Annotated in this window: 49 protein-coding genes and 1 riboswitch (2 of these 50 running past the window's edge); of the genes, 24 read left to right on the plus strand and 25 right to left on the minus strand. The window is 61.7% G+C overall.

Translation table 11 applies throughout. The features are described 5' to 3' along the window. Window positions 1-505: the final stretch of a bifunctional D-glycero-beta-D-manno-heptose-7-phosphate kinase/D-glycero-beta-D-manno-heptose 1-phosphate adenylyltransferase HldE gene (hldE, locus tag REA38_RS08745; protein ID WP_033636072.1), read on the plus strand. It extends 926 nt beyond the left edge of the window; 505 of the gene's 1,431 nt are visible here — the last part of the coding sequence; its start codon lies off the left edge, out of view; its stop codon occupies window positions 503-505. A 58-nt stretch (window positions 506-563) separates the two neighbouring features. On the opposite strand, the gene REA38_RS08750 is transcribed toward hldE, so the two are convergent. Next, a complete protein-coding gene (locus REA38_RS08750; protein WP_033654817.1) occupies window positions 564-839 on the minus strand; it encodes an accessory factor UbiK family protein in 276 nt (91 codons plus the stop codon). 147 nt (window positions 840-986) lie between these two features. Beyond that, window positions 987-1,147: riboswitch (FMN riboswitch) on the plus strand. 109 nt (window positions 1,148-1,256) lie between these two features. On the opposite strand from REA38_RS08750, the gene ribB reads away from it, so the two are divergent. Beyond that, window positions 1,257-1,910, plus strand: coding sequence for a 3,4-dihydroxy-2-butanone-4-phosphate synthase (gene ribB, locus REA38_RS08755; protein ID WP_033636071.1), 654 nt, complete (start codon window positions 1,257-1,259; stop codon window positions 1,908-1,910). Between the two features lie 53 nt (window positions 1,911-1,963). Here the strand turns inward: ribB and REA38_RS08760 are convergent, their stop codons facing one another. Continuing rightward, the gene (locus REA38_RS08760; protein ID WP_308885698.1) at window positions 1,964-3,496 is read right to left on the minus strand and encodes an alkaline phosphatase; all 1,533 of its coding nucleotides are present in this window, start codon (window positions 3,494-3,496) and stop codon (window positions 1,964-1,966) included. A gap of 323 nt (window positions 3,497-3,819) precedes the next feature. Between REA38_RS08760 and ygiD the strand changes: the two genes are divergently transcribed. Then, entirely contained in the window at window positions 3,820-4,602 is a 783-nt protein-coding gene (ygiD, locus tag REA38_RS08765) for a 4,5-DOPA dioxygenase extradiol (RefSeq protein WP_197841052.1), read from the plus strand. Window positions 4,603-4,648: 46 nt separating this feature from the next. Here ygiD and REA38_RS08770 read toward each other — a convergent pair whose 3' ends face one another. Then, window positions 4,649-5,809, minus strand: coding sequence for a glutathionylspermidine synthase family protein (locus REA38_RS08770; protein WP_308885700.1), 1,161 nt, complete (start codon window positions 5,807-5,809; stop codon window positions 4,649-4,651). A gap of 3 nt (window positions 5,810-5,812) precedes the next feature. Continuing rightward, window positions 5,813-6,475 carry a DUF1190 family protein gene (locus tag REA38_RS08775; protein ID WP_025304315.1) on the minus strand — a complete coding sequence of 221 codons (663 nt, stop codon included), beginning with the start codon at window positions 6,473-6,475 and terminating at the stop codon, window positions 5,813-5,815. Between the two features lie 353 nt (window positions 6,476-6,828). Between REA38_RS08775 and REA38_RS08780 the strand changes: the two genes are divergently transcribed. Genes REA38_RS08780 through dhaM form a run of 4 tightly spaced genes read left to right on the plus strand, consistent with a single transcriptional unit; the run spans window position 6,829 to window position 11,135 of the window. Further along, on the plus strand, window positions 6,829-7,929 hold the full coding sequence (locus REA38_RS08780) for a glycerol dehydrogenase (RefSeq protein ID WP_049234212.1): 1,101 nt from the start codon (window positions 6,829-6,831) through the stop codon (window positions 7,927-7,929). 51 nt (window positions 7,930-7,980) lie between these two features. Then, on the plus strand, window positions 7,981-9,051 hold the full coding sequence (dhaK, locus tag REA38_RS08785) for a dihydroxyacetone kinase subunit DhaK (protein ID WP_041036734.1): 1,071 nt from the start codon (window positions 7,981-7,983) through the stop codon (window positions 9,049-9,051). A gap of 9 nt (window positions 9,052-9,060) precedes the next feature. After that, entirely contained in the window at window positions 9,061-9,693 is a 633-nt protein-coding gene (gene dhaL, locus REA38_RS08790; RefSeq protein ID WP_033636066.1) for a dihydroxyacetone kinase subunit DhaL, read from the plus strand. 11 nt (window positions 9,694-9,704) lie between these two features. Continuing rightward, the gene (dhaM, locus tag REA38_RS08795) at window positions 9,705-11,135 is read left to right on the plus strand and encodes a dihydroxyacetone kinase phosphoryl donor subunit DhaM (RefSeq protein WP_308885702.1); all 1,431 of its coding nucleotides are present in this window, start codon (window positions 9,705-9,707) and stop codon (window positions 11,133-11,135) included. A gap of 4 nt (window positions 11,136-11,139) precedes the next feature. Here dhaM and dhaR read toward each other — a convergent pair whose 3' ends face one another. Together dhaR and hasF are read right to left on the minus strand one after the other, a co-directional pair. Continuing rightward, a complete protein-coding gene (gene dhaR, locus REA38_RS08800) occupies window positions 11,140-13,089 on the minus strand; it encodes a dihydroxyacetone kinase operon transcriptional regulator DhaR (RefSeq protein ID WP_308885703.1) in 1,950 nt (649 codons plus the stop codon). Between the two features lie 150 nt (window positions 13,090-13,239). Further along, window positions 13,240-14,757, minus strand: a complete 1,518-nt coding sequence (hasF, locus tag REA38_RS08805; protein WP_033649067.1) for a multidrug efflux transporter outer membrane subunit HasF — start codon at window positions 14,755-14,757, stop codon at window positions 13,240-13,242. Between the two features lie 347 nt (window positions 14,758-15,104). On the opposite strand from hasF, the gene nudF reads away from it, so the two are divergent. The 6 genes from nudF (at window position 15,105) to REA38_RS08835 (ending at window position 20,541) form a co-directional block, all read left to right on the plus strand. Then, on the plus strand, window positions 15,105-15,737 hold the full coding sequence (gene nudF / locus REA38_RS08810; protein WP_033649068.1) for an ADP-ribose diphosphatase: 633 nt from the start codon (window positions 15,105-15,107) through the stop codon (window positions 15,735-15,737). Continuing rightward, on the plus strand, window positions 15,737-16,162 hold the full coding sequence (locus tag REA38_RS08815) for a DUF1249 family protein (protein ID WP_004937244.1): 426 nt from the start codon (window positions 15,737-15,739) through the stop codon (window positions 16,160-16,162). Before nudF ends, REA38_RS08815 begins: the two co-directional genes overlap by 1 nt. A 27-nt stretch (window positions 16,163-16,189) precedes the next feature. Further along, the gene (gene cpdA / locus REA38_RS08820; protein WP_033636061.1) at window positions 16,190-17,017 is read left to right on the plus strand and encodes a 3',5'-cyclic-AMP phosphodiesterase; all 828 of its coding nucleotides are present in this window, start codon (window positions 16,190-16,192) and stop codon (window positions 17,015-17,017) included. After that, window positions 17,017-17,601, plus strand: coding sequence for an esterase YqiA (gene yqiA, locus REA38_RS08825; RefSeq protein ID WP_038879469.1), 585 nt, complete (start codon window positions 17,017-17,019; stop codon window positions 17,599-17,601). Before cpdA ends, yqiA begins: the two co-directional genes overlap by 1 nt. Window positions 17,602-17,647: 46 nt before the next feature. Beyond that, on the plus strand, window positions 17,648-19,543 hold the full coding sequence (parE, locus tag REA38_RS08830) for a DNA topoisomerase IV subunit B (RefSeq protein ID WP_025304305.1): 1,896 nt from the start codon (window positions 17,648-17,650) through the stop codon (window positions 19,541-19,543). Between the two features lie 83 nt (window positions 19,544-19,626). Then, entirely contained in the window at window positions 19,627-20,541 is a 915-nt protein-coding gene (locus REA38_RS08835; RefSeq protein WP_047570479.1) for a LysR substrate-binding domain-containing protein, read from the plus strand. 5 nt (window positions 20,542-20,546) lie between these two features. On the opposite strand, the gene REA38_RS08840 is transcribed toward REA38_RS08835, so the two are convergent. Together REA38_RS08840 and REA38_RS08845 are read right to left on the minus strand one after the other, a co-directional pair. Then, window positions 20,547-20,855: a putative quinol monooxygenase gene (locus REA38_RS08840; protein WP_033638602.1), complete on the minus strand. Its 309-nt coding sequence runs from the start codon at window positions 20,853-20,855 to the stop codon at window positions 20,547-20,549. A 33-nt stretch (window positions 20,856-20,888) separates the two neighbouring features. Further along, window positions 20,889-21,470: an NAD(P)H-dependent oxidoreductase gene (locus REA38_RS08845; protein ID WP_033636059.1), complete on the minus strand. Its 582-nt coding sequence runs from the start codon at window positions 21,468-21,470 to the stop codon at window positions 20,889-20,891. Between the two features lie 315 nt (window positions 21,471-21,785). Between REA38_RS08845 and parC the strand changes: the two genes are divergently transcribed. The 3 genes from parC to ftsP all read left to right on the plus strand — a co-directional run bounded on the left by parC (window position 21,786) and on the right by ftsP (window position 26,588). After that, window positions 21,786-24,059: a DNA topoisomerase IV subunit A gene (parC, locus tag REA38_RS08850; protein WP_033636058.1), complete on the plus strand. Its 2,274-nt coding sequence runs from the start codon at window positions 21,786-21,788 to the stop codon at window positions 24,057-24,059. Between the two features lie 246 nt (window positions 24,060-24,305). Beyond that, on the plus strand, window positions 24,306-25,040 hold the full coding sequence (locus REA38_RS08855) for a 1-acylglycerol-3-phosphate O-acyltransferase (RefSeq protein ID WP_033636057.1): 735 nt from the start codon (window positions 24,306-24,308) through the stop codon (window positions 25,038-25,040). 132 nt (window positions 25,041-25,172) lie between these two features. Continuing rightward, window positions 25,173-26,588: a cell division protein FtsP gene (ftsP, locus tag REA38_RS08860; RefSeq protein ID WP_308885707.1), complete on the plus strand. Its 1,416-nt coding sequence runs from the start codon at window positions 25,173-25,175 to the stop codon at window positions 26,586-26,588. Window positions 26,589-26,605: 17 nt separating this feature from the next. Here ftsP and REA38_RS08865 read toward each other — a convergent pair whose 3' ends face one another. Further along, window positions 26,606-27,496: a LysR family transcriptional regulator gene (locus tag REA38_RS08865; RefSeq protein WP_308885709.1), complete on the minus strand. Its 891-nt coding sequence runs from the start codon at window positions 27,494-27,496 to the stop codon at window positions 26,606-26,608. 137 nt (window positions 27,497-27,633) lie between these two features. Here REA38_RS08865 and xapA point away from each other — a divergent pair, with 137 nt between their 5' ends. Both xapA and REA38_RS08875 read left to right on the plus strand, forming a co-directional pair. Then, window positions 27,634-28,455, plus strand: a complete 822-nt coding sequence (gene xapA, locus REA38_RS08870) for a xanthosine phosphorylase (protein WP_047570483.1) — start codon at window positions 27,634-27,636, stop codon at window positions 28,453-28,455. Between the two features lie 81 nt (window positions 28,456-28,536). Continuing rightward, window positions 28,537-29,787 carry a nucleoside permease gene (locus REA38_RS08875; RefSeq protein WP_033649108.1) on the plus strand — a complete coding sequence of 417 codons (1,251 nt, stop codon included), beginning with the start codon at window positions 28,537-28,539 and terminating at the stop codon, window positions 29,785-29,787. A 34-nt stretch (window positions 29,788-29,821) separates the two neighbouring features. On the opposite strand, the gene REA38_RS08880 is transcribed toward REA38_RS08875, so the two are convergent. Then, a complete protein-coding gene (locus tag REA38_RS08880; RefSeq protein ID WP_060431360.1) occupies window positions 29,822-30,754 on the minus strand; it encodes a PfkB family carbohydrate kinase in 933 nt (310 codons plus the stop codon). After that, the gene (locus REA38_RS08885) at window positions 30,751-32,148 is read right to left on the minus strand and encodes a cytosine permease (protein WP_025304294.1); all 1,398 of its coding nucleotides are present in this window, start codon (window positions 32,146-32,148) and stop codon (window positions 30,751-30,753) included. The genes REA38_RS08880 and REA38_RS08885 overlap by 4 nt, the downstream gene beginning before the upstream one ends. A gap of 658 nt (window positions 32,149-32,806) precedes the next feature. Here REA38_RS08885 and REA38_RS08890 point away from each other — a divergent pair. Further along, window positions 32,807-33,541 carry a GntR family transcriptional regulator gene (locus tag REA38_RS08890; RefSeq protein ID WP_033636050.1) on the plus strand — a complete coding sequence of 245 codons (735 nt, stop codon included), beginning with the start codon at window positions 32,807-32,809 and terminating at the stop codon, window positions 33,539-33,541. An 80-nt stretch (window positions 33,542-33,621) separates the two neighbouring features. Continuing rightward, window positions 33,622-35,790, plus strand: a complete 2,169-nt coding sequence (locus REA38_RS08895) for a YgiQ family radical SAM protein (RefSeq protein ID WP_033649077.1) — start codon at window positions 33,622-33,624, stop codon at window positions 35,788-35,790. A 63-nt stretch (window positions 35,791-35,853) separates the two neighbouring features. Here REA38_RS08895 and REA38_RS08900 read toward each other — a convergent pair whose 3' ends face one another. The 3 genes from REA38_RS08900 to yqhD form a co-directional block, all read right to left on the minus strand. After that, on the minus strand, window positions 35,854-36,459 hold the full coding sequence (locus tag REA38_RS08900; RefSeq protein ID WP_033649078.1) for a transglycosylase SLT domain-containing protein: 606 nt from the start codon (window positions 36,457-36,459) through the stop codon (window positions 35,854-35,856). A 142-nt stretch (window positions 36,460-36,601) separates the two neighbouring features. Next, window positions 36,602-37,426: a 2,5-didehydrogluconate reductase DkgA gene (dkgA, locus tag REA38_RS08905; protein WP_086580579.1), complete on the minus strand. Its 825-nt coding sequence runs from the start codon at window positions 37,424-37,426 to the stop codon at window positions 36,602-36,604. Between the two features lie 287 nt (window positions 37,427-37,713). Beyond that, the gene (yqhD, locus tag REA38_RS08910; protein WP_033654836.1) at window positions 37,714-38,877 is read right to left on the minus strand and encodes an alcohol dehydrogenase; all 1,164 of its coding nucleotides are present in this window, start codon (window positions 38,875-38,877) and stop codon (window positions 37,714-37,716) included. Window positions 38,878-39,103: 226 nt separating this feature from the next. Here yqhD and REA38_RS08915 point away from each other — a divergent pair, with 226 nt between their 5' ends. Beyond that, window positions 39,104-39,991, plus strand: a complete 888-nt coding sequence (locus REA38_RS08915; protein WP_194243347.1) for an AraC family transcriptional regulator — start codon at window positions 39,104-39,106, stop codon at window positions 39,989-39,991. 67 nt (window positions 39,992-40,058) lie between these two features. On the opposite strand, the gene REA38_RS08920 is transcribed toward REA38_RS08915, so the two are convergent. Together REA38_RS08920 and metC are read right to left on the minus strand one after the other, a co-directional pair. After that, the gene (locus tag REA38_RS08920) at window positions 40,059-40,721 is read right to left on the minus strand and encodes a DedA family protein (protein WP_308885717.1); all 663 of its coding nucleotides are present in this window, start codon (window positions 40,719-40,721) and stop codon (window positions 40,059-40,061) included. Between the two features lie 130 nt (window positions 40,722-40,851). After that, window positions 40,852-42,063, minus strand: a complete 1,212-nt coding sequence (gene metC, locus REA38_RS08925; protein WP_308885718.1) for a cystathionine beta-lyase — start codon at window positions 42,061-42,063, stop codon at window positions 40,852-40,854. Between the two features lie 431 nt (window positions 42,064-42,494). Between metC and exbB the strand changes: the two genes are divergently transcribed. Both exbB and exbD read left to right on the plus strand, forming a co-directional pair. Then, window positions 42,495-43,472, plus strand: a complete 978-nt coding sequence (gene exbB, locus REA38_RS08930) for a tol-pal system-associated acyl-CoA thioesterase (RefSeq protein ID WP_072270421.1) — start codon at window positions 42,495-42,497, stop codon at window positions 43,470-43,472. Window positions 43,473-43,475: 3 nt separating this feature from the next. After that, on the plus strand, window positions 43,476-43,898 hold the full coding sequence (gene exbD, locus REA38_RS08935) for a TonB system transport protein ExbD (protein WP_004937307.1): 423 nt from the start codon (window positions 43,476-43,478) through the stop codon (window positions 43,896-43,898). A gap of 55 nt (window positions 43,899-43,953) precedes the next feature. Here exbD and REA38_RS08940 read toward each other — a convergent pair whose 3' ends face one another. From REA38_RS08940 to REA38_RS08975, 8 genes are all read right to left on the minus strand, one after another. Next, window positions 43,954-44,988, minus strand: coding sequence for a LacI family DNA-binding transcriptional regulator (locus REA38_RS08940; protein ID WP_047570497.1), 1,035 nt, complete (start codon window positions 44,986-44,988; stop codon window positions 43,954-43,956). Between the two features lie 30 nt (window positions 44,989-45,018). Then, window positions 45,019-46,428 (minus strand): sucrose-6-phosphate hydrolase, encoded by a 1,410-nt coding sequence (locus tag REA38_RS08945; protein WP_049212029.1) that lies wholly within the window; start codon window positions 46,426-46,428, stop codon window positions 45,019-45,021. After that, window positions 46,428-47,798 (minus strand): sucrose-specific PTS transporter subunit IIBC, encoded by a 1,371-nt coding sequence (locus tag REA38_RS08950; protein WP_033654840.1) that lies wholly within the window; start codon window positions 47,796-47,798, stop codon window positions 46,428-46,430. The genes REA38_RS08945 and REA38_RS08950 overlap by 1 nt, the downstream gene beginning before the upstream one ends. A 63-nt stretch (window positions 47,799-47,861) precedes the next feature. Beyond that, the gene (locus REA38_RS08955) at window positions 47,862-49,271 is read right to left on the minus strand and encodes a carbohydrate porin (protein WP_033654846.1); all 1,410 of its coding nucleotides are present in this window, start codon (window positions 49,269-49,271) and stop codon (window positions 47,862-47,864) included. A 193-nt stretch (window positions 49,272-49,464) separates the two neighbouring features. Next, window positions 49,465-50,391: an aminoimidazole riboside kinase gene (locus tag REA38_RS08960; RefSeq protein WP_033654841.1), complete on the minus strand. Its 927-nt coding sequence runs from the start codon at window positions 50,389-50,391 to the stop codon at window positions 49,465-49,467. Window positions 50,392-50,571: 180 nt separating this feature from the next. Beyond that, on the minus strand, window positions 50,572-52,098 hold the full coding sequence (gene abgT / locus REA38_RS08965; protein WP_308885720.1) for a p-aminobenzoyl-glutamate transporter: 1,527 nt from the start codon (window positions 52,096-52,098) through the stop codon (window positions 50,572-50,574). A 100-nt stretch (window positions 52,099-52,198) separates the two neighbouring features. Next, window positions 52,199-53,650 carry a M20 family metallopeptidase gene (locus REA38_RS08970; RefSeq protein WP_126191993.1) on the minus strand — a complete coding sequence of 484 codons (1,452 nt, stop codon included), beginning with the start codon at window positions 53,648-53,650 and terminating at the stop codon, window positions 52,199-52,201. Beyond that, window positions 53,647-54,963 (minus strand): M20 family metallo-hydrolase, encoded by a 1,317-nt coding sequence (locus tag REA38_RS08975; protein WP_308885722.1) that lies wholly within the window; start codon window positions 54,961-54,963, stop codon window positions 53,647-53,649. The genes REA38_RS08970 and REA38_RS08975 overlap by 4 nt, the downstream gene beginning before the upstream one ends. 272 nt (window positions 54,964-55,235) lie before the next feature. Between REA38_RS08975 and REA38_RS08980 the strand changes: the two genes are divergently transcribed. After that, a complete protein-coding gene (locus REA38_RS08980) occupies window positions 55,236-56,132 on the plus strand; it encodes a LysR family transcriptional regulator (RefSeq protein ID WP_025304273.1) in 897 nt (298 codons plus the stop codon). 27 nt (window positions 56,133-56,159) lie between these two features. Here REA38_RS08980 and REA38_RS08985 read toward each other — a convergent pair whose 3' ends face one another. After that, window positions 56,160-57,026, minus strand: the end of a protein-coding gene (locus REA38_RS08985) for a TonB-dependent siderophore receptor (RefSeq protein WP_308885723.1). The gene runs 1,257 nt beyond the window's last position; only the last 867 of its 2,124 coding nucleotides appear in the window; the start codon falls outside the window, past its right edge — the gene reads right to left on this strand; it ends in the stop codon at window positions 56,160-56,162.

The raw sequence follows: 57,026 nt of genomic DNA on the forward strand, positions 1-57,026 counted from the left end.
AAACGCGGTGCGCGGCCGGGCCGAAACCGGCTTTGGCGTGATGACCGAAGCGCAGTTGAAAACCGCTGTTGCTCAGGCGCGTCAGCGCGGCGAGAAAGTGGTGATGACCAACGGCATTTTCGACATTCTGCACGCCGGCCACGTCTCCTATCTGGCCAACGCCCGCAAGCTGGGTGACCGCCTGATCGTGGCGGTGAACAGCGACGCCTCGACCAAACGCCTGAAAGGGGAAAAACGCCCGGTCAACGCGCTGGAGAATCGCATGATCGTGCTGGGCGCGCTGGAAGCGGTGGATTGGGTGGTGCCGTTCGAAGAGGACACGCCGCAGCGCTTGATCGCCGACATTCTGCCGGATCTGCTGGTGAAGGGCGGCGATTACAAACCGGAAGAGATTGCCGGCAGTGCGGAAGTGTGGGCCAACGGCGGCGATGTCAAAGTGTTGAACTTTGAAGACGGGTTGTCGACCACCAACATCATCAAAGCGATCAAGGACGGGCGCGGCTAACGCCGGGCGACCGAAAGAACAGGGGCGCGCGGTTTAGGTGCGCGCCCTTGGCGGGAATTTATTCGTCTTCCTGCTTGGCTGCTGGCGCCGCGCTCAGCTTGCTTTCCAGCTCGGCCAGGCGCTGTTCCAACAGCGCCAGCTTCTCGCGGGTGCGCAACAGCACCTGAGTCTGCACGTCGAACTCTTCGCGGTTAACCAAATCCAGGCGGGTCAGCTGCGACTGCAGCACCTGACGGATTTTTTTCTCAACGTCTTCCCCGAATTCACGAACGCCTTTAGGCATGGACTCATGAACCTGGCGTGCGATTTGTTCGATTTTTTTCGGGTCAATCATGGCGTATCCCTTTCAGAGTTTAATTGCTGCCGCTTAGTGTAATGCGAGTTGCCCGCCGGATAAACACCATTAAGCGCATTCGCCGCGCGTGGCCGAATTGTGCTTTTGCCAATTGCCCTGTCTACCCATTAGCGTTATAGTCATCCTGCTTATTCTCAGGGCGGGGTGAAAGTCCCCACCGGCGGTAAATCACCTTCTACGGTGAAAGCCCGCGAGCGCTCAGCCAGCCTGTAAAGGCCGGTTAGAGGTCAGCAGATCCGGTGCAATTCCGGGGCCGACGGTTATAGTCCGGATGGGAGAGAGTAACGGTATCTGCCGGGCTTGCGCCCGCTTGCGTTATTTTTTTAGCTATTGCTAGCTACTCCTCAAGATCGCCCTGGTTCTGGTAATCCATAATTTTTAATGAGGTTTTTTACCATGAATCAGACGCTACTTTCAGACTTCGGCACGCCGACAGAACGCGTTGAACGCGCGATTGACGCACTGCGCAACGGGCGCGGCGTAATGGTGCTCGATGATGAAAACCGTGAAAACGAAGGTGACATGATCTTCGCCGCGGAAACCATGACCGTTGAGCAGATGGCGCTGACCATTCGCCACGGCAGCGGTATCGTGTGCCTGTGCATCACCGAAGAACGCCGTCAGCAGCTTGAGCTGCCGATGATGGTGACCAACAACTCCAGCCAATTCCAGACCGCCTTCACCGTGACCATCGAAGCGGCGCAGGGCGTGACCACCGGGGTTTCCGCTTCCGATCGCCTGACCACCATCCGTGCGGCGGTGGCAGACAGCGCCAAGCCGAGCGATCTGAACCGTCCGGGCCACGTGTTCCCGCTGCGCGCGCAGCCGGGCGGCGTGCTGAGCCGTCGCGGCCACACCGAAGCGACCATCGATCTGGTTTCCATGGCCGGTTTCAAACCTGCCGGCGTGCTGTGTGAACTGACCAACGACGATGGCAGCATGGCGCACGCGCCGGAAGTGATCGCCTTCGCCAAACAGCACGACATGGTGGTGCTGACCATCGAAGATCTGGTGGCCTACCGCCAGGCGCACGAGAAAAAGGCCAGCTGATAGCCGGTCGCTTTCAACGATAAAAAAAGCCGCGTAACGCGGCTTTTTTGTATCTACCGTTCTGACAGGCGTTCGCCGATGCGGCTGGCGTAATTCATCACGTGGAAGGTGTAGTTCTCTTCCACCGTACCCTGGAACAGATGGGCCCAGGGGCCGATGGCGTAGATGCCGAGATCTTCCCCGCCGTGGGTCTCGCTTTTCAGCGGCACCAGCGCCGGCTGAATAAAGTCGGGCGCGGTGGCCTGTTCCATGGTCAATGTCGGGCGTTCGGTCAGCGGGATCGTGCCGCCGGGGCCATTGGCGAAGCCGACGGTGGTGTAAGGCTTGCCGTCGCTGCCCAGCCGCGGTTTGCCGTCGACGCCGACGGAAATGCCGAGGATAGGATTACCCCGCTTGGCATAGCCGGCGATGGTCAATGTGTGGCTGTGATCGCCGGTCACGATCACCAGGGTTTCCTCCAGGTTGACCTTGTCGACGATGGTTTTCACCGCCTCGTTCAGGGCGACCGCGTCGCTCAGCGTACGGTAGGCGTTACCGTTGTGGCTACCGTGATCGATGCGTCCGCCCTCCACCAACAGCAGGTAGCCTTCGGGATTCCTGGCCAGAATATCGATGGCCTTGCCGGTCATTTCTGCCAGCGAAGGCTCTCCCGCCGCGTCTTGCCGCCGATCGTGCTCGAAGTTCATGTGCGACGGCTCGAACAGGGCCAGCAGATGATCGATCTTACCCGGTTCGATTTTGTCGAACTGCGCCTGATTCCAGACGTATTGCCCACGCTCGCCATAGCGTTGCAGCCAGGCCTGCGTCAGATCGCGGCCATCCTTTCTGGCGCCTTTCTTGCCGGGGTATTCCGGATCGCTCACGCTATCGGGCAGGAAGTTGGTGCGCCCGCCGCCCATCGCCACGTTAAGGCCGTTGCCGTACTTCATTTCCACCAGCTGGCGTGCGATATCGCGGCAGCCTGCGGCCAGAGCCGCTGCCGGCATTTTGGCGTCGGATTCCCAATCGCGGTTGGCGATATGGGCATAGGTCGCGCCCGGCGTGGCGTGGGTGATGGTGGCGGTCGTCACGGCGCCGGTGGCCATGCCGAGCGTTGCGGCCATCTCCCACAGCGTGGTGACGGTCTTGGTTTGCTGATCCTCGCAATTGTTGAGGGTGGCCGTATGGTTGAGGCCCATCAGATCGTTGATGGTTTTGACGCCGGTGGTCATCGCCACCGCGCTGGGCGCGGAGTCGGTGATTTGGGCGTCGGCGGAGTAGGTTTTGGCCGCAGCCAGATAGGGGAAGGCCTCCCAGGCCAGCACGTTGGATTCGCCGTCCACGCCGCGCTGCTGCCCTTCAAAAATGCGGGCGGCGGTCACGGTGGAAAACCCCATGCCGTCGCCGACCACCAGAATGACGTTTTTGGCGCGGTTGGTGTTTGGCGTCTGTTTCAGCCGCTGTTGCAGCTGAGCTTGCGCCTGAAGGAAGTAAGGATCTTCGCGCTGCGTCAGCTGCGCGTTGTCCGCCGCGCCGGCGGTGGCCGTCCAGCCGGTGAGCAAGGATATGGAAAGCGCCAGGCGGGTTGCCAGTGTGAGTCTGAACATGAATTCCTCCTTGGTGAGACGTAATTCCCATCGCGCGGCGGGGTTGCCTGCTACCCGTCGGCAGAGGAGGAGTGTATAGATTGCGTTAACAAAAAATACATAAATTATTCACAAATTAGATCTGTGTGGCAGTAATGTCATGGCATTCACTGATCTTATTAATCTATTGAAATATATTAATTTTTTATCTTTCTGTCTGCCGGCGCATTCCTCCGCTTTTAATTCAAATTTATTGAATATCTTCATCACGGTTATCCGGCTGTGTTGGCGCGGCAAAGCGCGTAATGTAGCGGCATAGCACAATTTGAACTAAGGATCTCCCTATGAACACCTCTCGTATGCCGGCACTGTTTCTTGGCCACGGTAGCCCGATGAACGTGCTGGAAGACAACCGCTACACCCGGGCATGGCGTGCGTTGGGTGAGTCATTGCCGCGCCCGAAGGCGATCGTGGCGGTTTCCGCGCATTGGTATACCCGCGGCACTGCGGTCACCGCGATGGAAAAACCCAAAACCATTCACGACTTCGGCGGGTTTCCGCAGGCGCTGTTTGATACCCGTTATCCGGCGCCGGGCTCTCCCGCGCTGGCTGCGCAGCTGCAGCAAGTGTTGGCGCCGGTGCCGGTGACGGCCGATCTCGGCGAGTGGGGGTTGGATCACGGAACCTGGGGCGTCTTGATCAAGATGTACCCCAATGCTGACATCCCGGTGGTGCAGCTCAGCGTCGACGGCACGCAGCCGGCGGCCTATCACTATGAGCTGGGGCGCAAACTGGCGGCGCTGCGCGATGAGGGGGTGATGATCGTCGCCAGCGGCAACGTGGTGCACAACCTGCGCATGGTGAAATGGCAGGGCGATACCAGCGCCTACCCGTGGGCGGAATCGTTCAATAACTTTGTCCGGGATAACCTGCGTTATCGGGGTGAAAACCATCCGCTGGTGGATTTCATGCGCCATGAGGGGGCGGCGCTGTCGAATCCGACGCCGGAACACTATCTGCCGTTGCTGTACGTGCTTGGCGGCTGGGATGGCAAAGAGGCCATCAGCGTGCCGATCGACGGTATCGAAATGGGAGCGCTGAGCATGCTGTCGGTGCAGGTGGGCTAAAGAAAAACGCCAGTCAGAGACTGGCGTTTTGGTCTCGGCGGGGCTATCAGCCGAGGATGGTGTGCGGATAGAAGCGCGACAGATCCTGCGTGATCAGTTCGCGATCTTCGCGCAGGCCGATGCCGCAAGGTTGATCGTTCACCAGCCAGCTGCCGATCAGCGTGTAGCTGTCTTCGAACTTCGGCAGCGGATGGAACTGCTGCACGATCATGCCTTCTTCACCGTACGGCCCATCGACGCGCGCCACTTCATGACCGTTTTCGATGATCTGAATGTTCGCGCCTTCGCGTGAGAACAGCGGCTTGGTGACGTAATGATCCATCGGCGGATGATCGTCTTGCGCGAAATAAGCCGGCAACAGATTCGGGTGGTTCGGGAACATTTCCCACAGCAGCGGCAGCAGCGCTTTGTTGGAGATGATGCTCTTCCAGGCCGGCTCCAGCCAGCGCACGCCGGCGTCTTCCAGCTTGGTGGAGAACATCTCGCGCAGCATGAATTCCCACGGGTAGAGCTTGAACAGGTTGCCGATCACCTGATCCTGCAGATCGGTAAACTGGCCTTTCTCGCCGAGGCCAATCTCTTCCATGAACAGGAACTCGGTCGGCAGACCGGCTTCCTGCGCGCAGTCCTGCAGATATTGCACCGTGCCGCGATCTTCTTCGCTGTCCTGGCAGCACGCCAGGTGCAACAGGCCGAAGCCGTGATGCGCTTTCAGTTCGGCGAAACGCTCGATCAGCTTCTCCTGCAGGCTGTTGTACTGATCCGATTCCGGATCCAACTTGCCGGCGTTGATCTGGTCTTCCAGCCACAGCCACTGGAAGAAGGCCGCCTCATACAGCGAGGTTGGCGTATCGGCGTTGTTCTCCAGCAGCTTCGGCGGGTTGACACCGTCGTAGGCCAGATCGAGACGCGAATACAGCGACGGCTGATTGGTGCGCCACGAACTGCGCACGAACTCCCAGGTGTGTTTCGGGATGCAGAACTTGGCCATCAGCTCGTCGCTGCCGACCACTTTTTCCACCACCTGCAGACACATCTGGTGCAGCTCGGCGGTGGCGCTTTCGATCTCTTCAATCTGCGCCAGCGTGAACTGGTAATAGGCGTCTTCACACCAGTACGGCTCGCCGTACATGGTGTGGAAACGGAAACCGAACTCGGTTGCTTTTTCACGCCAGTCCGGGCGCTCGGTAATAGCAATACGTTTCATGCATCAACCGCCCATGCTGCGGGAGCCGGAGTTGGAGGTGGCGCTGCTGCGCTGCATGCTGGTCTGCTTGGCTACGGTCTCGCCGAAACCGCCGCGGGTCACGGTGTTGGTGACCGCAGGCTTCGGCGCCATGGCGGTTTTCGGCACCGTCATGGTGCGGCCGCCGGCGGTGGCCGGGCCGTAGCTCTTGCCGCTGGCGTCGACAAACTTGCCGTTCGCCGGGCTGGCGGCGTTCTTGGAGGTGAACAGCGGCTGCTGCGCGAAGCCGGAGCCGCCCATCAGGCGGCCCATCATGTAGCCCGCCATCAGCGGCATCCAGAAGCTGCCGCTGCTTTGCGATTCCGCCGCCATGCCGGCCTGTGCAGGCGCCTGGGTGCACTGCGCTTCGCCGAACTCGGCGACGCAGTCTTCGCGGGTGGCGTATTTCGGCGCGGTTTTCGCCGCTTCTTGCAGGGCGTTGTTGTAGGAGGTGGTGCACTGCTCGCTCATCGAAGGATTGGCGCGCGAACAGTCATCGGCATTCTGATACAGGGAGACCGTTTCATCGCTCTTCTCGCAGCCAGCCAGCATAAAGACGGCGCTGATCGCCAAGGCCACGGGCGCGACACGGTAGCTGCGCCAGGATTTGCGGAACGTCTCTTGGTTGATGTTTTTTGTCCGTTTCATCGTTATCAATCCCATCATGCGGGCTGTTTTCGCCCTTTCCCAGTAGTGGCGCTAAGGATAGGGGAAACATGGTCAAAATTAAAGCTGAAACGCCCGCAGAATCGACTCTTTACGCAGTTATACGTTGGGGTGTGCGCCAGTTCGCTTTCGCGGCGAAAAAACGCGCGTTGGCGTTTCATCATGAAACGTTGTCGCTATGATGATGTTCCATAATGGAACAAAAATCGCGAGGCTCGCCAGGCGGGCGGCGGGCGCTCATAGTCGAAGCACAACAACAAGCCGGCGGCGAAGTCGGCGCGTCATCACCTGATATCTGAACGTTACCATCGCCAACTCCCTACAAGGATCCGGTTATGTTGAGAATCATCCAGTCACCAGGCAAATATATTCAGGGCGCCAATGCGCTGGCCGCCGTCGGCGAATACGCCAAATCCCTCGCCGATCATTACCTGATGATCGCCGACGACTTCGTGATGCAGCTGGCGGGCGACACCCTAATGGGCAGCCTGCAGCAGCACGGCGTGAAACATCATGCGGCGCGCTTCAACGGCGAATGCTGCCGCAAGGAGATAGACCGGCTCGGCCATGAGCTGCAGGCTCACGGCTGCCGCGGGGTGATCGGCGTCGGCGGCGGCAAGACGCTCGACACCGCCAAGGCCGTGGCGCACTACCAACAGCTGCCGGTGGTGCTCATTCCCACCATCGCCTCCACCGATGCGCCGACCAGCGCGCTGTCGGTTCTCTACACCGAACAGGGCGAATTCGCCGAATACCTGATTTACCCGCGCAACCCGGACATGGTGGTGATGGACAGCGCCATCATCGCCAAGGCGCCGGTGCGCCTGCTGGTGGCCGGCATGGGCGACGCGCTCTCCACCTATTTCGAGGCGCAGGCCTGCTTCGACGCCCAGGCCACCAGCATGGCCGGCGGCAAATCGACGCTGGCGGCGCTCAGCCTGGCGCGGCTGTGCTACGACACGCTGCTGGCGGAAGGGGTGAAAGCCAAACTGGCGGTCGAGGCCGGCGTGGTGACGGAAGCGGTGGAGCGCATCATTGAGGCCAATACCTATCTGAGCGGCATCGGCTTCGAGAGCAGTGGGCTGGCGGCGGCGCACGCCATTCACAACGGTTTTACCGTGCTGGAGGAGTGCCACCACCTGTATCACGGCGAGAAAGTGGCGTTCGGCACTCTGGCGCAGCTGGTGCTGCAGAACAGCCCGATGGCGCAGATTGAAACCGTGCTGGCGTTTTGTCATGGCATCGGCCTGCCGATCACGCTGGCGCAGATGGGCGTCACCGGCGATGCGGCGGCGAAGATGATGGCGGTGGCCGAAGCCAGCTGCGCCGCCGGCGAAACCATTCACAACATGCCGTTCAAGGTTACTCCCGCGGGCGTGCAGGCGGCGATCCTGACGGCGGATCGGCTGGGCGCCGCCTGGCTGCAGCATCATTGATATCGTTGGGGCGCGGTGCGCCGCGCCCCTGTTCTTACAGAGGAAACCATCGTGAAAAAACTGATTAATCAGGTCGAGTCGGTGTTGGAAGAGCAGTTGCAGGGGCTGGCGGAGGCCCATCCCGAGCTGCTGGTGCACGCGGATCCGCTGTTCGTGACCCGCGCCGACGCGCCGGTGGCGGGCAAGGTGGCGATCCTGTCCGGCGGCGGCAGCGGCCACGAGCCGATGCACTGCGGTTTCGTCGGCGAAGGGATGCTCGACGGCGCCTGTCCGGGCGAGATTTTCACCTCGCCTACGCCGGATAAAATGTACGAGTGCGGCCAGGCGATCGACGGCGGCGCCGGGGTGCTGATGCTGATCAAGAACTACACCGGCGACGTGCTCAACTTCGAAACCGCCACCGAGCTGCTGCACGACAGCGGCGTCGCGGTGGCGACGGTGCTGGTGGATGACGACGTGGCGGTCAAAGACAGCCTGTTTACCGCGGGGCGGCGCGGGGTGGCCAACACCGTGCTGATGGAGAAACTGCTGGGCGCCGCCGCGGCGCGCGGCGACGATCTGGACAGCGTGGTGACGTTAGGGCATCGCATCAATAACCACGGGCATTCGATCGGCATCGCGCTGGGCGCTTGCACCGTGCCGGCCGCCGGCAAGCCGTCGTTCACCCTGGCGGAGAACGAAATGGAGTTCGGCGTCGGCATTCACGGCGAGCCGGGCATTGCGCGCCGTCCGTTCACCACGCTGAACGCGGCGGTGGACGACATGTTCCATACGCTGATCGACCACGGCCACTACCAGCGCACGATCCGCGTCTGGGATCGTCAGCAGGGCGAGTGGCGCGACGAGATGCAGACCAAGCAGCCGCTGACGCGCGGCGATCGGGCGATCGCGCTGGTCAACAACCTGGGCGCCACGCCGCTGTCTGAGCTGTACGGCGTATACCATCGGCTGGCGGAGCGCTGCGCCGAGGCGGGCATCATCATTGAGCGCAATCTGGTGGGCTCTTACTGCACTTCGCTCGATATGCAGGGCGTGTCCATCACGCTGTTGAACGTGGACGACGAGCTGTTGTCCTTGTGGGATGCGCCGGTGAAAACGCCTGCGCTGCGTTGGGGTTGCTGAGGAGGAATCATGGCGTTGACCAAACAACAGGTTGTCGATTGGCTGATGCGTTGCGGCGAGGTGTTCAGCCGGGAGCGCGATTTTCTGACCCGGCTCGACACCGAGATCGGCGATGCCGACCACGGTTTGAACATGAATCGCGGTTTCAACAAGGTGGTGGAAAAGCTGCCGTCGGTGGCGGACAAAGATATCGGCTTCATCCTGAAAAACACCGGCATGACGCTGCTGTCGAGCGTGGGCGGCGCCAGCGGCCCGCTGTTCGGCACCTTCTTCATCCGCGCGGCGCAGGCGGCGAACGCCAAGCAAAGCCTGGATCTGGCGGAGCTGCATCAAATGATGCAAGAGGGGGTTGAAGGCGTGGTGATGCGCGGTAAGGCGGAGCCGGGCGACAAGACCATGTGCGACGTCTGGTGGCCGGTAGTGGAAAGCCTCGGGCAGTCCGCGCAGCAGAACCTGAGCGTGGCGGAGGCGCTGCAGCGCGCCGCCGACAGCGCCGAGCGGGCGGTGGAGAGCACCATTACCATGCAGGCGCGCAAGGGGCGGGCCAGTTACCTGGGCGAGCGCAGCATCGGCCACCAGGATCCCGGCGCCACTTCGGTGATGTTGATGATGAAAACGCTGGCCGAGGTCGCCGGCAGCTAGCAGGAGGCGAGATGATTAATATCGTGGTGGTTTCGCACAGCGCGTTGCTGGCGCGCGGCGTTGAGCAACTGGCGCGGCAGATGATGCGCGGCGACGGCTGCAAACTGGCGCTGGCGGCGGGCGTGGATGACGAGCAGCACCCGATCGGCACGGACGCCGTCAAAGTGATGGAGGCGATCGAAGCGGTCGCCGACGGCGACGGCGTTCTGGTGCTGATGGATCTGGGCAGCGCGCTGCTCAGCGCCGAAACCGCGCTCGATCTGCTGGATCCGGACGTGGCTGTCAAAGTGCGGCTGTGTGCGGCGCCGCTGGTCGAAGGCACGCTGGCGGCGGTGGTGGCCGCCAACTCTGGTGCCGCGCTGGAGCAGGTGGTGGCGGAGGCGCAGGGCGCGCTGCAGGCCAAACAGGCGCAGCTGGGCGAAGGCTCGCCGGCCGCAAAAAGCGCGGCCTTGCCGCTGGCGCAGGGCAAAAGCGCAACCTGGACGGTGCAAAACCCGCATGGGCTGCACGCGCGCCCGGCGGCGCGGTTGGTCGAGGCGCTGGCGCCGTTCAAGGCCGAGCTGGTGCTGGAAAAACAGGGGCAGTGCGTCGATCCGCGCAGCCTCAATCAGTTGGCGCTGCTGCAGGTGCGCCACGGCGACACTATTCGCCTGATCGCCGACGGCGCGCAGGCGGACGAAGCGCTGGCGGCGTTCAACGCGCTGGCGGAACAACATTTCGGCGAGACGGTTTCCGAGCGGCAGCAGCCTTCGCTGCATGGCATTCCGGTGGCGGAAAGCGTCACCAGCGGGCCGGTGTTCCAGGCCCACAGCTTCTGGCCACCAATCGTCGATCGACGAATCGGCGCGGACGAGGTGTTGGGCGAACAGCAACGCCTGCGTGAGGCGCTGCAGCGCACGCTGAGCGATCTGAACCGGCTGGCAGAGCGCACCGGCACGCTGATCGGCAAGCCGCAAGCGGCGATCTTCGGCGCCCACAGCATGCTGCTGGACGATCCGGATCTGCAGCAGGCGGCGTACACCCGCATCGCGCAGCAGCTGTGCAATGCCGAGCAGGCCTGGCGACAGGTGCTGGAGGCGATCGCCGAAGAGTACCGCGAGCTGGATGACGACTACATGCGGGCGCGCGAACTGGACGTGCGCGACATGCTGCGCCGCACGCTGTGCCATCTGCAGGGGCTGCCGTTACCGACGATTGCGCTGGCAGAGCCGTCGATACTGGTGATGGACGAACTGATGCCTTCGGAGGTGGTGATGCTCGACAGGCGGCTGGTGCTCGGCATCTGCCTGAGCGGCGGCAATGCCCTGTCGCACAGCGCCATTCTGGCGAAGGCGATGGGCATGCCGATGGTGGTCGGCATGCAGGATTGCCTGAGCAAAACCCGCAGCGGGCAAAAGGCGATGCTGGACGCCGCGCGCGGGGTACTGCAGCTCAGCCACTAGGCGTTCAGGCGCGCAGCTTGAACTGGCGGATGTCGATCCCGTGCTGTTTGATCTTCCGCCACAGGGTGGTGCGGCCGATGCCCAGCAGCTGCGCCATTTCCGTCAGCTGGCCGCGGCTGACGGTCGCCGCGCGCAGGATCGCCTGGCGCTCCATGTCCGTCAGCGTCAGCAGCGGCGCGCCGGGCTGCGGATCGCTTTCCAGCAGTGACGGCTGGCCGAGCAGGTGCGCCGGCAGATCCGCCAATTGGATGTGGTGGCCGTGGCAGATCATTGCCGCGCGCTCCACCACCCCTTTCAGTTCCAAATCGTTGCCCGGCCACAGGTAGAGCGCCAGCTGGGCCATCACTTCGTCATCCACCCGAAAGCGACACTGAAAATGCTGCTCCAGCGTGCGCAGATGGTGTTTGACCAGCAGCGGAATATCGCTCAGCCGCTGGCGCAGCGGCGGGATCTGGATCTCGAACGCCTGCAGGCTGTAAAACAGCTGGCGGCGGAAGCGGTTTTGCTGCACCAGCAGCGGCAGATCGGCGGCGCTGCCGGCGATGACTCGGACATCGACCGGGATCACCCGGCTGGAATTGAGGCGGATCACCACGCCGGTTTTCAGCACCTGCAGCAACGCCGACTGCATCTCCGCCGGCAGGTATTCGATCTGTTCGAGGTACAGCGTGCCGCCGTTGGCCAATTCGAATTTACTCAGCTGGCCCGCCTCTTCTTCGTTGGCGTCGCTGCCCAGCAGTTCACGCAGCCCCTGCGCCTGCGGCAGCAGCTGGCAGTTGAGGGCGATATACGGCCCGGCGGCGCGTTCGCCGGCGTTGTGGATAGCCTGGCTGAGCCGCTCTTTGCCAACCCCTTCCTCCCCGCGCAGCAGGATTGGATGCTGGCCCTTGGCCGCCTGCTGCCCGTAACGGATCAGCCGCCGCATCTCCAGCGAGGCGGAGGGCATTTGCTCGAAGCTGTGGCTGACGCGCCCCAACTGGCTGCTGACATACTGGCGCAGCCGCTCGAGCGGGTGCAGCAGGGCGATGAAACTGCAGCGATCGCCGTCGAAAATCGGCTTGAGCGTCAGCAAGGCGGCGATAAACTGCCGCTGGCTTTCGAAGGTGACTTCGACGTGTTGCAGCGGCTGCCGGTCGGCGATAGCGCGCTTGAGCAGGGCGGGCAGCGTCAGCAGCTGCGCCAGCGGTTTGCCCTGGCTCTGCTGCTCGTCCAGCTTCAGCAGGGCGGCGGCGCGCTGGTTGATGTATTGCAGATAGCCGCGGTGATCCCAGGCCATCACGCCGTCGTCCACGCCGTCCAGCAGGCCGTAAAGCTGATTCAGATGGCGGTTGGATTCCGCCAGCAGGCCGTCGGCGTTCAGCGAGTTGCCGATTTCGCGGGCGATGGCCAGCGTCAGCGACAGATCGCCGGCGGCGCAATCGGCCAGCAGGCAGCCCAGCGCGATCGAGCCGCGCTGGCGGCCGCTGTTGTCGTAGACCGGCGTAGCGCAGAACGACCAGCCGTGCAGCGCCCGGCGCACGTGCTCCCCGCCGCTCACCCGCACCGGGTGGCCTTCCGTTGCTGCCAGCGCCGGGGCGTTGGTGCCGATCTGCCCTTCGGCCCAGTAAGCGCCGGGGGCGAACCCCAGTTGCTGTAAATGTTCCCAGGTTTGGGCGTCGCCGCAGCACCACAGCATGCAGCCGCTCTCGTCGAGGATCATCAACAGGCAACACCGTGGCTCCATGTACTCGCAGGCGTCTTCCAGCGCCGCCTGGCCGAGCGTCAGCAGATCGTTCTTGCGGCGGCAAATCGATTCGAAGGTGGCGCCCTGAGCGCGGTGCGGTGCTTGCCAGACGTCGGGCTGCATCAGGCTGCGGCAGCGCAGCCAGGAGGCGTAAACCGCCTGTGCCGGGCGCAGCGGCGGCGGCAGTTCGCCGTCGTTAATCAGCCGCTGCCAGCGTGAATCGTTGTCCATCGAACCTCATCCAGACTGCGAAAACGAGAGTGACAATGATACCACCTGACGTGGCGGCGGCTGTGAGACGGCGGGCAGAAGTGGTGAAATCGAGGCAAAAAAAACGGGGCGCGGCGCAGGCCGAACCCCGTGTTTATCAATGTGCGCGCATCAGTTGCGGAATGGGTTGCCGCTGTTGCGAGCCGGTTGGCTGGTGGTCACGGCCGGCGCGGATGCGCGAGTGGCCGCCGGTACCGGCGCCGCGGTTTGCTGCATCGGCGCATTGTCCTGATAGCCGTCTGCATAGGCGTCCTGCGCGCGATTCTGCGGCGCCACGGCGTCAGGTGCGGTCGACACCGGTTTGCCCAACGCGCCGTTCAGCAGCAGCAAATCGTTCTGGTTCAGCGTGCCGAGCGCCGACTTGATGTTCAGCTGGTTGATCAGATAGGTATAACGCGCGTCGGACAGCTGACGTTTGGCGTTATACAGCGTGGTGGTGGCGTCCAGCACGTCGACGATGGTGCGGGTACCGACCTGATAACCGGCTTCCATCGCGTCCAGGGAGCTTTGCGCGGAGATCACCGCCTGTTTGTAGGCGTTGATGCTGCTGATCGAGGCGTTAACGTTGTTGAACGACGAACGCACGGTCTGCACCACGCTGCGGTGTGAGCTTTCCAACTGCTCGCTGGCGCCGACGAAGCCGTACTGCGCTTGTTTGACCTGCGAGTTGGTCGCGCCGCCGCTGTACAGCGGCAGGTTGAAGCTGATGCCGACCTTATTTTGGCCCGCATCGGAGTCGCTGTAGCGTGCGGCATTCGCGCCGCCGGTGTTGGAGCCGTTGTATTTGGTATTGCTGATGCCGGTTGACGCGCTGACGTCAATCGTCGGCATATAGCCGGTTTGGGCTGCGCGGATTTGCTCGCGCGCCAGGTCCTGGCTCAGACGGGCGGACAGCAGGCTCAGGTTGCGCGCTTCCGCTTCTTTCAGCAGGTTGTTCACCGCTTCCGGGCGCTGGGTACTGAAGCGATCGGTATTCAACGAGGCCAGCTCCGGGTAGAAGGCCCCGGTCACCTGGCGCAGCGTTTCCAGCGCGTTATCCAGATCGTTGCGGGCGGAGACTTCCGCCGCTAGCACGGTGTCATAGTTCGAGCGGGCGTTCTGCACGTCGGTGATCGCCACCAGGCCCACGTTGAAGCGCTGGGTGGTTTGATCCAGCGTGCGGTATACCGCATCTTTCTGCGCCTGGGTGTAGGACAGCGTGTCGATCGCCTTCAGCACGTTGAAGTAGGCGGTGGCGGTGTTGAGAATCAGCTGCTGCTCAGCGGTCTGGAAGGTGACGTCGGAGATGCCGGCGGTCTTTTCCTGCAGCGTCAGCTGGCGCCATTTCGACATGTCGAAAATAGTTTGCGTCAGCGCCAACGAACCGCTGGTCACGTTGCTGTTAACGCCATTGCTGTCACGATAACCGTTGGTGTAATCGTAACCTGCGGTCAAACCGAGCTGCGGCAGCAACGGGCTGCGCGCTTCATTGATCTTTTCGAATGCGGCGTCGCGGTCAGCAGCACTTTTGCGCAGATCCGGGTTACTTTCCCTGGCCTGTTTGTAGACCTGCAGCAGGTTCTCTGCCTGGCTCATTGCACTGAAGCCGCCCAGGCTCAGTCCGATAAGAAGGGGGAGCAGTTTCTTCATTTGCATTCCTTGTTGTGCAGCAATATTGCTATGTTAGCGCTGACGATAGACGAAATAGTTGCCGATTCTAGCAGAGTCTGGGGTACGCATCAGGTGGCTGAATGTGCCATCTCACGTAACTTTCACCTTTCAGACCGCCCATTTACCTTGGCGTACTGCCCGGGTCGACTGCAGCTGATATTATGGCTGACAATCCGGATTGTTTCCCGCTATTACCTGCGAGCGCACAAACGTGCCGCATCCGGCGGCGGAAAACAGCCTAACATAAAGCCGCGGCGGAGAGTCCCGCTGTTTCTGTCATCAAAACCGATTATTTTATCGGCATACTCAAGCAGGAGAATTCGCGCATGAACCGTTCGCAGCCGTCGCCCGTTACTTTCGAGAAAAAAGATGTAGAAATTATTGCACGCGAGACGCTGTACCGTGGTTTTTTTTCACTCAATTTATACCGGTTTCGCCATCGGTTGTTCAATGGCGAAATGAGCCCTGAAATCACGCGTGAAATTTTCGAACGCGGCCATGCGGCGGTGCTGCTGCCCTACGATCCGGTGCGCGACGAGGTTGTGCTGATTGAACAACTGCGCATCGCCGCGGTTGATACCAGCCATTCGCCCTGGCTGCTGGAAATGGTGGCGGGTATGATCGAGACCGGCGAAAGCGTCGAGGACGTGTGCCGCCGCGAAGCGCAGGAGGAGGCCGGCGTGGTGGTCGGGCGCTGCAAGCCAGTGCTGAGCTACCTGGCCAGCCCCGGCGGCACCAGCGAACGTCTGTCGATCATGGTCGGCGAGGTGGACGCCGGTACCGCTGAGGGCATCCACGGCCTGGCGGAAGAACATGAAGATATCCGCGTCCACGTGGTCAGCCGCGAGCAGGCTTACCGCTGGGTTGAGGAGGGCGCGATCGATAACGCCGCATCAGTGATTGCATTGCAATGGCTGGCGTTGCACCATGAATCGTTGAGAAAAGAGTGGGCCAACTAATGAAACAGCGCTATACCCCTGATTTCCCCGAAATGATGAGATTGTGCGAAACCAACTTCGCGCAATTGCGCCGCTTGCTGCCGCGCAACGACGAAGCGGGCGAAACGGTGACTTATCAGGTGAACGGCGCCGGCTATCGTTTGACCATCGTTGAGTCCACGCGTTACACGTCGCTGGTGGAGATCGAGCAGATTTTTCCGGCGGTCAGCTACTGGAGCCTGCCCGCGATGACGGTGCGGCTGTACCATGACGCCATGGTTGCGGAAGTGTGTTCCAGTCAGCAGATCTATCGCTTTAAAGCGCGTTATGATTATCCTAATAAAAAGTTGCATCAACGCGACGAAAAGCATCAAATTAACCAGTTTCTTGCTGATTGGCTGCGCTACTGTTTGGCGCATGGAGCGATGGCGGTTCCGGTTTGTTAGACAGACTGAAATAACAAAGGACACCATTTGGAAAGCCTGTTTAAACTGCCCGTGGCGAGTGGGGCCGCGGTCAGGATTCTACAAATAACAGATACCCACCTTTTTGCCGGCGAACACGAGACGTTGCTCGGCATCAATACCTATCGCAGCTATCACGCGGTGCTGGACGCCATCCAGGCGCAGCGCCGCGATGTCGACTTGATCGTCGCCACGGGAGATTTGGCGCAGGATCATTCGCAGGAGGCGTACCGCCACTTCGCCGCCGGCATCGCGCAACTGCCGGCCCCCTGCGTGTGGCTGCCGGGTAACCACGATTTTCAACCGGCGATGGTCGACGCGTTGGCCGCCGCCGGCATTGCGCCTTCCAAACAGGTGCTGCTGGGCGACAGCTGGCAAGTGCTGATGTTGGATAGCCAGGTGTTCGGCGTACCGCACGGCGAATTGAGCGAATACCAGCTCGAATGGATGGAGCGCTGCCTGCAGGCTCACCCCGAGCGCTATACGCTGTTGCTGCTGCACCATCATCCGCTGCCTTCCGGCTGTACCTGGCTCGATCAGCACAGCCTGCGCAACCCGCATATGCTGGGTGCGATCCTGCTGCGTTATCCGAAAGTGAATACCGTAGTGTGCGGGCACATTCACCAGGATCTGGATCTGGAATGGCAGGGCCGGCGCCTGTTGGCGACGCCCTCGACCTGCGTGCAATTCAAGCCGCACTGCACGAACTTCACCATCGACGACGTCTCCCCCGGCTGGCGCTACCTCGATCTGTTGCCGGATGGCCGCGTCGAGACGCAGGTGTTCCGCCTGGAAAACGACGATTTCCGCCCCGATATGGACTCGGATGGATACTGATGCCTTCGACACTGCTCTACCTGCACGGTTTCAACAGCTCGCCGCAGTCGGCCAAGGCGGTGGCCTTCAAGGCCTGGCTGGCTGAGCACCATCCCGATATCCAGATGCTGGTGCCGCAGCTGCCGGCTTTTCCGGCGGAGGCCGCCGAGATGCTGGAGAATCTGGTGCTGGAGCGCGCCGGCCAAACGCTCGGGTTGGTCGGCTCTTCGCTCGGCGGCTATTACGCCACCTGGCTGTCGCAGTGTTTTTCGCTGCCGGCGGTGGTGGTCAACCCGGCGGTCAAGCCGTTTGAGCTGCTGGTCGACTATCTCGGCGCCAACGAGAACCCCTACACCGGCCAGCAATATGTGTTAGAGTCTCGTCACGTTTACGATCTGAAAGTGATGCAGATCGATCCCTTGGAGTCGCCGGATTTAATCTGGCTGCTGCAGCAAACGGGCGATGAAATTCTCGATTACGGCCAGGCAGTGGCGTATTACACCGCGTGTCGGCAAACGGTGGAGTCGGGTGGAAACCACGCCTTCGTCGGTTTCGAGCACTACTTCCCCCAGATTGTGGATTTTTTAGGGCTAAACGCGGTCTGACGGACCGTTCCGGCACCTCCCTTTAACCACGAAAAAATAATCAACGATGACTCAATCCAGCTATAACGCTGATGCCATTGAAGTACTCAGCGGTCTAGAACCAGTGCGCCGTCGTCCCGGCATGTATACCGACACGACGCGCCCAAACCACCTCGGCCAAGAGGTGATCGATAACAGCGTCGACGAAGCGTTGGCCGGTCACGCCAAGCGCATCGACGTGATTTTGCACGCCGATCAGTCGCTGGAAGTGATCGACGACGGCCGCGGCATGCCGGTGGACATCCACCCGGAAGAGGGCGTGCCGGCGGTTGAGTTGATCCTGTGCCGGCTGCACGCCGGCGGTAAATTCTCGAATAAAAACTACCAGTTCTCCGGCGGCCTGCACGGCGTGGGGATCTCGGTGGTCAACGCCCTGTCGAAGCGGGTGGAAGTCAACGTGCGCCGCGACGGCAACGTCTACGGCATCGCCTTCGAAAACGGCGACAAGGTGCAAGATCTGACGGTGACCGGCACCTGCGGCAAACGCAACACCGGCACCAGCGTGCACTTCTGGCCGGATGAGCAGTTCTTCGATAGCCCGCGCTTCTCGGTATCGCGCCTGACTCACCTGCTGAAAGCCAAAGCGGTGCTGTGCCCTGGCGTCGAGATCTATTTTATCGACAAGGTGAACAACACCGAACAGCGCTGGTGCTATCAGGACGGCCTCACCGACTACCTGATGGAAGCGGTCAACGGCCTGATTACCCTGCCGGAAGCGCCGTTCGTCGGCAATTTCGCCGGGGACACCGAAGCTGTGGACTGGGCGCTGCTGTGGCTACCGGAAGGCGGCGAGCTGCTGACCGAAAGCTACGTCAACCTGATCCCGACCATGCAGGGCGGCACCCACGTCAACGGCCTGCGTCAGGGGCTGCTGGACGCGATGCGCGAGTTCTGCGAATTCCGCAACATTCTGCCGCGCGGCGTGAAGCTGTCGGCGGAGGATATCTGGGATCGCTGTGCCTACGTGCTGTCGGTGAAGATGCAGGATCCGCAGTTCGCCGGGCAGACCAAAGAGCGTCTCTCCTCGCGCCAGTGCGCGGCCTTCGTTTCCGGCGTGGTGAAAGACGCCTTCAGCCTGTGGCTGAACCAGAACGTTCAGGCGGCGGAACAGCTGGCCGAGCTGGCGATCTCCAGCGCCCAGCGCCGCCTGCGCGCCGCCAAGAAAGTGGTGCGCAAAAAGCTGACCAGCGGGCCGGCGCTGCCGGGCAAGCTGGCGGACTGCACCTCGCAGGATCTGGCCATGACCGAACTGTTCCTGGTGGAAGGGGACTCGGCGGGCGGATCGGCCAAGCAGGCGCGCGATCGCGAATATCAGGCGATCATGCCGCTCAAGGGCAAGATCCTGAACACCTGGGAAGTGTCTTCGGACGAAGTGCTGGCCTCGCAGGAAGTGCACGACATTTCCGTGGCGATCGGCATCGATCCGGACAGCGAAGATCTCAGCCAGCTGCGCTACGGCAAAATCTGCATCCTGGCGGATGCGGACTCCGACGGCCTGCACATCGCCACGCTGCTGTGCGCGCTGTTCGTGCGCCACTTCCGCTCGCTGGTGAAAGGCGGCCACGTCTATGTCGCCATGCCACCGCTGTACCGTATCGATCTCGGTAAAGAGGTGTTCTACGCGCTGGATGAAGAAGAGAAAGCCGGCGTGCTGGAACAGCTGAAGCGCAAGAAGGGCAAGCCGAACGTACAGCGCTTTAAAGGGCTGGGCGAGATGAACCCGCTGCAGCTGCGCGAAACCACCCTCGATCCGAACACCCGCCGTCTGGTGCAACTGACGGTGGCAGAGGATGACGTCGATCAGACGCTGGCGGTGATGGACATGCTGTTGGCCAAGAAGCGTTCGGAAGATCGCCGCAACTGGCTGCAAGACAAGGGCGACATGGCCGAATTGGCGGTCTGAGCCTGACCCTGGCCCGGTGAAACGCCGGGCCTGCTTTCCCGCAGGGCGTTGCATGCGGCGCCCGTCAACCTGGGGCGAACCGCGTGAAGATCACCCTCGAAGAGCTGCTGGCGTTCACTGCGGTGGTCGACAGCGGTTCGGTCACCGCCGCCGCCGATCGGCTCGGCCAAACCACCTCCGGCGTCAGCCGCGCACTCAGCCGCCTGGAAACGAAACTCGACGCTACGCTCTTGCGCCGCACCACGCGTCGCCTGAGCCTGACCGAAGAAGGGCAGAGCTTCCTGGCGCCTGCGCGCGAAATACTGCGTTCGGTGGATCAGGCCGAAGAACTGATGGCGCTGCGGCGCCAGCTGCCCGCCGGTCGGCTGCGGGTCAACGCCGCCGCCCCTTTCATGGCGCACGTGCTGGTGCCGATGGTGGCGGAGTTCCGCCGTCGTTATCCGCAGATTGAGCTGGAGCTTGACACCGACGATCGCAATATCGACCTGTTGGAGAAACGCGCCGATATCGCGATCCGCATCGGCGCGCTGCGTGACTCCACGCTTCATGCGCGCCTGCTGGGGCACAGCCGGTTGCGCATCCTCGCCAGCCCGGATTACCTGCAACGGCATGGCGAACCGCGCGGCGTGGAAGATCTGCACCGCCATTGCCTGTTGGGATTCACCTACCCAGAATCGCTGAACCAGTGGCCGCTGCGTCACCGGCAGGCGCGGCATTTCGCCATCGAACCGACGATCTCGGCCTCCAGCGGGGAGACGCTGCGTGAGTTGGCGTTGCGCGGGGCGGGCATTGTCCAACTGGCGGACTTCATGACCCGCCGCGATCGGGAAGCGGGCCGGCTGGTACCGCTGCTGGTGCGGGAGACGCTGGACGTGCGCCAGCCGATCAACGCGGTGTATTACCACGACGCCCAGCTGGCGGCGCGCCTCACCTGTTTTCTCGACTACGTCAGCGCCCGCCTTGAGGGAGAGCCGCCAGAGGCCGCAGAGGGCCTCTGAAGGGATTACAGCGCGTTTTCCAGCACGTAGATCTCGGTGCCCAGCACGTAGTCCTTGATGGTTTCGCGGTGCTTGAGCATATGGTCGATCTGCAGGTGTTTTTCCAGATGCGCCTGGCTTTGCCATTTTTCCAGCATAAACACCGAATCCGGCGACAGTTTCTGCCAGGGAGCCTGCGTGTGGCTGTCTACCATCGGCGTGTATTCGCCGCAGCCTTCTTCCGCCAGCACCAGTGGCACCAGTTTTTCAATGGCTTGTAACACGGTGGCGCGGTGGCCGGGTTTGACTTTGATTTCTGCGATTACGGTGATCATCATTACCTCGTTGGTTAAGCCCTTCGCTGCCAGTTAAGCAAAAATTCCCGCCAGATGCTCGCGATAACGTGCGATGTCCGTTTCGATATCCGGTTGTTTTATCACGTCATTGCAGATAAAGGTCGGCAAGGCTTCCATCCCCAGGAACTGGTTGGCCTTGTGGAAGTGCAGGTAAACGCCGTCGACGCCGACGCCGTGGAAGAACTGGTTCGGATCGGTGAAGGCTTCGAGCGGGGCGTTCCAGGTCAGGCTCAGCAGGTATTTTTTGCCCTGAATCAGGCCGCCGGAGCCGTACTTCTTGCCGGCGTCGGAGCGGGTGCGGCCATCGCTGGCGTACAGGCTGCCGTGGCCGGCGGTGAACACTTCGTCGATGTATTTTTTCAGGATCCACGGCTCGCCCATCCACCAACCCGGCATCTGATAGATGACCGCGTCGGCCCACAGGTATTTCTGCACTTCGGCCTCAATGTCATAGCCGTCGTCGACCACCGTGACCTGCACCTCGTGCTGCAGATCGCGCAAGAAGCTTTCCGCCACGTCGCTCAGGGTTTGGTTGAGTTCGCCGTTGGAATGGCCGAATTGCTTTTTAGCGTTGATAATCAGGATATTGCTCATCTTTTGCGTCTCTCGTCAGAGTTAAGATAGATGCCGTTTTCCGCTGCGGTGCGCAAAAACAGCTTACTGAACGAGAGTGTAATCGCTGACCAGGCAAGTAAAAACGTGACGACAGACACAACAGTGTTGATTATTAATCAACAATCGCGATGGAATTTTGCCTAAACGTCCCGGCGGCAGCGCCTTCGGCCGACGATCCTTGCGCCAACTGTGACAGCCACCCCGCAGATGGGTTACTATCGCGGGCAGAATCGACAAGCGATGCCTTATTGTCGTCCAGGGATTGCCAAGCCACGGTCTGAGGATAATTGAGTAATGAGTGATCTGACTCATGATGGTGTAGAGCGTTTACCGCTGCACACATTCACTGAAAACGCCTATCTGAACTATTCCATGTACGTCATCATGGATCGGGCGTTGCCGTACATTGGCGACGGTTTGAAGCCGGTACAACGCCGCATCATCTACGCCATGTCTGAGCTGGGGCTGAACAACAGCGCCAAATTCAAGAAATCCGCCCGCACCGTGGGCGACGTGCTGGGTAAATACCACCCGCACGGCGACAGCGCGTGTTATGAAGCCATGGTGCTGATGGCGCAGCCGTTCTCGTACCGCTATCCGCTGGTGGACGGCCAGGGGAACTGGGGGGCGCCGGACGATCCCAAGTCGTTTGCGGCGATGCGTTATACCGAATCGCGCCTGTCCAAATATGCCGAAGTCTTGCTGGCCGAACTGGGGCAGGGCACCGTCGACTGGATCCCGAACTTTGACGGCACGCTGCAAGAGCCGAAGATGTTGCCGGCGCGCCTGCCGAACATCCTGCTGAACGGCACCACCGGCATCGCCGTCGGCATGGCGACCGACATTCCGCCGCACAACGTGCGCGAAGTCGCCGCCGCTGCGGTGGCGCTGCTCGACAAGCCGGGCGCCTCACTCGACGATCTGCTCGAATTCGTGCAGGGGCCGGACTTCCCGACCGAAGCCGAGATCATCACCCCGCGCGATGAAATCCGCAAAATTTACCAGAGCGGGCGCGGCTCGGTGCGCATGCGCGCCGTGTGGAAGAAAGAAGACGGCAGCGCGGTGATCACCGCCTTGCCGCACCAGGTGTCCGGCGCCAAGGTGCTGGAGCAGATCGCCAGCCAGATGCGCGCCAAGAAGCTGCCGATGGTCGAAGATCTGCGCGATGAGTCCGACCACGAAAACCCGACGCGCCTGGTGATCGTGCCGCGCTCCAACCGTATCGATCTGGAGCAGGTGATGAACCACCTGTTCGCTACCACCGATCTGGAACGCAGCTACCGCATCAACATGAACATGATCGGTCTGGATAACCGCCCGCAGGTCAAAGGGCTGGTGGAGATCCTCACCGAATGGCTGGCCTACCGTCGCGACACGGTGCGCCGCCGCCTGAACTACCGCCTCGAGAAGGTGCTGAAACGCCTGCATATCCTCGAAGGTTTGCTGGTGGCGTTCCTCAATATCGACGAGGTGATCCACATCATCCGCAGCGAAGATGAGCCGAAGCCGGTGCTGATGCAGCGTTTCGGCATCTCCGATACCCAGGCGGAAGCGATCCTCGAGCTGAAACTGCGTCACCTGGCCAAGCTGGAAGAGGTCAAGATCCGCGGTGAGCAGGATGAGTTGGCGAAAGAGCGCGATCAGCTGCAGGCGCTGCTGGCGTCCGAGCGCAAGCTGAACACGCTGATCAAGAAAGAGATCCAGGCCGATGCGCAGACCTACGGCGACGATCGCCGTTCGCCGCTGACCGAGCGCGCGGAAGCCAAGGCGATGAGCGAGCACGACTTCGTGCCGTCCGAGCCGGTGACCATCGTGCTGTCTGAAATGGGCTGGGTGCGCAGCGCCAAGGGCCACGACATCGATCCGGCCGGCCTGAGCTACAAGGCCGGCGACAGCTTCCGCGGCGCGGCGCGCGGCAAGAGCAACCAGCCGGTGGTGTTCATCGACTCCACCGGGCGCAGCTATGCGCTCGATCCGATGACGCTGCCTTCAGCGCGCGGGCAGGGCGAGCCGCTGACCGGCAAGCTGACGCCGCCGCCGGGCGCCACCATTGAGCAAGTGCTGATGGCGGCCGACGATCAGAAGCTGCTGATGGCGTCCGATGCCGGTTACGGCTTCGTTTGCACCTTCAACGATTTGGTGGCGCGCAACCGCGCCGGCAAGGTGATGATCACGCTGCCGGACAACGCCAGGGCGCTGCCGCCGATGGAAATCCACGGCGCAGACGACATGCTGCTGTCGATCACCGCCGCCGGGCGCATGCTGATGTTCCCGGTCGCCGATCTGCCGCAGCTGTCGAAGGGCAAAGGCAACAAGATCGTCTCCATTCCGGCAGCCCAGGCGGCGGCCGGTGACGACAAGCTGGCCTGGCTGTTTGTGCTGCCGCCGCAGGCGTCCGTCACGCTGCACGTCGGCAAACGCAAGCTGACGCTGCGGCCGGAGGATCTGCAGAAATTCCGCGCCGAGCGCGGGCGCAAGGGCACCCAGCTGCCGCGCGGCCTGCAGCGCATCGATCGCGTCGAAGTGGATGCGCCGGTGCGGGCGTCGGGCGGCGACAGCGAAGAGTAAGCGTTGGCGCCAGCGTTAACGGGCGGTCGCAGCATGCTGTGGCCGCCTTATTTATTTTTACTGGCGTTTATTTTCCAAATAGTTAACATTTCTGCGCATAAAATTATTGTGCGTATTGCCGGCTGGCGGGAAAATAGCGAGAAAGGCAGGCGACATCGGCGTGCTTATCGCCTGGCCGGCAAATAATGAGTAAAGGAATCTGCGCAGCGAAGTAAACTGCGTTGGCAGTGTGCTAATGAGGTTGTTATGTTATTGATTTTGCGTGCCGTTCTCGCCACTCTTTTCTGTATTCTGGTGTGTATTTTCGGTTCTGTTTATTGCTTGTTCAGCCCGCGCAATCCCCGCCACGTGGCGACCTTCGGCCACCTTTTCGGCCGCCTGTCGACGCTGTTCGGCATCAAGGTTGAAACCCGCGTGCCGGCCGATGCGGCCAACAACGGCAACTGCATCTATATCGCCAACCACCAAAATAACTACGACATGGTGACGGCCGCCAATATCGTGCAGCCGCGCACCGTGACCGTCGGTAAAAAAAGTCTGGTGTGGATCCCGTTTTTCGGCCCGCTGTATTGGCTGACCGGTAATCTGCTGATAGATCGTGATAATCGCGCCAAGGCGCACGGCACCATCGCCCAGGTGGCGGAGCAGTTCAAAAAGAAAGACATTTCGATCTGGATGTTCCCGGAAGGGACCCGCAGCCGCGGTCGCGGGCTGATGCCGTTTAAAACCGGCGCGTTCCACGCGGCCATCGCCGCCGGCGTGCCGATTGTGCCGATCTGCGTATCGACCACCAGCGGTAATATAAATCTTAATCGCTGGAATAACGGTCACGTGATCGTCGAGATGTTGGCGCCGGTGGATACCAGCAAATACGGCAAAGAAAACGTGCGCGAGCTGGCGGCGCATTGCCGCGAGCTGATGGAGGCGAAAATCGCCCAATTGGACGCCGAAGTCGCCCAGCGCAACGCCGCCAAAAAATAAGAGTCTACCGGCTTCAAAGAATACGTTTTTAATTGGCGTTCAGCGCCGTTAACGCCTGAGCGCCTGCTAATCTTGATTGGCGGGCGTTTGGGTTTTGCACACGGTTTAGTTATTGCTTTTCATGGAGAAAATATGTCACTCAGTCGACGTCAGTTTATACAGGCATCGGGCCTGGCGCTGTGCGCGAGCGCCGTGCCGCTGAGGGCAGAGGCGAGCGGAACGCAGACCCCATTACCCATCCCCCCGCTGCTGGAGTCTCGCCGCGGTCAGCCGCTGTTCCTGACCCTGCAGCGCGCCCACTGGGCGTTTATGGATAACCGCAAGGCGGCGGTGTGGGGCATCAACGGCATGTATTTGGGGCCGACGGTGCGGGTTTACAGCGGTGACGACGTCAAACTGATCTACAGCAACCGCCTGCAGGAGCCGGTGGCGATGACCGTCAGCGGTCTGCAGGTGCCGGGCACGCTGATGGGCGGCGCGCCGCGCATGATGTCGCCCAACGTCGACTGGTCGCCGGTGCTGCCTATTCGTCAGGCGGCGGCCACCTGTTGGTACCATGCCAATACGCCGAACCGCATGGCGCCGCACGTTTACAACGGGCTGGCCGGGCTGTGGCTGGTGGAGAATGCCGTCAGCAAAGCGCTGCCGCTGCCCAACCACTACGGCGTCGACGATTTCCCGCTGATCATTCAGGACAAGCGCTTCGATAACTTCGGCACGCCGCAATACGATGCGCCGTCGCAGGGCGGTTTCGTCGGCGATACGCTGTTGGTCAACGGCGTGCAAAATCCGTATGTCGAGGTGTCGCGCGGCTGGGTGCGTTTGCGCCTGCTCAACGCCTCCAACGCGCGCCGCTATACTCTGCAGCTCAGCGACGGGCGCCCATTCAACGTGATCGCCAGCGATCAGGGCTTCCTGCCCGCGCCGGTCGCGGTGCAGCAGCTGTCGCTGGCGCCGGGCGAACGCCGGGAGGTGCTGATCGATATGTCGAAGGGCGAGGAGGTGACCATCACCGCCGGTGAAGCGGCGGGCATCATGGATCGCCTGCGCGGCCTGTTCGAGCCGTCGAGCATTCTGGTGTCCACCCAGGTGCTGACGCTGCGCCCGACCGGCCTGCTGCCGCTGGTGACCGACAACCTGCCGATGCGCCTGCTGGCGGATCAGCTGTTGGACGGCAGCGCCAGCCGCACCCGCGATTTCCGCCTGGGCGACGGCGGCGTCGGCATCAACGGCGCGATTTGGGACATGAACCGCATCGACGTGCAGGCGCAGCAAGGCACCTGGGAACGCTGGAACATTCATGCGGATACGCCGCAGTCGTTCCATATTCAGGGCGTGCAGTTCCTGATCAAACGCGTCAACGGCGCGCAGCCGATGGCGGAAGATCGCGGCTGGAAGGACACCGTCTGGGTCGATGGCGACGTCGAGCTGCTGGTGTATTTCAACCAACCTACCTCCGAACACTTCCCGTTCCTGTATTACAGCCAGACGCTGGAGATGGCCGATCGCGGCACCGCCGGCCAGCTGATGGTGCAGCCGACGATGTAATCTGCGCTGCGGGCCGCTTACGGCGCCCGCAGCATCTCCAGAAAGGCCTCTACGACCGGCGTGACGCTGTCGGCGCGGTAAACCGCGTACAGATCCGCCGGCGGCGCCTGCTGCAGCGAGCAAAAGCGGACGCCGGGCCACGGGATGCGGCCGTAGCTGTCCGGCAGCAGCGTAATGCCGCAGCCCTCCGCCACCAGCGCCAGCAGGGTTTGCGGTTCGTTGACCTGATAAGCGACGTCCGGCAAAAATCCCTGCTGCAGGCACAGATTGTGCAGATACAGCCCCAGGCTGGCCTCGTGCGGCGGCAGCACGATGAAACTGTCGTTCTGCAGCGCCGCCAGCGGGATGCTTTCCTGCTGCGCCAGCGGATGATCGAGCGGCAGCACCACGGCGATGCTCTCGCTCGCCAAGCGTTGGCAGGTTAACCCCGGCAGCGTCTGTTGCTGCGCCTCTCGCCAGACCCCGATATCGATATGCCGCTTTTGCAGCGCGGCGATTTGCTGGCTGGGCGTCAGCTCGTTCAACGACCAGGTGACGCCGGCGTTTTGCTCGCTGAACCGCCGCAGCGCCGAGGTACCGACCATGCCGACCACCATGTGGCCGCCTTCGCCGCGCCCCATCTGTTGCACCTGATGCAGCGCGCTGTCGGCCTGATCCAGCAGCCGCTCGACGTTGCGCAGCAGCGTGCGGCCGGCCGGCGTCAGCGTCATGGAGCGGGTGGTGCGTTTGAACAGCACCACGCCGAGCTGGCTTTCCAGCTCCTTGATGTGCTTGCTGAGCGGCGGCTGTGACATATTCAGCCGCCGCGCCGCCTGGGTGAAGTTCATCTCTTCCGCCACCACGCGGAAATAGTGCAGCAGGCGGAAGTTAATCCGGCCGGGATCGGGCAGGGCATGGGGCGGGTTCATCCGGGGTATCGCCTCCTTGTGACGCAGCTCAACTTATAGGTAAATGGAATAAATCGGCCGCCAAGAATGTATTGGTCTCGGCCGCGCCTCGCTCTCTACTATGGGGATTATTATCCCCCGCTGAAAGAGAGAATACGATGTTTAATCAAGAAGATGCTTTTACCTGCGCCGATGCCGTCCGCGCACGCCTGCCGGGTTTCCAGCCGAAAGCGGCCTTGATTCTCGGCTCCGGGCTCGGCGCCCTGGCGGAGGTGATGACCGAAACCGTCACCATCGACTACGCGGAGCTGCCGGGCTTCCCGGTGAGCGGCGTCGCCGGCCATGCCGGGCAGCTGGTCGCCGGCAAGCTGGAAGGCGTGCCGGTATTGTGCATGAAAGGGCGCGGTCATTTCTATGAAGGGCGCGGCATGCAGGTGATGACCACCGCGGTGCGCACCTTCAAACTGCTGGGCTGCGAATTCCTGCTGGCGACCAACGCCGCCGGTTCGCTGCGCCGCTCGGTGGCGCCGGGCAGCCTGGTGGCCATCACCGATCACATCAACTTCATGCCGGAATCGCCGCTGGTCGGCGCCAACGACGAGCGCTTCGGGCCGCGCTTCTTCAGCCTGGCGAACGCCTACGATCGCGATCTGCGCGCCCGGCTGGCGGCGGTAGCCGAAAGCGCGGGCATTCCGCTGGCGGAAGGGGTGTTCGCCGCCTACACCGGGCCGAATTTCGAAACGCCGGCGGAAATCCGCATGATGCAGACCCTGGGCTGCGACGTGGTGGGCATGTCGATCGTGCCGGAAGTCCTGACGGCGCGCCACTGCGGCCTCAAGGTGCTGGTGGTGTCCGCGATGACCAACTACGCCGAAGGGCTGTCGGATACGCCGCTCTCCCATGAACAAACGCTCAGCTGCGCGGCGCTGGCGGCGGACGATTTCATGCGCCTGATCCGCGAGCTGTTCAAAACGCTGTAACACCGCAGGCAAACCGGCGGCGGGCTGCAGGGGGCCCGCCGCACCAATCATCGTTGAAAGCATAATAACAAGGTGATGGCGATGGCGATAAAAGCACGATTGAAGGTCATGATTTTCCTGCAGTTCTTTATCTGGGGTGCCTGGTTGGTGACGCTGGGCTCCTACATGATCAACACGCTGCATTTCAGCGGCATGCAGGTGGGGATGGTTTACAGCGCCAAAGGCATCGCCGCGCTGATCATGCCGGGGCTGGCGGGCATCATCGCCGATCGGTGGATGAAGGCCAACTACCTGTATGCGCTTTGTCATCTACTCGGGGCGCTGGCGCTGTACTGCGCGGCGCAGGTCGAGCAACCGATGCTGATGTTCTGGGTGATGCTGTTCAACGCCATGGTCTATATGCCGACCATCGCGCTCTCCAACGCCATTTCCTATTTTTGTCTCGAAAAGCACGGCTTTGATACGGTGAAGGACTTTCCGCCGGTGCGGGTGTACGGCACGGTGGGGTTCATTCTGGCGATGTGGCTGGTCGGCTTTAGCCGAATCGAGCTCAGCAATCTGCAGCTGTATCTGGCTTCTGCGGCGTCGCTGCTGCTGTCCGCTTATTCACTGACGCTGCCGCGCTGCCCGACCAACCGCGCGGCCGAGTCGAAGAGCTGGGTGAGCGTGCTGGGGCTGGATGCGCTGGTGCTGTTCCGCCAGCGGCGCATGGCGCTGTTTTTCCTGTTCGCCATGTTACTTGGCGCGGCGCTGCAGATAACCAATACCTTCGGCAACCCGTTCCTGCACGATCTGTCGCTCAACCCGCTGTATCAGGACAGCCTCAGCGTCCGGTATCCGGCGGTGCTGCTGTCGCTGTCGCAGATCTCCGAAGTATTCTTTATCCTCACCATTCCCTTCTTCCTGCGCCGTTACGGCATCAAGCAGGTGATGCTGATCAGCATGGCGGCCTGGACGCTGCGCTTCCTGTTCCTGGCCTATGGCACGCCGGTCGGCTTTGGTTTCGTTCTGCTGCTGCTGTCGATGATCGTCTACGGCTGTGCGTTCGACTTCTTCAATATCTCCGGCGCCATCTTCGTCGAGAAAGAGGCCGATCGCCGCATCCGCGCCAGCGCGCAGGGGCTGTTCATGACCATGGTGAACGGTTTGGGCGCCTATCTGGGTGCGCTTGCCAGCGGCGAGGTGGTGGACTTCTTCAGCCATGACGGCGTGAAAGACTGGCAGAGCATCTGGCTGGTGTTTGCGCTGTATACGCTGGTGCTGGGGATCGTGTTCGCGTTGAGCTTCAACTATCGCCACCCGCCGCAGGAGAGCGCGGCGGCGGCGCAGTAAGGCAGAAGGCGCCGCGTGACGGCGCCTTGAAACGTCAGGCCTGCGGGAAGCGCTGTTGCAACTGCTGCCGGTCCGGCGGATTGGCGGCGCCGAGGCTGGCCACCACGCAAGCGGCGACCCGGTTGGCCAGATCGACCGCCTGCGGCAGCGGCCAGCCGGCGGACAGGCCCGCCAGCAAACCGGCGCAGTGGGCATCGCCCGCGCCGATGGTGTCGACGACGTCTACCGGATAGGCGGGCACGTGCAGCGGCGGCGTGCGGCCGTCGCAGATCCACGCGCCGTCGCGATCCAGGCGGCAAATCAGCGTCAGGTTACGGGCGGCGGCATAGCGCTGCGCGGCCTCCACGGCGTCGCCGCCGCCGCACAGCGCGGCCACTTCGTCGCGGTTGAGCGTCAATAGGGTGTGGCTGTCGCTGAGCATGGCGAAGAAATCTTCGCTGAGCTGAGCGATGCGCGGGCCGGGATCGATCAGGCGCGGTTGGTCGAACGGCATGCGCGTCAGCCACTCGCGCAGCGCCTCGCCGCTTTCGCCCGCCAGCTCGTAGCCGCTGGCGTAGATCAGGGTGTGCTCCGTCAGCGGCAGCGTCGCCAGCTGCGCTTTATTCCATTGGCTTTCGCAGCCGGAAACCGTGATGAAGGTGCGTTCACCGTTTGGCTCCACCAGCGCCAGGCACCAGCCGTTGTCCATCTGGCCGTGGCGCAGCAGCACCTCCAGCCCCAGCTCGCTCATGGCGGCTTCGACCGCCGCGCCCCATTCACCGTTGCCAACCGGCATGCCGTTAATCACCGGCGTTTCCAGGCGCACCAGCGCGCGCGCCACGTTGAACGCGCAGCCGCCGATTTGCCGCGCCTGCGGCTGGGCTTCGATATCTTCGCCGCTGGTCGGCAGGCGCGGCAGCGTCATCACCAGATCGCCGACCGCGCCCCCAATCACCAGGACAGGTGTTACAGCTTCCCACTCACTCATTGATGTTCTCTGCGTTGGGTCAGGTACAGACCGTAAGCGATCAGACTCACCGCGAACGACACAAACAGCCCCAGGCTGGAATCGGCGAACAGGCCTTTGGCCAGCGGGCCGTCGATAAAACCGGTTTTGGTGACCAGCAGGCCGCACAGGGCGCCGAGGAACCAGCAGAACAGCGGGGCTTTGCGCACGCCGCGGTTCTGGCCATGCAGGCCGTACAAAGCGTTGCCATCATACCCGTGGCGGCGGCGCAGGCACAGGTAATCGAGCAGGAAAATCGCCTCCCAGGCCGCCAGGAAGACGCCGCAGAACACCAGGAAGGAGATGAACGGCCCCATGAAATCGCCGGAGATGAACAGCACATACAGGGCGATGCCCAACACCACCACCGCGTCGATCGACACCGCCAGCCACTGCTTGACCTGCACGCCGATGGTCAGCAGGTTAAGGCTGGCGGAATACAGGCTGAGCACCGCGATGGTGACGATGCCGGCGGTGGCGGCCAGCAGATAAGGAATGGCCATCCAGGCGGGCAGCACCGAGCCTATCAGTGCGATGGGGTTGGCGGCGCTGGCCAGATCGGGCAGCTGCACGGAAAGCAGGATGCCGGCCAGCATCAGCAGCATCAGCGGCAAACAGGCGCCGCCCATTACCGCGGCGAAAATGCTTTTGCTCGACGAACTCGGGCTTTGATAGCGGCTGTAATCGGCGCCGGCAATCGCCCAACTGATGCCGGTGCCGGCGGCGATCACCGATACCGCCGGCAGGAAGCCGGTCAACCAGCTGCCGGAAGGCAGCGCCAGCACCTGGCTCCACTCGGTGTTGAACAGGATATAGAGCACCACGATCAGCGTCATGGTGCCGAAGATGCGGCTGAACCAGCTTTGCATCCAGACCACGGTATTTTGCCCCAGCAGGCTGACGACGACAGTGAGCCCGCCGAACAGCAGCAGGCTGAGCGCGGTCAGCAGGTGGCTGCTACCCAACCCGAAGGCCTCGAACAGCGCCGCCAGCGTCAGGGTGCCGGTGATCACGTTGACCGCTTCCCAGCCCATCAGGTTGATCCAACTGAACAGGGTGGGCGCCACGTTGCCCTTCAGGCCGAAAATCACCCGCGAGAGCGTCAGCGTAGAGGTGCGCCCGCGCTTGCCGGCGAAGCTGGTGAGACCGACCAGCACGAAGCTGGCGACGCCGACCAGCGCGGCGAGTACCGATTGCAGGAAGGATAAGCCGAAGCCGACGATAATGGCGCCGTATACCACGCCGAGAATGCCGATATTGGCCGCCGACCAGATCCAAAACAGCTCGATGGGCTTGCCGGTCTGTTCCGCGTCCGGCACCCGATCGATACCGGTGCTTTCTACCTTCCATGCTTCATTGCGATTGATATCGGTCATAGCAAATGATCCCTGTAGCGCAGGGCCGCGAGGGCCGCCGCAGTTGACTGAAAATCGATTCCGTTGGCGCGGTTGACGCCGGCTATTCCGTTGTCGGTGAAGACGCCGATTCCGCGCAGTGTGTAGCGGCTGATACCGCCGGGTCTGTTAAAGTGAGGGCGGTATCCGCCTTATCGGGTGAGGCACGTCGGCCGCACGGCGCCAATGAGTGTAGTCAAAGAGTGGGTCTGCAGCGGGGTTTGGCGAAGCGGGAACGTTTCTATTTGCCGACATCGATCCGTTGCGCCCACCGCGAGGGGATCCTGTGATGTGGCTATGAGCAGTGAGCAAGCTATCCATTAGCTACGTTGCTTATTCTCGGCCGTTTGTGCTGACAGTATATCCCCGCTACCGGCCATCAAGGGTATCCTTTAGGGCTGGCAGCGGGTTTTTTATTGTTTTTAAAGTGGGTCCCTGGTGTTGGTGCGATTGATGTATCAACATCAATAAGCACAGATTACGCGCGATCTAGATCCAATGAAAGTCCATTAGGCAAAAATTGTGATGCCACTCTGAAAACATTAGCGATATTTTAGTTAAGGTGAGGGGCTTATCGCCGGAGCGGCGATAGGATAAAAAACGAAATCCAGACAAATGGCATAGGTAAGAGGGCGGGCGAATGACGGATTTTATGGCCTGGCTGCGTGGCCATCTGGCGCAGGGGGCGGTAGCGCCGCGTTATATTCAGCTGGCGATGGCGATAGAAACCGCGATCAGGCAGCAGGTGCTGGCAGCAGAGGCGTTTTTGCCGCCCGAACGGCAGATGGCGGAAGGCCTGGCGCTGTCGCGCGTCACCGTCAGCAAGGCGATGAAACTGCTGGAGGAGAAGGGGCTGATTTTGCGACAGCAGGGCGTTGGTACCCGCGTGGCGATGCACATTGGCTATTCCCTCGATAAGGACAGCGGTTTCACCGCTCAGGCGCTGCGCCACGGCAGCAGCGTCAGCAATCGATGGCTGCTGCGCACCCGGGTCGGCGCGCCGGCCAAGGCCGCGGCGGCGCTGGGGCTGGCGGAAGGGGATGAGGTGGTCAAACTGCGGCGTTTGCGCTTGCTGAACGGCAGCCCGGTCTCGCTGGAAACCACCTATATTCCGCCGCGCTTCCTGCCCGAACCGGGGCAGCTGGAACATTCGCTGTATGCGTTATGGCAATCGCGCGGCATCGTGCCTGAAGATAAACACTTTCTGCTGAAGGCGGTATCCTGCAGCGACGAGGTTGCCGAGCTGCTCAACGTGCCGTGCGGCGCGCCGTTGTTGCACATCACCCAGACCAGCCGCAATGCCCAGGGTGAGGCGCTGGAGTTCAGCGATATCTTGTGCCGCAGCGACGTTTATGAATTCGAAGTGAACGGTTAGCGAAATAACCATGCTCTTTTTGCAGCTAGTGCGTATAATCGCCGCCCGGCGATTAATTAACCTGTAAAAAGAGCAGCAGAATGAGCACCACCAGCCTGATCCAACCCGATCGTGAACTGTTTTCCTATAAGCCTTACTGGGCGGAATGTTTTGGCACCGCGCCGTTTTTACCGATGTCGCGAGCAGAGATGGATCAACTGGGCTGGGACAGCTGCGATGTGATCATCATCAGCGGCGACGCCTATGTCGATCACCCGAGCTTCGGCATGGCGATCATCGGCCGCATGCTGGAAGCGCAGGGCTTCCGCGTCGGCATCATCGCGCAGCCGGACTGGAGCAACAAAGAAGACTTCATGCGGTTGGGGAAACCGAACCTGTTCTTCGGCATCACCGCCGGCAACATGGACTCGATGATCAACCGCTATACCGCCGATCGCAAACTGCGCCACGACGATGCTTACACCGCCGGCAACGTCGGCGGCAAACGCCCGGATCGCGCCACCCTGGTCTACAGCCAGCGCTGTAAAGAAGCCTACAAAGACGTGCCGATCGTGCTGGGCGGCATCGAAGCCAGCCTGCGCCGCATCGCCCACTACGATTACTGGTCGGATACCGTGCGCCGCTCGGTGCTGGTGGATTCCAAGGCCGACATGCTGATCTACGGCAACGGTGAACGCCCGCTGGTGGAAGTGGCGCATCGCCTGGCCGCCGGTGAGAAGATTGGCGACATCCACGATATTCGCAATACCGCCGTAATGCGCAAAGAAGCGCTGCCGGGCTGGAGCGGCGTGGATTCCACCCGCCTCGACAAGCCGGGCCGCATCGAACCTATCCCGAACCCGTACGGCGACGATCTGCCGTGTGCCGACGGCGCCAAGCCGAAAGAGCCGGAAGCCAAGCCTGTCACCGTGCGCGCCGCCAAGCCGAAGCCGTGGGAGAAGACCTACGTGCTGCTGCCGTCCTTCGAGAAAGTGAAGGGCGACAAGGTGCTTTATGCGCACACCTCGCGCATTCTGCACCATGAAACCAACCCGGGCTGCGCCCGTGCGCTGATGCAGAAACACGGCGACCGCTACGTGTGGATCAACCCGCCGGCGATCCCGCTGACCACGCCGGAGATGGACAGCGTCTTCGCGCTGCCTTATCAGCGCGTGCCGCACCCGTCCTACGGCCAGGATCGCATTCCGGCCTATGACATGATCCGTTTCTCGGTGAATATCATGCGCGGCTGCTACGGCGGCTGCTCGTTCTGTTCGATCACCGAGCATGAAGGGCGCATCATCCAGAGCCGTTCGGAAGATTCGATCGTTCGTGAAATCGAAGAGATCCGCGACAAGGTGCCGGGCTTCACCGGCGTGATCTCCGATCTCGGCGGCCCGACCGCCAACATGTATATGCTGCGCTGCACCAACCCGCGCGCCGAGCAGACCTGCCGCCGCGCCTCGTGCGTGTATCCGGAGATCTGCACCTACATGGACACCAACCACGAGCCGACCATCAAGCTGTATCGCCGCGCGCGTTCGCTGGAGGGCATCAAGAAGATCCTGATCGCTTCCGGGGTTCGTTACGATCTGGCGGTGGAAGATCCGCGTTATATCAAGGAACTGGCGACCCACCACGTCGGCGGCTACCTGAAGATCGCGCCGGAGCACACCGAAGAAGGGCCGCTATCGAAGATGATGAAGCCGGGCATGGGCAGCTACGATCGCTTCAAGCAGCTGTTTGATCACTATTCGAAGCAGGCGGGCAAAGAGCAGTACCTGATCCCGTACTTCATCTCGTCGCACCCGGGCACCCGCGATGAAGACATGGTGAACCTGGCGCTGTGGCTGAAGAAGAACCGTTTCCGCCTCGATCAGGTGCAGAACTTCTATCCTTCGCCGATGGCCAACTCCACCACCATGTATTACAGCGGCAAAAACCCGCTGAGCAAGGTGGGGTACAAGAGCGAAGACGTGGTGGTGCCGCGCGGCGATCGCCAGCGCCGCCTGCACAAGGCGCTGCTGCGTTACCACGATCCGGCCAACTGGGCGCTGATCCGCGCCGCGCTGGAAGAGATGGGGCTGAAGCACCTGATCGGCAGCCGCCGCGAGTGTCTGGTGCCGGCGCCGAGCATCGACGAGCAGCGCGAAGCGAAACGCCTGCAGCGCCATACCCGGCCGGCGCTGACCAAACATACCGATATCAATCGGCAGCGCACGCCGTCCAACCGGCCGCCGCGCAAACCGATTCGCAAAGCCAAGCCGTAACGGCCACGCCGCGGGCGCAAACAAAAAGGAGAACCCTCGGGTTCTCCTTTTTACTTTTACTCATCACAGCCGATCGTAGGCGGCTTCCACTTTCATCAAATGGCGCGGCGCCTGTGGAGCAGGGTGGTATTTGCGCACGTGCCAGTTAAAGGCTTCCGGCGACAGGTTGTTGATCATCGCGATGGCCTGCTGACGGTTGCTGGAGAAGGTGCGCAGCAGCGCGCCGGTGCCGTTGACGTAGGCGATGATGGTGGCGTAGCGCAGCGTAACTGGATTGGCGATCCCTTTAAGCTGTTGTTTTTGCAAGGTGGCCAGATAGGCGGCGCCGAGATCGATATTGGTGTCGGGATCCAGCAGATCGTCATCGTCCGGGCAACCGCGTTTGCCTTTGTAACGATAGGCGTCGCAGCCGGCGGTATCGGCTTTCAGCTGCATCAGGCCGATCGCATTGGATCTGCTCACTGCGGCGGGGTTGAAACCGGACTCCACCTGGATCATGGCGGTGATCAGCTTGGCGTCTACGCCGTATTCGCTGGCGGCGTCTTTAATGGCGCTGTCGAAGGCGTGGCGATCGTAGCTGACGCGCTGTTTCTTGCCGGCGCAACCCGCCAGCACCAGCATGATGCAAAGCATGCCCAGCCGTGACCCGTGTGAGAAAGAGAATTTCATGGTGCTCCGTGCTTGTCTGTTTTTTAACGGTATTAACCGGCGGGCGGAGCCTCCGGCGTCGTCATCATAACGTCAGGCGGCGCAAGGGAGCAATGTGCGGAAAGGAAAAGCCCCCTCCGGCGGGAGAGGGCTTGGGGAGGAATTACAGGGTATCCGGATCCGGCCCGAGGCGGTTGCCGATGTCCAGCTTGGCGATCTCGCCCAGTTCGTCCTTATCGAGTTTGAAATCAAACACCTCGAAGTTTTCGCGGATGCGCGACGGCGTGACCGATTTCGGGATCACGATCAGGCCGCTGTCCAAGTGCCAGCGCACCACGATCTGCGCCGGGGTTTTCTCGTATTTTTCGGCCAGCGCCTTGATCAGCGGCTGGTCGAACACCCCTTCACCGCCCTGCGCCAGCGGGCTCCAGGATTCGGTGGCGATGTGGTGCGTGGCGTTCCAGGCGCGCAGCTGGCGCTGTTGCAGCAGCGGGTGCAGCTCTATCTGGTTGACGACCGGCGCCACGTTGGTTTCATCCAGCAGGCGCTGTAGGTGCGGCGTATGGAAGTTGCATACGCCGATGCTTTTCACCAGGCCTTGATCGCGCAGGTTGATCAGTTCGCGCCAGGCGGAGACGTATTGATCCTGCTGCGGGCGCGGCCAGTGGATCAGGTACAGATCCACATAGTCCAGTTTTAGCTTCTCCAGGCTGGTTTCCAGCGCCGCCAGCGGATCGCCCTGATCGTCGTTCCACAGCTTGGTGGTGATGAACAGGTCGCTGCGCGGCAGCGCGCTGGACTGCAGCGCGGCGCCGACGCCTTCCTCGTTCTTGTAGATCGCGGCGGTGTCGATGGAGCGGTAGCCGATCTCCAGCGCTTTGCTCACCGCGCGGGTGGTCTCTTCAATACTCGCCTGCCAAACGCCGAGACCCAACTGCGGCATCAGATTACCATCGTGGAGTTTGATGATGGGTTGTTGCGTTGTCATGCGCATCTCCTTGTGTACGGATTGCGGCGCCTGCGGCACCGAAACGGCTATAGATAAATTCTAGTTGGCAAAGTGGGCGGTTGCCGGGTTTGCCAGCCTAATTTCAGCGGTGGCGGGAGGGCGACTTTCTCGCCGCTCTCCCTGCGAATGAGCGGTAAGACGGGTGGTGCGAAACGATCGGCGGCGCGCTGAGGCGCCTGACGGCGCCCGGTGATCGGCCGGGCGCCGGATGCGGCGAAAAATGGCTGGCGGAGACTAAAGCCTAGCAAAAAATCGCCGTTTTGCGATTAACGCGCCGCTTCGTAAATGCGGCGGCTGACGTCCAGGGTGATGTCCTGATGCTCGCCCAGGGCGGTCATGCCGTGCTGATGCAGCTTGTCCAGCAGCGCCGGAATGCTGCTGCCGTCGAGCTGATAATCCGCCATGCGGGTCGGTACGCCCATCTGCTCGAAGAAGGCGCGAGTGGCGGCGATGGCGCCGTCGATGCGGCTGTCTTCGCTGCCTTCGCGCAGGCCCCAAACGCGGTCAGCGTACTGCAGCAGTTTTGCGCGCTTCTGCGCTTTCTTCTCGTGCAGCAGCGCCGGCAGCACGATGGCCAGTGTTTGCGCGTGGTCGAGATCGTGCATGGCGGTCAGCTCGTGGCCCAGCATGTGGGTTGCCCAGTCCTGCGGCACCCCGGCGCCGATCAGGCCGTTCAGCGCCATGGTGGCGCTCCACATCACGTTGGCGCGCACCGCATAGTTTTCCGGTTCGGCCAGCGCGCGCGGGCCGTCCTCCAGCAGGGTCAGCAGCAGGCCTTCGGCGAAGCGATCTTGCACCTTGGCGTCGACCGGGTAGGTCAGATACTGCTCCAGGGTGTGTACGAAGGCGTCGACCACGCCATTGGCGATCTGGCGAGGCGGCAGCGAATAGGTCACCACCGGATCCAGCACGGCGAAGCGCGGTTGCACCAGCGGCGAGAAGAAGTGCTGCTTGTCGCCGCTGCTTTTACGGGTGATCACCGCGCCGCTGTTGGATTCGGAACCGGTGGCTGGCAGCGTCAGTACGCAGCCCATCGGCACCGCGTCGGCGATGTGGCTGCCGACGGTCTGCAGGATATGCCAGGCGTCGCCGTTGGCGGTATAACGGGCGGCGGCGGCGATGAACTTGGTGCCGTCAACCACCGACCCGCCGCCGACCGCCAGCAGGAAATCGATGTTTTCCGCCTTCACCACCTCGACCGCTTTCATCAGCGTTTCGTAGGTTGGGTTCGGCTCGATGCCGGAGAACTCCCGCACGTCGCGGCCGGCCAGCGCGCTATACACCTGATCCAGCACGCCGTTTTTCTTCACGCTGCCGCCACCGTAGGTGATCAGGATGCGTGCGTCCGCCGGGATCTGGCCGGCCACTTCGGCAATTTGGTCCTTGCCGAACAGGATTTTGGTTGGGGTATGCAGAATGAAGTTTTGCATGGTTGATTTCTCTCTTTCTGTCAGGCGGGCGCCAACGCGGCGCAAAGGTTTCTGGCCCGTATTGTCAGCAACCTGCCGGCAGCGCACAATGCACATTCCTGTTTGGTTCTTGCCTATTTCTACAATCCTCTGTAGGAATGGTGAATTCTAAATTATGATTTATGCCGAATCGTTCTGACTGTAAGAGGGTGTTTCCGTGATTGAAATCGATGCGCAGCGCAGCCGCATGGCGCGCCAGGCGATGGCTATCGCCACCGGCAACGGCTACACGCCGTCGCCGGTGCCGCGGGTGAAGATCCTGTATGTCGATCGCCACTGCCCGCGCCAACCGGTGATGTACGAACCGGGGATCGTCATCATCTTTCAGGGGCACAAGGTCGGCTATTGCGGCAGTAAGGTGTTCCAGTACGATCCGCGCAACTACCTGCTGATGACGGTGCCGCTGCCGTTCGAATGCGAAACCTTCGCCAGCCCGGAACTGCCGCTGGTTGGATTGGCGGTCAATATCGATACCCAAATGCTGCAGGATTTGCTGATCGACATCGGCGACGACGACTACCTGATGCAACCGCGGGCGGAGAGCAACGGGGTGAACCTGGCCGAGCTGACGGAAGCGCTGCTGTGCGCCACCGAACGCCTGCTGGACGTGATGGCCAAGCCGCTCGACGCCCGGGTGCTGGGGCCGCAGATCGTGCGCGAGATCCTTTACTACGTGCTGCGCGGCACCTGCGGCGCGTCGCTGCAGGAGTTGGTCAATCGCCATACCCACTTCAGCCAGATCGCCAAGGCGCTGCGGCGCATCGAACATCAGTATGCCGACAACCTCAACGTCGAGCAGTTGGCCGGCGAGGTCAACATGAGCGTCTCGGCGTTCCACCACAACTTCAAGGCGGTGACCAACACCTCGCCGCTGCAGTACGTGAAGTCGTACCGGCTGCATAAGGCGCGCCTGCTGATGGTGCATGACGGCCTGAAGGCCAGCACCGCGGCGATCCGCGTCGGCTACGAGAGCGCGTCGCAGTTCAGCCGTGAATTCAAGCGGCTGTTCGGCATGACGCCGAGCGATGAAGTCGCCCGGCTGCGCGAGGCCAACCCGCTGCTGCTGGAGGGCTGAGCCGCGTTTACCGGGGCAGGGCGATCTTGCCTGGCGCTGGTCGAGAAGGCGCTGTAGCGCGCCGGATTTAGGAAGAGGAAGCGCGCTTTTTGCGCCAGATCACCAGCATGGCGCCCAGCAGGCCGACGAACAGCAGCAGCAGCGGCAGCAGCATCAGGCCGGTCATCACCTGGCTTTCGTGGCGTTTTACCAAGGGAATTTGGCTGAAGGCATAGCCGAGACCGACCAGCGCACAGACCCAGATCGCCGCGCTCAGCCAGTTGAACACCTGGAAGCGCGAGCTGTTGAGCCCGGAAATACCGGCCATGGTTGGCAGCAGCGTGCGCACGAAGCCGAGGAAGCGGCCGATCAGTAGCGCCGTCAGCCCGTGGCGGTTGAACAGGCTGTGCGCGCGCTGGTGGTATTGCGCAGGCAACTGCAGCAGCCAGCCTTTCACCAGGCTGGTGTGGCCCAGCCAGCGGCCCTGGATATAGCTCAGCCAGCAGCCTAGGCCGGCGGCGGCGGTCAGAATCAGCAGGGTGGGGGCAAAGCCCATCACGCCTTTGGCGATCAGCGCACCCGACAGCAGCAGCAGGCTGTCGCCGGGGAGGAAGGAGGCGGGCAGCAGTCCGTTTTCCAAAAACAGGGTGGTGAAAAGCACGGCATAAACCACCCAAATCACGCTGGGATCGGCGAGGGCGATAAAGTCCTGCTGCCAAAGCGCATGAATAATCTCTCGTAATACATCCATTTTATGTCCTGTTGCATGCCGGTTGCGCCCGGGGTCACGTTCTCCAGGATGCGGCGGTTACCGTATCTGACAGTTACCCGGCTAGTGTACCGCTAATAGCTTAAGCCGACATTAAACGAGACGAAGAAAATTACCGGAATCCGTCTTGGCGCACGCCGTTGAGGCGATCGAAGCCGGCCGCCAGATCGGCGATCAGGTCTTCGACGTTCTCCAGGCCGATGTGCAGGCGCACCAGCGTGCCGGAGAAATCGACGCCGCCCGCCGGACGGATCGCTTCCAGCTCTTCCGGCTGATTGGTCAGGATCAGTGACTCGAAGCCGCCCCAGGAGTAGGCCATGCTGAAATGGCTGAAGTTGTCCAGGTAGGCGGCCAGCTGCGCATCATCCAGCCGCTCTTTCAGCACGAAGGAGAACAGCCCGTTACAGCCGCTGAAGTCGCGGCGGTAGAACTCGTGGCCCTTGCAGCCGGGCAGGGCAGGGTGATTGACCGTCGCCACCTCCGGCCGTTCGGCCAGCCAGTTGGCGACTTCGATGCTGCTGCGCTCGTGCTGCTTCAGGCGCACGCTCAGGGTGCGCAGGCCGCGGCTCGCCATGTAGGCGGTGTCGGCATCCACCATCTGCCCCATCAAATAGGAGTACTCGCGCAGCCGATCCCAACAGCGCGCGTTGGCGACGGCGGTGCCGAGCATGTAATCGGAATGGCCGATGAGGTATTTGGTGCCGGCCTGAATAGAAATGTCGATGTCGAAATCCAACGCCTTGAACAGCACGCCTGCCGCCCAGGTATTGTCGATCATGATCACCACCTCCGGCGCCACGGCACGAATGGCTTGCACCATGGCCGGGATATCCTGCACTTCCAGAGTGATGGAGCCGGGGGATTCCAGGAACACCACGCGGGTATTGGGTTGGATCAGCGTGGCGATGTCGGCGCCGATCAGCGGATCGAAATAGGTGGTGCTGACGTTCATGCGGCCGAGGATGTGGGTGCAGAAATCCTGGGTCGGTTCGTACGCCGAACCCGTGACCAGCAGGTGATCGCCGGCGCCGACGAACGACAGGATCGCATTGGCCACCGCCGCCGCGCCGCAGGGGTACAGCACGCAGCCGGCGCCGCCCTCCAGCTCCACCATCGCATCCTGCAGCGCGAAGTGGGTCAGGGTGCCGCGTCGGCCGTAAAACAGCTCGCCGTGGGCGCGCTGCGCGGTGGCGTGTTTTTTGGCGGCGACGGAGTCGAAGACCAAAGAAGAGGCGCGTTGCGTGACGGGATTGACGGAGCCCTGGGTGTAGCGCTTGCCGCGGCCGGCGCCGATCAGCGTGGTTTCGATATGTTTTGACGTCATGGTACCTGGCTCACCTCTGGTTGCTCTGCACGTGCCCGTTTGCGATAGCCCTTACGTTAACATGAGTTAATATAGCCATCCAGACGTTTTAACCTCCAGATACAGAAACGGCTATAATTGGCTGCCGACGGCGCATTTCTCTCCTCATCCTTCTGCCGAGCGGCGAGAGAGAAGCCCATTCATCGGTCGAGATGCCGTTCGGCAGCGTGGCCTTGTTGCGCCGTTGTGGGGGAAAAGTAACGAAATAACCCCATAAAAGGGGCGTTTGGCGGTGAACGGACGTGGATTGGCGCTTTGCCGCGGGGTTGGCTAAAATTTTCTCGTTTATTTGGTAAATAATAATGAGAACTACTATCAATCCCCGGTTGGTTTGATATGATCGCACGCTGAATTATTCCTTAATTTTGATCGGTAATGGGTGGAGGCACAGCGTGAAAACGGCTGGCAAGAATTTAAATCAAGGATCGTTCGGCCAGGGCCGGGCGCAGTGGGGCAAGGCCTTTGGCCGCAGCCTGATGGCTTCAATGGTGTTGGTCGTGGGGCTGGCCGGCAGCGCGCAGGCGGCGCCGGCGGCCAATCCGGCCGTTACCGAAAGCGTTGCGCCGACCGCCGCGCCTGCACCTGCAGCCGCCGCGCCGGAAAGCATCACGCCGGTGAACCCGGCGCCAACGATCCAGCCACCGGAAACCCGCGGCATGGATCTGTCCGTTTGGGGCATGTATCAGCACGCCGACGCGGTGGTGAAAGCGGTAATGATCGGCCTGGTGCTGGCCTCGATCGTGACCTGGACCATTCTGTTCTCCAAAGGCAGTGAATTGCTGCGTGCCAAACGCCGCCTGCGCCGCGAACAGCTGGCGCTGGCCGACGCGCGCTCGCTGGATGAAGCTTCCGAGCTGGCGCAAAACTTCGGCTCGCAGAGCGTCAGCGCTGTCTTGCTGAACGACGCGCAAAATGAGCTGGAGCTGTCCGCAGAGTCCAGCGACAACAACGGCATCAAAGAGCGTACCGGCTTCCGCCTCGAGCGCCGCGTGGCGGCCTACAGCCGCAACATGGGCCGCGGCAACGGTTTCCTGGCCACCATCGGCGCCATCTCGCCGTTCGTCGGCCTGTTCGGCACCGTGTGGGGCATCATGAACAGCTTCATCGGCATCGCCCATTCGCAGACCACCAACCTGGCGGTCGTGGCGCCGGGCATCGCGGAAGCGCTGCTGGCGACCGCGCTGGGCCTGGTCGCGGCGATCCCTGCCGTCGTTATCTACAACATCTTCGCCCGCGTCATCAGCGGCCATCGCGCCCAGGTGGGCGACGTGGCGGCGCAGGTCTTGCTGCTGCAGGGCCGCGATCTGGATCTGGCCGCGACGGCGGAAGCCAAGCGCTCACAGCACGCACACCAACTGCGGGCGGGGTGAGTCATGGCGATGCGCTTAAATGAAGATCTGGACGACAGCGGCGAACTGCATGAAATCAACGTGACGCCGTTTATCGACGTCATGTTGGTGCTGTTGATCATCTTTATGGTGGCCGCGCCGCTGGCAACGGTAGATATCCGCGTCGATCTGCCGGCTTCTTCCGCCAAACCGCAGCCGCGGCCGGAAAAACCGGTGTTCCTGTCGGTGAAGGCCGACAAGCAGCTCTACGTTGGCGATCAGCCGGTGAATGCCGATCAGCTGACTTCGGTGCTGGATCAACGCACTCAGGCGAACAAAGAAACCACCATCTTCTTCCAGGCGGACAAGAGCGTGGACTATGAAACGCTGATGAGCGTGATGGACACCCTGCGTAAAGCCGGCTATCTGAAAGTGGGGCTGGTGGGCATGGAAGGCGCCGCCAAGTAGCGGCAGCAAAACGATAAAGGGCGCTCAGGCGCCCTTTTTTATAGATTCAGAAATATCACTCCCCGGCCAACAACGCCCGCGAACCGGCATGGCGCCAGTGGATACGGCCCGGCAGATAAAGCGCGTTCTGTTCCAGCGGCCGCTCGTCGATGAGCGCGGTGACCTGGCTGAAGCTATGTTGCGCCAGCGCCCGGCAGTCCTGCGCCACCGTGTCTATCTTCAGCGTCATGCAGTCGAACAGGTAGTGATCGTCGAAGCTGCACAGGTGGATGTCGCTTTCCATCAGCTGATGCTGAGTCAGATAACGCAATACCCCTTCCAACAGGCCGCAGGCGGCGGTGAACAGCGCTTGGGGCGGACGCCCCAACTGCGCGCACAGCTGAGCGAACATCTCGTAACCCGAGCTGGGGTGATAGCTGCCGTTGATGATCCATTCCGGTTTGCACGATACGCCGGCGCGCTCCAGGCCAAGCTGGAAGCCGGCCAGCCGATCGCGAGTCGGTGAAATGCGCGGCTGCCCGCCGAGAAAATAGATCTCATCCGGATGCTGGCGCGCGACCTTCTCCACCAGGTCGGCGGTCGCATTAACCGAGTCGGTGATCACCAGCGGCAGTTCGGAACCGGCGATCAGGCGGTCCATCTGCACCACCGGCAGCCCGGCGTTGATCTTCTGGTATTCCGCGTCGTTCAGCTGGCTGGAGGCGACGATCAGGCCGTCGACCTGCCGCTGCACCAGACTGTTCACCGCCATCATCTCCTGCGCCGGGTTTTCATCGGTACAGGCGATCAACAGCTGCAGACCGGCCTCGCGGCACAGCGTTTCCAGCTCGCGCGAGATCACCGCAAAGCCGTAGTTGGTCATCTCCGGCACCACCAGCCCCAGCGTGTGGCTGCGGTTGGAGCGCAAAGAGCGGGCGTGGATGCTGGGCTGATAATGGTGTTCGTGCGCCAGCGCCAGAATGCGATCGCGGGTGTCGTCGGACACCCGGTATTCCTTGCTGCGGCCGTTCAGCACCAGGCTGGCGGTCGATTTCGACACCCCGGCCAGCGTGGCGATGTCACTGATGGTAATGCGTTTATTTTTTTTCACTGACGCCGTCTGAAGTCATCGGAGGATGCGTCATTCTAGCATGCATGGCGTCAGCGGCCAGTATTCCAACGCCAGCGGCGCGCTCCCGTTCAGCCGCAATTGCGGTTCAGCTGCCGGGAAGTAGCGCGCGCTCATCACCGCCTCGCCGTGGTTGATGAAAATCTCCACGCTGGAACGATCGAACAGCAGCTGCAGATGCGTGACCGGGCCGCGCCAGTAACGGTGCTCCGGCCTACCGTCGGCCAGGGAAGCACGCGTCAGCTGCAGCCGTTCGCCGTCCCAGCTCAGCGTCATGGCGTCGCCAAAGGCGGCGCTGAACGCGCCCTGCGGCGTCAGCTGCAGCTCCGCGGCGCCCAGCGCATAGGCGGGGGCGTCATCGGCGTGGCCTTGCCAGCCAGCCCGCTCGCCGCGCAGCTGTTGCAGCTCGCGCGCCGGGCGCTGATAGAGGCGGCCATGCTGCAGCGACAGCTCGCGCGGGCAGGTCATGGTGTGGATCCAGCCGTAACGGCGCGTCGGGTGGGCTTCTTCATCTTGCTCGGGCACGCCCATCCAGCCGAACAGCAGGCGGCGGCCATCTTCCGCCTGCGTCGTCTGGGGCGCGTAGAACTCGAAGCCGGCGTCCAGCTCGCGAAATTCGCCGTGGCTGAAGGCCGCCTGCCGGTAATCCAGCTTACCGAGCAGATAGCCGGCCTGATAACGGTTGAGATAGCGTTCCGGCTGCGGCGCCAGCCCCTGCGGGCAGCAGATCAACACGTCGTCGCCGTCCAGCGAGAACAGGTCCGGGCACTCCCACATGTAGCCGAATTCACCCAGGTCGTTCAGGCCGGAACCGGCGATCTCCCCCAGCGCTTGCCAGTCGCGCAGATCGCAGGAACGCAGCAGCAGCACCTTGCCGCGATCCTGCAAGTCACGCGCGCCGAGCACCATGTACCAGGCATCCTGATGACGCCACACTTTCGGATCGCGTACGTGGCCGCTGTAGCCCTCCGGCAGCGGCAGCACCGGCCCGAGTTTGCGGTATTCGCCCCGATCGCTTTCCTGAGCCAGGCATTGGTAAGCGGTGCGCGAGCCGTCGGGGAATTTCACGTTGCCGGTGTAGATCAGCGTGATTTTGTCTTCCGCCACCACCGCCGAGCCGGAGTAACAGCCGTGGCTGTCGTAACAGGCGCCCGGCGCCAGGGCGATCGGCTGATGTTCCCAACGCAATAAATCGGTCGATTGCCAGTGTCCCCAGCACTTGTTGCGATGATCGCAGCCCAGCGGGTTCCACTGATAGAACAGGTGATAAACGCCGTTGTGCTGGATAAAGCCGTTGGGATCGTTCAGCAAGCCAACGCTGGGCGCCAGATGCCAGGCCGGGCGGTGCGGATCGCGCAGTGCGCGTGTCTGGCCGTTCATTACCGCCCGCAGCGCCTGTTTGATTAAGCTGAGTTCTTCCATCATTGCGCGTCCGTTTTATATTTCAGCAGCAGGGAGAGCACGAAGGCGCTGCCAAAAGCGATCGCCAGGCCGAGGATATAGCTGACCAGCGAACTGGCCTGCACGATCGCCATGCCGGGGATCGCCGTCAGCCCGACCGCATTCATGCCGACGTGGTTGGCCACCACCCAGGCGCCGCCGAGCGCGCCGCCCGCCAGCGCCGCCAGGAAAGGCTTCACGAAGCGCAGGTTGATGCCGAACAGCGCCGCCTCGGTGATGCCGAGCATGGCGGAAAAGGCCGAAGGCACCGCGATGGCTTTGATTTTGGCGTCGCGGGTTTTGAAATACACCGCCAGGCAGGCGCCACCTTGCGCGATGTTGGCCATCGACCAGATCGGCAGCAGGAAGTTGACGCCGATATTGGGGTTGCCGAGCAGCCCGGCCTCTACCGCATGGAAACTGTGGTGAATGCCGGTGATGACGATAGCGGAATAGAGGCCGCCGAACAGCAGCCCGGCGAACCAGCCCGCATGGGCAATCAGCGTGCTGAGCACGAAGGAGATGCCGTCGCCCAGTGCGCGGCCGGCGGGGCCGATAAACAGCAGGGCGACAAAGCCTGAGATGACCACCGTCAGGAACGGCGTCAGGATCAGATCGAGCGCGTTGGGGATCACCTTGCGCAGCCGCTTTTCCAGCACGCTCATGAACCACACCGTCAGCAGCACCGGGAACACGGTGCCCTGATAGCCAATCATGGCGATCTCCAGACCGAAGAAGTTCATGGTGTGGAACCCCTCGGCGACGCCCCAGGCGTTGGTCAGCGCCGGATGCGTCAAAATGCCGCCGAGCGTGGCGCCCAGATAGGGGTTGCCGCCGAATTCGCGTGCGGCGGTGAAGCCGATCAGAATCGGCAGGATAATGAACGCCGCCGAGCTGAACATATCCAGCATGATGAACAGCGCGCTGTTGGCATCGGCCCAGCCGTAGGTTTTCACCATGCCGAGCAGCCCCATCAGCAGGCCGGAAGCGACGATCGCCGGAATGATCGGCACGAAGATGTTCGACAGCAGGCGGGCGATGCGCTGCAGCGGGTTGAGCTTTTTCGCCGCGATATCGGCGGCTTCGGCCTTGCTGGATTCGCTGACGCCCGCCGCCTTGATGAATTCCGCATGCACCTTGTTCACCAGCCCGGTGCCGAAGATCACCTGGATTTGACCGGCGTTGCTGAAGCAGCCTTTGACGCCGTCCAGTTTGCCGATGGCCTCTTTGTCCACCTTGCTGTCGTCCACCAGCACCAGACGCAGGCGCGTGGCGCAGTGGGCGGCGCTGGCGATATTCTCTTTACCGCCAAGCAGCGGCAACAGCGCGTTGGCGGTTGCGGTAATGTCCATGTTGTCCCCTTGCTAAATAAAAATGCCGCCGCGCCGTTTGCGGCGCAGCGCCGTGAATCGATGTCAGAAGAAATACTTGAATCTGGCGCGCATGCCGTAACGTTGATCGTTGTCGCCGTTGGCGATCTTGTTGTCGGCGTTGGCCTCCAGCAGCGACACATAGGCGCCTAAATACAGATTGAAATTCTTCATATTCATAATGTCAGGTATCTGATACGACGCGTGAACGGTGTGGATGTCGTAGTTGCCCGGTTCGCTGAGCGGATTGTGGATATCGGCGGCGATCCCGGCGGTATTGAACTCTTTGATATTGTTATGGGCATAGATATAACCCAGTTCGAAGCGCCGCCACAGCACGTTGACGCCGGCGGTGAAGTCTTGCTCGCCTGAGGCATCCAGATAGGCGGTGCTCAGGTTGGCCACCACGCCGTTGTCCGGATCGGCGGCGCTGTTGTTCCAGCTCATCGTCATGCCGTAGCCGTTGCGCTTGGACTGATCGACGAAACGGCCCTGGCTGTCCCGATAGCCGTAGGCGTTATTCACCACGTTGCTTTCCATCGCCGCCGCGATGCTGAAGGCGTCTTTTTTCCAGGCGATCACCGGCCGTAAATAGGCGACGTTTTTCTTATTGTCCAGGGCGTTGCCGTGGTAGCTGTTGTCCTGGAACAGCGAAGTGCCGTCCTCCACCAGCGTGTTCAGCTCGAAATAGACATCACCGGCGTATTTGCTCAGCATCAGGTTGCCGCCGCTGCTGCTGCGGCCGCGGCCCTCTTTCATCATGTAGATATAGCCGAAGCCGTCGGCGTACAGATCGTTGGCGGTATTGCCGGAGTATTGAATGAAGGTGTCCTGATTCAGCGGGAACATGTCGTAGGCTTCAAAGCGGCCGATTTTGGTTTGCCAGTTCTTTTCATTGCCGAAGAAGAAGGCGGCGTCGTCCAGGTTCATTTTGCCGGTCATGTCCGCCAGCGGCTGCACGCTGAAGCCGGAGAAGTTGCCGTCCGGATTGCGGCGGTAGCCGTCCAGCCCGACCAGAATGCGGCCGTTGATATCCCAACGTTCTTTGTTGCCGGGTTTCCAGTCCTTGTGGTCGCTGCCTTTCAGCGACGTCAGTTGGCCGCTGCGGCTGGCGCCGTCCAGATTGAACTCCACGTCGCCGTACAGCTTCAGGTCATTGAATCCGCTCAGCTGCAGCGCGCTGGCCGGGGCAACCGGCGTTTCCGGCGTGGCGGCCTGCTGCGCAATCTGTGCGGTTTGCCGTTCGGTGTTGGCGGTGCGTTGTTCCAGCTGTTGCGCCCGACGTTCCGCCGCCGTCGCGCGGGTTTCAGCCTGTGCGGCGCGCCGTTCCGCCTGCGCCAGACGTTGTTCCAGCGCGTTGAGACGCGCCTCGATGCTGCCGCTGCCCGAGGCCGCTGCGCTGGAAGCGGAGAGGAAAAGCCCTGTTGTTATCGCCAAATAGCTGAGTTTTTTCATCATCGTCTATCATCCGGGTAAGGGTTGTTATTATTGTTTGCTAAATTGCTAAACCGGTTTTTCATGGCGAAAGATAACGAGAGCGAAGCGAGCTGGCAACTCAGTTAGCTAACCCGATTCAGCTATTGTGATCGAGCGCGCAAATCGTGGTTAAAAGCACGGCGAACCTGCGGATCGCCGTGAATGTTGTGGATCAACGCAGGAAAGCGGCCAGCTCGTCGGCGCGGGGCAGGGCGGTCATGGCGCCTTTGGCGGTGGTGGCCAGCGCGCCGCAGGCCTGGGCCTGGGCGATAACCGCCGGCCATTGCGTTTCCTGCGGCAATTCGTGAAGGCGCGCCAGCGCCGCTAACAGCCCGGCGACGAAGGCGTCGCCGGCGCCGGTGGTATCGACCGGCACGATCGATGGCGCGTGGAAATGGCGTAGACGCTGCCCATCGTGTACGCAGACGCCGTCGCCGCCCAGCGTCACCAGCAGCAGGCGCAGCGGATAGGTTTGCATCATCCAGCGAATGGCGTTCTCCAGATCGTCAAGATGGCTGATGAAAGCCAGCTCTTCGCGCGACAGTTTCACCACGTCCGCCAGCAGCAGCGCCTTTTGCAGGCAGGGGCGCAGCGCTTCCGGCTGGCGCCAGACCTCTTCGCGGATGTTGGGATCGAAACTGACCCGGCCGCCGGCCGCCCGAATGCGTTCCATCGCGGTAAAGGCCGCGCTGCGGCTGGGCTCCTGCGAGAGCGCGATGGAGCAGAGGTGCAGCCATTCGCCCCGTTGGAAAGCCGGCAGATCGTCGGGCTGCAAAAACAGATCGGCGCTGGGCTGCACCATAAACGTGAATGAGCGCTCACCCTGCAGATCGAGATCCACCACGACCGTGGAGGTGTGGTGTTCGGGATCCGGCCGCATATGGCCGATATCCACCCCTTCATCGCTCAGCACCCGCTGCAAAAAGGCGCCGAAGCTGTCTTGCCCCACTCGCCCGATAAAAGCGCTGTCGCCACCGAGCCGGGCGATACCCACCGCCACGTTAGCCGGCGCGCCGCCGGGGCATTTGAGATAACCGTTGGCATTTTCCGGCACCAGGTCGATCACGGCGTCGCCCAGTACCCATACGCGATTCATCATGCTTAATCCCTGTTTTTGTCCTTGTCAGATGGGTTGCTAAAATAGAAGAACCGGTTTAGCAAGGCAATGAAATAATGCGCTGGGGCGTTGGGAGGGTGAGGAAGATCAATTTTTCTTCGGGGATCGGGGGGAAGAGAACCCGCCCCGCGAGCCGGCTCGGGGGCGAGGTAGCCGGGCGGTTTAGCCCAGTTTCGGATACACGCCCGGGCCGATTGGCAACCCAAGCGCATACCAGACCAGCAGCAGCAAAATCCACACGCTGAAGAACACCACAGGATAGGGCAGGATCAGCACGTAATAAGTGCCGAGCTGCGCGTCTTTGCGGTAGCGCTGCAGGAAGCCGAGGAACAGCGGCAGGAACGGCGACATCGGCGCCAGCGGCAGCACCGCAGAGTCGGCGATGCGAAAGATCATCTGGGCGAACGCCGGGTGAAAACCGAGCAGCATAAACATCGGCACGAAGATCGGCGCCAAAATTGACCAGATCGCCGAGCCGCTGGCGATGAACATGCACAGGAAGGCGGAGAGGAACATCAGGCCGAGAAATGCCGGCGCGCCACTCATGCCGGCGGCTTCCAGCATATCGGTCAGGCCGACGGCCATAAACTTGCCCATGTTGCTCCAGTTAAAGAACGCCACGAACTGCGACAGCGGAAACACCATCACGATAAAACCTGCCATGCTTTTCATCGGATCGAGCAAGTGGTGGGGAATGTCATCCGGCCGCCGGATCTGTTTGGTGACTACGCCATAGGTAATGGCGACGGTGAAGAAGAACAGGATGATGATCGGCACAATGCCCTTGATGAACGGAGAAGGGATCACCGAACCGGTGTTCGGGTCACGCAGCGGCGCGGCCTCCGGCACCACCAGAGCGGCGATGATGGCGATAAACACCAGCGCGGCGATCCCGCTCATCATCAGCCCCCGGTTTTGCAACGGGGTCAGCGCTGCGATTTTGTCTTTGGCGCCGCCTTGCCACTTCGGCAGCCGGGGCTCGATAAACTTGTCGGTGAGCAGCGCGCCGGCGATGGTCAGCACGATCACGGAGGTGGCCATAAAGTACCAGTTGTCGATTACGCTAACGTGAACCGCGCCATCCACCGCTTTGGTGGCTTCGGTGCTGATGCCGGAAAGCAATACGTCGGTGGTGACGATCAACAGGTTGGCGGTAAAGCCGGAGGCGACGCCGGCGATCGCCGCCAGCAGTCCGGCTATCGGGTGGCGGCCCACCGCCACAAACATCAGCGCGCCAAGGGGCGGCATCACCACCAGCGCGGCGTCCGACGAGATATGGCTGAAGAAGGCGATAAACAGCACCATATAACTGGCGTAGCGGGCGCTGACGCGCGAGGCCATTTTATACATCAGCGCCTGCAGCAGGCCGACCTTTTCCGCCAGGCCGGCGCCTATCACCAGCGCCAAAATAGCCCCCAGCGGCGCAAAGCTGCTGAAGTTATGGATGATGTTGGGAAATATCCACTGCATGCCCGCCACGCTCATCAGGTTATTCACCTTGATGAGCTCGCCGGTGGCCGGATTTTTCACCGCCACGTCGAGCCAGGAAAACAGCGCGGTGGCCAGCATAAGCACCAGGATCAAATAGACGAACAGTAAAAACGGATTGGGGATCTTATTGCCGATGCGTTCCACCCAGTAAAAAACGCGTCCGGGGCTTTTATTGATTGGCGTTGTGGCCTCACTCATGATTTTACCCTCTGTGTTTGCTCTGTTGTGTGATTGTTATTATTTGATTTATTTATAATTATGCTTAGTGGCCCGGTTCTCCGGGCCCTGTCTGTTCATGCTATTTCAATGGGGAGGGTTTCACCCCCTGCGGGATTGGGCAGCGGTACGGCTGTTCGGCGCGCCGGCGTTCAAACTCGCTGCGGCAGCGCGCCAGCAGAGCGCTGTCGCTCAGCAGATCGATGGCGGTCGCCGCCATCACCTTGCCGGCCAGGCACATGCCCTTATGGGCGATAGCGGTGCGGCCCTGCGCCACCAGTTGCCAGGTGTGCAGAGGGGTGCCGAGTGCGAAACAGGGGCTAAAGCATTGGGCAGTCGGCGCCACCCAGCTTACGTCGCCAACGTCGGTAGAACCGTACAGCAGGTCGTCGGATTCCACATAAGGAGCGACCTCGTCCATCAGCACCTTTTCTCCCAGCAACTGCACCCACTCGCGCCCGGCTGCGCCGCCGGTGCGGGCAATGTTGAGTTTGGCGTTGCGCAGATCGTCGCGGCTCAGCGTCTGGCGGATTTCCTCGGCGAAGCGGCGTTCGGCGTCGCTGTACTCGGGCAGACCGAAATCACACAGGTTTTGATACATCGCGCGTTCCAGGCTGCGGTTCGGCACATAGTTGGAGCAGGCCTTGTCGAAGCGCACTTCCATCTGGGTGTCAGTCATCAGCGCGGCGCCCTTGGCGATGTTAATCACCCGTTGGTAAATGTCCTGCGCCTGGTCGAGCTGCGGCGCGCGGATCAGGTACAACACTTCGGCGTCGGCCTGCACCACGTTGGGGGAGCTGCCGCCGGTGTTGGTGACCGCGTAGTGCAGCCGCGCTTCTTGCACGATATGTTCGCGCAGGAAGTTGGCGCCGGTATTCATCAGCGTCACCGCGTCCAGCGCGCTGCGCCCCAGGTGCGGCGAGTTGGCGGCATGGGCGGCGACGCCCTTGAAGTGAAACGCCGCCTGAATGTTGGCCAGCGTACTGGTATTGAACATGCCGCTGAAGCCTTCCGGGTGCCAGGTGAGGGCGGCGTCGACGTCGTCGAACAGGCCTTCGCGCACCATAAAGGTTTTGCCGGAGCCGCCTTCTTCGCCCGGGCAACCGTAGAAGCGCAGGGTGCCGGTCAGCCGGTTTTGCTGCATCCACGCCTTGGCTGCGAAGGCGCCCGCCAGCGCCGCGGTGCCCAGCAGGTTGTGGCCACAGCCATGGCCGTTGCCGTTTTCCACCAGTGGCTGCGGCGTGGCGCGGCCCGCCTGCTGGCTCAGCCCGGCCAGCGCGTCGTACTCGCCCAGCAGCGCGATGACCGGGTGGCCGCTGCCGTAGCTGGCGATAAACGCCGTCTCGATGTCGCCCACGCCGCGTTCGACCGAGAAACCTTCCTGCTCCAGCGCATCGGCCAGCAACGTGGCGGAATAGGTCTCGTTGAAGCGCGTTTCCGGGTGGTCCCAAATCGCGTCGCTCAGCGCGCTGAAGCGGGGCCGGCGTTGGTCAATGTAGTCGTCGATAAATGCCTGCAGTGCTGAGTTGCTCATGCTTCGCTCCCGAATGTCGGCAGGTTCAGCGCCAGCGACGCCAGCGTTTTCACCGCCACCGCCATCACCTGCTCGTTGAAGTCGAATTTTTCGTTATGGTGCCCGGCGCTCAGCTCGGTGCCGAAAATGACGTATGAGGCCTGGCCGCCGCGGGATTTCACCCGCTCCATCATGTAGGTGGCGTCTTCTGAACCCGCAGCCTGTTCGCGGCGATCGACCACCGAGGTCAGCTCGGTTACCTGCTGTGCCAGGCGGCGGATGTAATCCACCCACGGTTGGGTCGGTTTGCTGCTCTGCGCAGCGCCCATCAGCGCGATGTCGCAGGCGACGCCGTGCATCTTGGCTGCGCCTTCGATGGCGTTCAGCGCCTGCTGATAGACGAACGCGTTGATCTCATTGGTGGCGCCGCGCGTTTCCACCTTCATAAACGCCCGATCGGCGATCACGTTGCGGCCGGTGCCGGCCTGCAGCACGCCGACATTGATGCGCGAGCTGCCTTCGCTGTGGCGCGGGATGGCGTAAAGCCCCTGCGCAGCCTGGGCCGCTGCCAGCAGAGCGTTGCGACCGTCTTCCGGCCTGGCGCCGGCGTGGGAGGCGACGCCGCGGAAGGTGACGTCCAGCTTGCTGGTGGCCATAAAGCTGTCGCTGCCGCACACCAGCTCACCGGCCGGCACACCGGTGCCGATATGCACCGCGGTGAAGAAATCGACGTCGTCCACCACGCCGGCCTCCACCATCGATTTTGCGCCGCGGGTGCCTTCTTCCGCCGGCTGGAAGATCAGTTTGACGGTGCCGCTAAGCTGGGGCTCCAGGCTTTTGAAGACGTGCGCCAGCCCCAGGCCGATGGTGGTATGGCCGTCATGACCGCATGCATGCATCATGCCGCTGTTGCAAGAGGCGAAGCCTTCACGGAACGGCAGGTGTTCGGGTTCCAGCAATTCGTTGAGATCGAGGGCGTCCATATCCACGCGGTAGGCGATGGTTGGGCCGGGGCGGCCGGTATCGAGCGTTGCGACGATGCCGGCGAAGCCGCCGGAAAAGTGCGGCAACCATTTTTCCAACGCCCCCTGATTGCGGGCGCGCTGTACCTGCGCTTCCAGCTCATCGGGCGAAGGCAGCCCCATGCGAGACTCGGCCTTGATTACCTCGCGGCCCAGCTGCAGGCGATAACCCAGCCGATCGAGTTCTTCCGCCACCAGGGTAGCGGTGCGGAACTCAAACCAGCCGGACTCGGCATAGCGATGGAAGTCGCGGCGCCAGGCCTGCAATTGCGGGTACAAATCGGCCACCAACATCGAAAGCGAATTAGTCATAGTGATATCTCATAAGTTATCGCGCGCTGGATCGCTCCAGGCAGCAGTTATGCTCTGAACTGAAATCAGACGGTGAAGCTATTGCTAAGAAAAAGGTGTATTTGGTTACTAACTGCCGTGAATGGCGCTTATTGGCGCAGAAAATGCGCTTAATTGAGCGAAATAAGAATTTGGTTATTTATTATGTTTTTTCCGAATGTACACAATGGAATCTGGCTAAATAAGATGCCAATATCTTGCTATTGATAAATAACGGTTATCGCCTTTCGCCTATGCCAGCCTCGATAAAATTGCACCAATTGCGTGCATTTGTGGACGTTAGCCGCCAGGGCAGCATCCGCGCCGCCAGCCGCACCTCACGCCTTTCCCAGCCTGCACTGACCAAGGCCATTCAGGAGCTGGAAGAGGTGCTGGGCGCCAAGCTGTTTATTCGCCGTAGCCAGGGTGTGGTCTTGACCGACTGCGGCGATAACTTTTTCCAGCATGCCAGCCTGATCCTTGAAGAACTGCGGGTGGCGCAGGAAGATATCCAGCAGCGGCTGGGGTTGGCGGGCGGCACGGTGAATATCGGCGTCGGTGGCAGCATTGCGCGCACCGTGATGCCGCAGGTGGTGACCCAGTTTCATCGTGAGTATCCCAACGTGAAGGTGCGCATCGTCGAGGGGCAGCTGGTGTCGATGATCCCTGAACTGCGCCAGGGCGAGCTGGATTTTACCGTCAATACCTACTATCCCAGCAGCCTCGACAACGAGTTGCAGTACGAACGGCTGATGGAAAAAGAGTATCGGGTGGTGGTGCGCAAAGGGCATCCGATGGAGGGGGCGACCTCGCTGAAACAGCTGCAGCACTGCGACTGGACCATGCCGACACCGAAAGGCAGTTATTACCGGTTATTGCACGATCTGTTCGGGGACTTGGGCATGGCGCCGTCGATCAGCGTGACCTGCGAGACCTTTATGGCTTGTACCAGCCTGGTGGCGCAGAGCGATTTTGTTAGCATTCTGTCGGTGGACGTGATTTCGGATCCGATTCTGGGCAAGCATTTGGTGCCGCTCGAGCTGGAAGAGAGTCTGCCGAAAGCGACGTTTTATCTTATCCAACGCAAGGACACCACTTTGACGCCGATGGGCGCGCACCTGGCGCGCCTGTTTCGCCTTTACTGTCGGTGATACCGAGGCCCCGGCGGGGCCTCGGTATCAGAAGGCGATCGACCCCTGCACGAAGAAGGTGCGCGGTTCGCCGACGTACTTGCCGAAGTTATTGTCGTTGGAGCGGGTGAAGTAACGCTGATCGAACAGGTTTTTCACCCCGGCGCCCAGCGTCAGGTTCGACAACTGCGGCCCGAAGTTATATTCCCCGCGCACATTCCACACCATGTAACCGGCGATATCGCCGAACTGACCATCGGCGCTTTCCTGCGTGACGTACTCCGGCCCGGTGCCCGGCGAATGCTGTTTGGACTGCGCGTAGCCGTCCAGATTCCATACCCAGCTGCCGGTGGCGTAGCGCGTGCCGACGGTATACACCTGGCGCGAGTAGAACGGCAGGTCTTTACCGGCGAAGTCGCCCTTATCGGTGCTGGCCTTGGTGTAGGTATAGCTGGTATAGACGCTGGCGCCGTCGAGCGCCCGGTTCAGCTCGCTGAGATCGTAGCTGAGCGCCAGCTCGATACCTTTGTGCTTGGTGGCGCCCATATTGGTCCAGCCCACGTCGTTGCTGATGTATTGCAGCTGGTTATCGAAGTCGATATAGAACAGCGTGGCTTCGGCTTTGACCACGGTATCGTCGTAGCGGGTGCCGAATTCATAGGTATGCGCTTTCTCCGCCGTCAGCCCCGGCGCAGGTTGGTTGCCGTTGCCGCCTTTGGTCAGCTGGAAATACTGCATGCTGCCGAACGAGGTGTTGGCGTTGGCGAACAGCTTCCAGGCATCGGACAGGTGGTACATCACGTTCAATGATGGCAGCGGTTCGCTGTAGCTTTTCTCGCGGCTGATGTTGTTGAAGGCATCGTCCACGTGGGTGCGGATGCTTTCATAACGCAGGCCCGGCGTGACCGTCCAGTT

The organism is Serratia sp. MF1(2023), from assembly GCF_030954545.1.
Taxonomy (GTDB): domain Bacteria; phylum Pseudomonadota; class Gammaproteobacteria; order Enterobacterales; family Enterobacteriaceae; genus Serratia; species Serratia sarumanii.

Bases quoted from the DNA above. Each gene is read 5' to 3' on its own strand.
- REA38_RS08750 (WP_033654817.1), bottom strand. From the start codon at position 839: ATGATTGACCCGAAAAAAATCGAACAAATCGCACGCCAGGTTCATGAG.
- ribB (WP_033636071.1), top strand. From the start codon at position 1,257: ATGAATCAGACGCTACTTTCAGACTTCGGCACGCCGACAGAACGCGTT.
- REA38_RS08760 (WP_308885698.1), bottom strand. From the start codon at position 3,496: ATGTTCAGACTCACACTGGCAACCCGCCTGGCGCTTTCCATATCCTTG.
- ygiD (WP_197841052.1), top strand. From the start codon at position 3,820: ATGAACACCTCTCGTATGCCGGCACTGTTTCTTGGCCACGGTAGCCCG.
- REA38_RS08770 (WP_308885700.1), bottom strand. From the start codon at position 5,809: ATGAAACGTATTGCTATTACCGAGCGCCCGGACTGGCGTGAAAAAGCA.
- REA38_RS08775 (WP_025304315.1), bottom strand. From the start codon at position 6,475: ATGAAACGGACAAAAAACATCAACCAAGAGACGTTCCGCAAATCCTGG.
- REA38_RS08780 (WP_049234212.1), top strand. From the start codon at position 6,829: ATGTTGAGAATCATCCAGTCACCAGGCAAATATATTCAGGGCGCCAAT.
- dhaL (WP_033636066.1), top strand. From the start codon at position 9,061: ATGGCGTTGACCAAACAACAGGTTGTCGATTGGCTGATGCGTTGCGGC.
- dhaM (WP_308885702.1), top strand. From the start codon at position 9,705: ATGATTAATATCGTGGTGGTTTCGCACAGCGCGTTGCTGGCGCGCGGC.
- dhaR (WP_308885703.1), bottom strand. From the start codon at position 13,089: ATGGACAACGATTCACGCTGGCAGCGGCTGATTAACGACGGCGAACTG.
- hasF (WP_033649067.1), bottom strand. From the start codon at position 14,757: ATGAAGAAACTGCTCCCCCTTCTTATCGGACTGAGCCTGGGCGGCTTC.
- nudF (WP_033649068.1), top strand. From the start codon at position 15,105: ATGAACCGTTCGCAGCCGTCGCCCGTTACTTTCGAGAAAAAAGATGTA.
- REA38_RS08815 (WP_004937244.1), top strand. From the start codon at position 15,737: ATGAAACAGCGCTATACCCCTGATTTCCCCGAAATGATGAGATTGTGC.
- yqiA (WP_038879469.1), top strand. From the start codon at position 17,017: ATGCCTTCGACACTGCTCTACCTGCACGGTTTCAACAGCTCGCCGCAG.
- parE (WP_025304305.1), top strand. From the start codon at position 17,648: ATGACTCAATCCAGCTATAACGCTGATGCCATTGAAGTACTCAGCGGT.
- REA38_RS08840 (WP_033638602.1), bottom strand. From the start codon at position 20,855: ATGATCACCGTAATCGCAGAAATCAAAGTCAAACCCGGCCACCGCGCC.
- REA38_RS08845 (WP_033636059.1), bottom strand. From the start codon at position 21,470: ATGAGCAATATCCTGATTATCAACGCTAAAAAGCAATTCGGCCATTCC.
- parC (WP_033636058.1), top strand. From the start codon at position 21,786: ATGAGTGATCTGACTCATGATGGTGTAGAGCGTTTACCGCTGCACACA.
- REA38_RS08855 (WP_033636057.1), top strand. From the start codon at position 24,306: ATGTTATTGATTTTGCGTGCCGTTCTCGCCACTCTTTTCTGTATTCTG.
- ftsP (WP_308885707.1), top strand. From the start codon at position 25,173: ATGTCACTCAGTCGACGTCAGTTTATACAGGCATCGGGCCTGGCGCTG.
- REA38_RS08865 (WP_308885709.1), bottom strand. From the start codon at position 27,496: ATGAACCCGCCCCATGCCCTGCCCGATCCCGGCCGGATTAACTTCCGC.
- xapA (WP_047570483.1), top strand. From the start codon at position 27,634: ATGTTTAATCAAGAAGATGCTTTTACCTGCGCCGATGCCGTCCGCGCA.
- REA38_RS08875 (WP_033649108.1), top strand. From the start codon at position 28,537: ATGGCGATAAAAGCACGATTGAAGGTCATGATTTTCCTGCAGTTCTTT.
- REA38_RS08880 (WP_060431360.1), bottom strand. From the start codon at position 30,754: ATGAGTGAGTGGGAAGCTGTAACACCTGTCCTGGTGATTGGGGGCGCG.
- REA38_RS08885 (WP_025304294.1), bottom strand. From the start codon at position 32,148: ATGACCGATATCAATCGCAATGAAGCATGGAAGGTAGAAAGCACCGGT.
- REA38_RS08890 (WP_033636050.1), top strand. From the start codon at position 32,807: ATGACGGATTTTATGGCCTGGCTGCGTGGCCATCTGGCGCAGGGGGCG.
- REA38_RS08895 (WP_033649077.1), top strand. From the start codon at position 33,622: ATGAGCACCACCAGCCTGATCCAACCCGATCGTGAACTGTTTTCCTAT.
- REA38_RS08900 (WP_033649078.1), bottom strand. From the start codon at position 36,459: ATGAAATTCTCTTTCTCACACGGGTCACGGCTGGGCATGCTTTGCATC.
- dkgA (WP_086580579.1), bottom strand. From the start codon at position 37,426: ATGACAACGCAACAACCCATCATCAAACTCCACGATGGTAATCTGATG.
- yqhD (WP_033654836.1), bottom strand. From the start codon at position 38,877: ATGCAAAACTTCATTCTGCATACCCCAACCAAAATCCTGTTCGGCAAG.
- REA38_RS08915 (WP_194243347.1), top strand. From the start codon at position 39,104: ATGGCGCGCCAGGCGATGGCTATCGCCACCGGCAACGGCTACACGCCG.
- REA38_RS08920 (WP_308885717.1), bottom strand. From the start codon at position 40,721: ATGGATGTATTACGAGAGATTATTCATGCGCTTTGGCAGCAGGACTTT.
- metC (WP_308885718.1), bottom strand. From the start codon at position 42,063: ATGACGTCAAAACATATCGAAACCACGCTGATCGGCGCCGGCCGCGGC.
- exbD (WP_004937307.1), top strand. From the start codon at position 43,476: ATGGCGATGCGCTTAAATGAAGATCTGGACGACAGCGGCGAACTGCAT.
- REA38_RS08945 (WP_049212029.1), bottom strand. From the start codon at position 46,428: ATGGAAGAACTCAGCTTAATCAAACAGGCGCTGCGGGCGGTAATGAAC.
- REA38_RS08950 (WP_033654840.1), bottom strand. From the start codon at position 47,798: ATGGACATTACCGCAACCGCCAACGCGCTGTTGCCGCTGCTTGGCGGT.
- REA38_RS08955 (WP_033654846.1), bottom strand. From the start codon at position 49,271: ATGAAAAAACTCAGCTATTTGGCGATAACAACAGGGCTTTTCCTCTCC.
- REA38_RS08960 (WP_033654841.1), bottom strand. From the start codon at position 50,391: ATGATGAATCGCGTATGGGTACTGGGCGACGCCGTGATCGACCTGGTG.
- abgT (WP_308885720.1), bottom strand. From the start codon at position 52,098: ATGAGTGAGGCCACAACGCCAATCAATAAAAGCCCCGGACGCGTTTTT.
- REA38_RS08970 (WP_126191993.1), bottom strand. From the start codon at position 53,650: ATGAGCAACTCAGCACTGCAGGCATTTATCGACGACTACATTGACCAA.
- REA38_RS08975 (WP_308885722.1), bottom strand. From the start codon at position 54,963: ATGACTAATTCGCTTTCGATGTTGGTGGCCGATTTGTACCCGCAATTG.
- REA38_RS08980 (WP_025304273.1), top strand. From the start codon at position 55,236: ATGCCAGCCTCGATAAAATTGCACCAATTGCGTGCATTTGTGGACGTT.